A 57671-nucleotide genomic window follows, 5' to 3' on the forward strand; every position below is an offset into this window, starting at 1 on the left:
CTGCAGAACGTGGATCCTGTTTAATCGCCTGTTGGGCAGTTTGCGTTGCTTCTGCGACCTTATTGCTTGCACTTAGCAAAACACTTTGCAAGGCCAGAGCATCCGCCGTTTTTAGATCAAATAGGGTTTGGGCTGCAGAGTTGACCCGCCCCACCGACAACTGAACTGCAGCAGTCGCGACGCGAATGCTATCCAGGCTTTGGTCAGCCGCGCCCAGTATTGCCAATGCCAGATCAGGACGTTGATCCTTAAGCTGAGCCGAAGCCTGCTCCAATACTGGTTGCGCTTTACGATCCTCGAGCTGATTTAAAGCAAACAGCGGTGGATAGAAGATGGCCCAATCCACCCGATCAGTCGCCTGCACCCGAGTCACTTGATAGGGCGAATAGTCTGATTTGGCGACAATCATCTGTCCGGATGTCACCGCCTGCGCCGGAAGCGTGTTGTCTCCTGCCGCGGTAACCCGGCCTTCTACGACACTGATGCTACTTTGATTGGCATCAACTGAGACCAAAAATTCGGTACCGTCTACGGATGCATTAACAAACGCCGTCTCTACTTCGAATCGCTTGGTGATACGGCTAATGAAATGGCCGACACCCTGTTTTAATTCGACCCAAAAACCGTCGTCATTGTTTTTATTGGGAAACGCCAACACTGAATTTTGGTCTAAACGCACAAAAGTATTGTTACTTAGATAGAGAGCCGCGCGACTGTTCTGGCCTATAATCAATTTGTATCCGGGACAAATCAGGGCACCAACGCCAACCCTATCAACTGAATTATCCGGACCTGCAACGGTGACAGAACCATTAAACGAGACGACTCGTGCAACCCATTCATCGCAGGCGAATACATAGGAGTGGAATGAAAGGATCACGATAATTAACGTAATTCTAATTACACACACAGCAGCCTCCTGGTAACACGCTTTGCCATGACAGACAGTTGCCTCATGCATTGGTGACTTGGTTTTATTACGCTGCTCTTTCCGAACAGACATACTGCTATCCGATTTTTTTCGCTTTCCAACAACCCAGTTCATTCGGGTTGGAGCCATTGTGCTGACTTTTTATTTCTAAATCTAGGCACGTGTGAATATTGCATAAAAATGAGGGGAACTTTTTGGCGCAGTTTATTTTGACTTAAATTGAATGATGCCGTTTTCAAGCCCATGGCTTATTTCACTATCTGGTTTAATTTCACTCAACACACCCGCAATAAACTGCGTGGGCCCGTCCTCTGGAAATCGCTTTAGCAAGCACTGAAATTTTTCGTTTGCCTGCGCAAGATCACCCTTTTCCAGGTTTTCCCTGGCCTTCTCGAACAAGCCTTTCAGTTCTGCCTCTGGGCTTTCCCATAAAGTAAATAAGCGCAACGGATTATTTTTCCCGACAAACTGATATCGACCCAGATCGCGCAGTTGTGCGTCTTCTTTATCGACGCATTCCTCACTCAGCAAGACACGCGTTCCTAGCATCTTATTAGCGCCTTCCAATCGGGATGTGGTATTCACGATATCCCCCATCGCCCGAAATTCGTGATGATCCAATGCCCCAAAATGACCCAACACGATTTCACCCGCGTGAATTCCTATCCTGGTGGGCAGTTGCAGGTCCGGATGCACCTGATTGAAGTTATCAATATTGCTATTAATTTTTTTCACTACTGCGTGTAGCGTTTGCCATGAGGTGCCGGGGCTCAAGTGCGGCCAAAGCGCAATAACACCATCCCCCGCCACATCCGAAATAATACCACCGGCCTGGCGGATCGGAGGAATCAGGTTGTAATAATATTCCTGCATCAAATCAGCCAATGCCGCCGGACTCAATTGTTCAGACAAACGGGAAAAACCCTGAGCGTCTGTAACCAGACAGACACTGTGATGATAATCCCGTCTATCAGGTAGGCTTTTACCCGCCACCAGCTTTTGCAATTCCTCTTGCGGGAGGTATTTTCCGAACGCCCAATGTAATAGCCGCTGTTGAAAATCCGATTCGCGGCTGCGTAGCCACATGCCCACCGTGGCACAGAGCAGGGTCATTACCACTACCGTGTGAAACCAGGGCAACCAAAGCTGATAAAACCCGAAACAAAGATAAACAATGACACTCATGCTGATTGCCAGTCCCGCGACGGCAATTGCGGAACCCAACGGAGCAAAACGGCGACTACAGTAATAAACCACCAAACCATAGAGAAAAGCCAGCAGACCATTATAGGCAGGTAGCCACTCTTTCAGAAATTGGCCTTGCGCAAGATTGGCATAAGCCGTAGCGGCCAGCTCCACACCGCTGATATCAAGACCCTGGGGACTGGTGAAGGCGGTATAGAAACCGTCCTTTTGATCCGGTTGCTGATTGGCAGAGTAACCCACAAATACCGTTGCTCCGGCAATTAATTCCGCCACGGAGGATGGATCCTGGATGACTTGAGAGAACTCCACAGTAGTGATGGTTCGCGGTGGCCCGTATAAATTCAACAAGGGCATAACCGGAAGTGACGCGAGGTATTCCGCAGCCAACGCCGGATTAGCTTGTTCGGACAGCCAGGTTGCAGCATGCAGAGTAGACCGTTCGCTATGGCCTGGAAGCCGCAGATAGAAACGGTTAACCCGGGCCGGAACCTTGGGCAAAATCAGCGGAGCAGTGCCTATCGCAGCACGAGCAAAGGGGGCATAGGGGTACAGCAACGTTTGTAACTCCCCTTCCATCTGGCCTCCCACATCCAGAAATTCACGCTCCGCCCTGACAAACAGAAAAACATTATTGGCGCCCCGTATCGCTCGTTCAAAATGCTTATCCCCGGCCTGGTCCCGGGCATGCTCAAAAAATACATCGAAGGCAATCCTTCCTGCCTCAAGCTGAGTCAGATTTTCCACTAGCTTGCCATGAATATCACGGGACCATTCGTACAGTTTATCCGATAGGCCCAGCGCCTTAGCGCTGTGTTTTGTTATGGCGACCACAACCACTCCGGGAGGAGGTTCTATCGGTCCTCGTAGCCAAAATAGCGCCTCTAATCCGAAACGTTCTTCGATCCGCAAACCATAAGGAGAGATTGACCAGAGGGATAACAGCGCGATCATCAGTACGGGCAGACCGGTAGATTTAATAGTGCGCCAACGCATAGGCAAAGCGGAATTCCGGAAGGTGACGAGGGGATTCCACTATATTATGTTTATCACAGGCTGTTAACGGTAAATATTGCGGAATTCCGCGAGGGGAAAAAGCCTGATTTTAACCTTTGGCTAAAACCAGGCTTTGATTTTGAAATGGAGCCGTCAGATCAGAAGCGAAATTAACCTTGAGTTAAACCACAGAGTCTTCGATTCATTAATTTCACGAAATCTTCGCGATGATATTTTCCATAATACGCTCGGCATTTGCCGCAATTGTCAGCGACGGGTTTGCCACAGCGGTGGATCCGGGCATCAACGCACCATCCACTACGAACAGGTTTGATTGCCCCAAAAGCTCTCCGGTTTCACCATCGGTAGCCTGCCCCATGGTTGCGCCACCGAGCGGATGCCACATGGTCGGTCTTCCCAAGTCGGAGTTTTGCAGTACCTGGCCACCACTTTGCGCAGCAATTTTCTGCAAGCCTTCCAGGCGTGCCTGTTGCGATACCGTATTTGCGTCCAAAGGCCAATTAACAAACACACTGTCAGAATCTTGCCTATACGTCAGGGTTCCGGTCTGGTCTGACACGCACATTCCGAGTTGCATTTGCGTGGGTGGTTGACCCGGCCGGGCATTCGAAGGCGAGTGCATAAATCCAACCGGCTTGATGGAGTTGTTAAGGTCCCATGCGGCGATACTGGCGGGTCCGCCCTGGATAGTCCCAATGGGCGAGGTAACACCCACTCTGGCCATTAGCTCGTCGCCATTTGCGGCCCAATGACTTCCAACCTCGGCGTTGATGCCGGAAAGATCACCCAGCGCTTTGGCTTTTAACAGTAGTTTTGTGGTGTTCAGGGAACCGGCGGCCATAAAAACATGCTGGCAGGTAATGATATGGTTCATAACCACTTCGCCTTCATTGCTCAGAATCTCACAATGTACCTGGTATGCTCCCCGGGAGCCAATCCGGGTGATGGCGGTGACGTTATGTAAGGTGTTCACTTCCACTTTACCCGTGTTTTCCGCCAACGATATATAGTTCTTATCCAATGTGTTTTTGGCATTACTATTACAACTGAACACATACTCCCCGATCGACGCCGCCGCGGGGATTTCACCGTTTATTTCCTTCCGAATAATATCCCAGTCGAAGCCGACATGACTGCGCACCACGGTCAAACCCGCGGCACCGGCATTTTCTATAAACGCTTTTTTAGCCGCGTAAGTGGGGCTATTCAAAATATCGTCAGGAATAGCGCCGCCACTGACCAGGTCCAGAACCTTGGGATAATATTTGCTGTTCATTTCAGAATAACTGATATTGGGAAACACATCGGCAAACAGATCTTCCCTGGGCTGCAAAAGAACGCCGCCGTAAACCAAAGAACCGCCCCCCAAACCTGCTCCGCAAACGGAATCCACAGTGTCACCGGCAACCCGTTCCATCATGCCGGTATAACGATTCACGGGCACCCGGCCGGACGGCGCGTCCACCTCGCCCAACCAGGTAGTTCTGCCGTCACCCTGAGACAGATCCGCTATGGTTGGAAAGCTTTGCGGACCGGTGTAATCCCAACGTTGGCCGCGCTCGATTAAAGCCGTGGAAATGCCAGCCTGACCCAATCGCAGCGCGGCTACCGACCCACCGAACCCGGATCCGATAACAACGGCTTTTTTACTCGAGCGGATAGTATAAGCGCCACCGCCACCACACCCCAAAGTAGTCGTTATACCTGCCGCAGCGGCAACGTATGCTGTGCTCTTTATAAATTTACGGCGGCTAAAATTCTTTTTCATGAATGCATCCTCTTATTGGTGCTCTTATGCCGGAATAATTTTTATTTCTGCAATGACGGGCAACCCCGACCGGTTACTGACAACAGCGAATGTCAAAATATATTCTGACAACGCATCATGTCAATTTGTGATTTATTTTGAGTTCTCAAACTGTGAACTGGGTAAGTATTTTTGCTATAAGAAGGGAAATGTAAGGATACTGACTGACGAGCGTCGAGAAACAAACACAAATAGACAACTACTTAAAGCCGTTACCCGACATCGAATTTATAGGGGAATCAGAGCGCGTTTGAGATTACGTATTTTCGGCTGCAACCGGAAGCGGAAACCGCAAACTAAAAACAGTGCCCTGCTCCAGTTCACTTTTTACGTTGACCTGACCGCCAAGAACGCTCACCAGTTTTTTTACAATGGAAAGTCCCAGCCCGGTTCCTTTACTGCGGCCAGACAGCGTATTGGGTATTTGCTCGAACTCATCGAATATTCGATCAAGGTGCTCTTTATCAATGCCGATGCCTTCATCCTTTACAACAACATCGAGCCAGCCTGAGGTGTATTCCGCGCTGATATTAACGGTCTTTTCTTCGGGGGTGTATTTAATCGCATTGGAAATCACATTCAGCAAAACCTGACTTATTTTACGCTCATCCCCCATCAAAGAAGATGGTACAGAATCGTCAACATGCAGATGCAATGCAATTTTGTTCTCCATTGCCTGCTCAGTATTGATCAGAAGGATTTCACTCAATAAGGTATTGGGGTTAAAAGGCAGCGCCACAACATCCATTTTTCCCGCTTCCATTTTGGACAAGTCCAACACGTCACTGATGAGATTAAAAAGATGTTTGGAAGAAAGCTGAATCAGACTAAGGCCATCCTGAACATACTCGGGCACAGGCAAACCCTGCACTCTTTGCCGTAACATATTACTGAAGCCCATAATCGCATTCAGCGGTGTGCGCATTTCGTGATTCAAATTGGCCATAAATCGCTTACGTTGCTCTGATAATGCAATTATTTTTTCTTGTTGCTGAACCAGCTCCTCATTCATTGTTAACGCTTCCGCGTACTTCAACCGCAATTCGAACAAATCAACAACGTGACCGGCGAGCGTTCTTAACGCATCAATCTGGTCGCCACTTAATTTTCTTGGTTGGGTATCAATAGCGCATAACGTGCCAATACGAAACCCGCTTGGCGTTCGCAAAGGCGCGCCAGCATAAAAGCGTATACCAGGATCCCCTGTCACCAACGGATTTCTGTCAAAGCGTTCATCCCGTGATGCATCCTCCACGATAAATGGCGCGTCCTGGTGAATCGCATAGGCACAGAAAGCCAGATCACGGGAGGTTTCAGCGGTATCCAGTCCGACCTTCGCTTTAAACCATTGCCGGTTATCGTCCACCAGACTTACCAGCGCAATCGGAACATCGCAGATATACGCCACTAACCGGACGATGGCGTCGAAACCCTGTTCCGGGTCAGTGTCGAGCACTTTATATTGTTCGAGTGCCTGAAGTCGTTCTGCTTCGTTATCTGGATAAGGCGCTGGTTTCAAATTATTTCATGAGCTTGTAAGGCCCACCCTTCTCCAATGCTTTCTTGTAGGCCGGACGTGCATGCACCTTAGCCATATAGGCTTGCATGGCTGGATATTTGTTGGCGAACGTGTTGCGGGCGGCAGCGGCTTCAATAGGAAAGATCATCTGGATGTCCGCACCCGTTAACCGCTCACCAACAAACCATTCTTTACCTTGTAGACTTTTTTCAATCAATGTCAGATGCTTATCGACATTCGGCTGTACAAATCCGCTCATGACTTTATTGCTTATGCCTTTGGCGATGGGACGAATAAAAAACGGCATAGGGCCCTTCTTTATTTGGTTGAAAACCAACGTCATAACCAACATCGGCATTACAGAGCCTTCGGCGTAATGGGTCCAGAAATTATAATCTATCCATTGCTGGGTACCGGGTTCAAATTTCCAGTCATCGTTACCATAACGATGTACCAGATATTCAACAATAGCACCGGATTCAGCAATAGTCAGATCATCATCGGTAATGACAGGAGACTTACCCAGCGGGTGCACCGCAACCAATTCCGGTGGCGCCAGGTTGGTTTTCGGATCCCGCTTGTAATGCTTAATCTGATATTCCAATCCCAGCTCTTCAAGCAACCATAAAATACGTTGTGAACGAGAATTTTCAAGATGATGTAAAGTGATCATGGGTTTCCTTTCGCGCTTGGTAGGGGATTCAGGTCGTTGTTAGTAGATAAACACGCTTTATTGACTTAGTTCCACGAAAAAAACCCGGCAACTCAGGCCGGGCTCGCGGGTGTTCAAAGCGGAAGTGGATTAATGCACGTGGCCGTGTTCAAGTTCTTCTTTCGATGCTTCACGAATCGTTTCAATGCTCACCGCAAAATGCAAACGCACACCGGCCAATTCATGGTTTCCATCAATCGTGACTTCTTCGCCATTGATCTCGACTACGCGGATCGGAACCGGGCCTTGCTCAGTCTGGGCCTGAAACTGCATGCCCACCTGCAACTCATCAACCCCTTCAAAAGCGCTACTGGGTACACGCTGAATCAGTTGTTCGTGACGCACACCATAGCCTTGCTCCGGCTCAACCACGACATCCAGTTTATCGCCTAAATTTTTTCCTTCGAGTTCGGACTCCAGCCCATTAATAATATTGCCAAAGCCTTGTAGGAAAACTAATGGCTCACGACCTTCAGAGGTGTCAATGATTTCTCCTTCATCGTTTCTTAGGGTGTAGTGCATTCCGACTACTCGGCCTTTCTGGATATCCATAGTGCTTCCTCTATTGTTGTCAAAAATCTGTGGCTAGTGTACCAGCCTTTAACCGTCAAACACAAAACCGCCCCACTGCACCCAACTTAGCGGATATGCTCAAGTGAATGTGTGTAATGAAAATGAATTTGCGATTGGTCGTAACGCGATCGCACCTGTACGGGGCATGCCAACCTGGCCAGGCAGGTTGATTTACAACTTGATGCAGCCTGGACACGATACTGTCCACACCGTTTCAGGTAATCCTCTCCTGGTTCCAGCGCATTAGCCGGGCAGGATTGTATACAGGGCTTTCCAACACAGCTGTCACACGGGGAATCGGAAAGCACCCTGCTGGTTACCGGCAATTCGTTATCCAACACCACCAATGCCCTGTAAGCAAACCATAATCCCCAGGTCGGATTAATTCCGATTTTAAGCGGGGAGTCGTGATGCCATCCGGCCAGTTTGCCCAGATGCTGCAGATCCGGCACCTGCTTACCGGGATATAAAAAACGCGCGTTCGCTTGCGGCCACTGCGCTGAAACATATTGATTTACCAGTTGCACCGCAACCCGGTCCACAGGGTCAATTAATGGACGTTTTCGTTTATTGAGGTAACGCCAAAAGAACGGACCGCCATTTCCCACCAGCAGCAAAGAACCCCCACTACCCAATTCCGGCACCTTAGACCGGATGCTTTCTTTGATCGACAATGGCAACTGATCAAGTGCGAAAACCGCCTGCATATTAAGGCCGGATTCAGTGAGTAGTGCACTTGACAATTGATCGTACGGGTTTCGGTCTGTCATCAAATATTCACATCCTTATTTTGGCGCAATACCAGTTTGTTCTGCACCCCTAAGTGGCAATAACTATTTGAAAACCGTTCCAAAATCGAACATAAAAATTCGTTGATTGGCGTCGTTTATTGCACCGGATTTTGATCCCAAAAGAATCGTTGACATTCCTCTTAATCCATATATTCTGAATCCTAGCTAGGAAAGCCGGCTAGTCTTTATGTTCAATTGTTACGAAGTCCCATCAGTAGAACCTCGTCCTGTTAATCATAAGTACACTACCTCTTCTCAGCTAAAGCGCCATGACAGGCAAAGTTCAAATGTTCGAATAGGATTAGATTATGTCAACTACTACTGGTACCGTTAAATGGTTCAACGAAAGCAAAGGTTTTGGTTTCATCGAACAGGATAACGGCCCTGACGTTTTCGCTCACTTCAGTGCCATTCAAGGCTCTGGATTCCGAACGTTAATCGAAGGACAGCGAGTTCAGTTCACAGTGACCCAAGGTCAGAAAGGCCCACAAGCTGAGAACATCGTTGCCATCTAACGCTTAGGCATTAGACAGCAACACCAAAAAGCAGGTTCGCCCACGAGCCTGCTTTTTAAAAAACTTTGTACCCTTTCCGACGAAGCACGCGCTGATCTTTTCAGGATTTGATAAGCGTTTCGTAGGCCTGCCTGATTTCGATAAACCGGATTTCATCTCCTCCTTTATCCGGATGATAGCGTGCAGCTAGTACCCGATAGCGTTTTTTTATCTGTTGCTCAGTGACATCCTGGTCCAGCCCCAGTAGTTTTAATGCAGTCTGACGCTGTTCGGAGCCCCCGAACAGCGTCCAGAACGAATCCAAAAGCTTCTCCACACCGCCTTCAGTCTGCCCGAAATTTTCCCAATCCAGATAATATTCACGCAAAGCAGAGGCTTCATCCAGCCGAGTTTGCCCCAAACCTTGTCCCGGCGAAAGCAATTCAATATGAAGCACTGAGATCGACAGGAACAACTGCTCTTCTTGCCAAAGGCGGGATTGAAGTTGATACAAACCGTTCATCAACAAAAAGTTTTTTTGAAACAGTTGCAGTTGAGGTGTTGGCGCCAACTCTGAAAAAGCCGGGTGCTCTGCCAATCGAACTAAAAGCTGATGGGCGCTAACTCCTTCCGCACCGTCGCTTCGCTGCTGGTGAAGCAGACCAAGAAGCGACGGTAGCAGAGGGTTTCTCACCGTAAAAAAACAAAAACCGAAATGATTCGGCTTACCCTTGCGGACGCATATGAGGAAATAAAATCACATCGCGGATAGAAGGAGAATCGGTGAACAACATAACCAGGCGATCAATACCAATCCCTTCACCGGCCGTTGGCGGCATACCGTATTCCAGTGCCGCAATATAATCCGCATCGTAGTGCATTGCCTCATCATCCCCAGCGTCTTTTTCAGCGACCTGGTTCTGAAAACGCTCGGCCTGATCTTCTGGGTCGTTCAATTCAGAAAAGCCGTTTGCGATTTCACGCCCGCCAACGAAAAACTCAAAGCGGTCGGTGACAAACGGATTGTCGTCATTGCGTCGCGCCAACGGAGAAACCTCGGTAGGATATTCAGTAATGAAGGTTGGATTCTTCAACAGATGCTCCACCGTTTTTTCGAAAATTTCGATTTGCAGCTTACCCAAACCGTAGGACGCTTTCACTGGAATGCTGAGGCGATCACAAACCACCCGTGCACGTTCGATGGTGTCGATATCTTCCAACGATATATCGGCATTGAAATGCAGAATGGATTCGATCACGGTCATACGCACAAACGGCGCGCCAAAGTCATAGGTTTCGCCCTGATAATCCACCGCGGTTTTCCCAAATACATTCTGTGCGATAGTACGCAGCATTTCTTCCGTTAAATCCATCAGGTCCTTGTAATCTGCATAGGCCTGATAGAACTCCACCATGGTGAATTCGGGATTATGCCGGGTGGAAAGGCCTTCATTGCGAAAGTTACGGTTAATCTCGAATACGCGCTCAAAACCACCAACCACCAATCGTTTCAAATACAATTCCGGCGCAATACGCAGAAACAGCTCCATATCCAGCGAGTTATGATAGGTAGAAAACGGGCGTGCAGTGGCGCCGCCGGGAATCACTTGCATCATCGGTGTTTCCACTTCCAGGTAATGTCGCTCACGTAAAAAATCACGTATTCCATCGACCACCGCACTGCGAACGCGAAACGTATCCCGCACACTGTCATTTACGATCAGATCCACATAACGCTGACGGTAACGCATTTCCTGATCGGATAAGCCTTTGTGTTTATCCGGCAACGGGCGCAGCGACTTTACCAAATGTTCACACTGCTCAATATGCACATACAAGTCGCCTTTACCGGATTTATGCAATACGCCACTGGCTCCGACAATGTCCCCCAGATCCCAGCTCTTGATATCATCCAGCACCGACTGTTCCAGGCCCTTACGGTCTACATACAACTGGATGCGATCGGTCACATCCTGAATCACGATAAATGCTCCACGATTCAGCATTACCCTACCCGCGACTTTGACACGGATGCCTGCCTCTTCCAATTCCGGTTTGGTTTTTTCACCATATTGCTGCTGCAGCTCGGAACAATATTGTTCGCGGCGAAAACTGTTGGGAAACGCATTGCCCTTTTCCCGCTTGCTAGCCAGCTTTGCACGACGCTCTGCGATCAGTTTATTTTCGTCTTGCTCAGCAGCTTGCTGTTGTTGCTTATCACTCATGACTTCGCCTTTCGGGTAACGGGTTTACAAGCCAGATTTGAGGCTGGCTTCGATAAAAGGATCCAGATCACCGTCTAATACGGCGTTCGGATTGGAGCTTTCCACTCCGGTACGCAAATCTTTGATGCGCGATTGGTCCAGCACATAGGAACGAATTTGACTGCCCCAGCCAATATCAGACTTAGCATCTTCCATGGCTTGCTTTTCTACGTTTTGCTTCTGGATTTCCAGCTCATACAGCTTGGCCCGTAACTGTTTCATGGCCTGATCTTTGTTTTTGTGTTGCGAGCGATCGTTTTGGCATTGCGTCACGGTATTGGTCGGTACATGGGTTATCCGTACCGCAGACTCTGTCCGGTTAACGTGCTGACCGCCCGCACCACTGGCGCGATACACGTCGATACGTAAATCTGCCGGGTTGATTTCGATATCGATATTGTCATCGACTTCAGGCGATACGAAAACCGAAGCAAACGAAGTGTGACGGCGATTACCGGAATCGAACGGCGATTTTCGAACCAGCCGGTGAACGCCGGTTTCGGTTTTCAACCAGCCATAGGCGTATTCACCCTGAAACTGAATCGTCGCGCTCTTTATACCTGCCACATCGCCATCCGATACTTCAATCAGATCGGTTTTGAAACCAGAGCGCTCACCCCAACGCAGGTACATCCGCAGCAACATATCTGCCCAGTCCTGCGCCTCGGTGCCGCCCGAACCAGCCTGAATATCCAGGTAACAATTATTAGCGTCCATCTGGCCGGAGAACATGCGCAGAAACTCGAGCTTAGCCACATCGGCTTGAACTGCATCTAGCTCCGCCTCAACTTCCTCTACTGCAGCTTCGTCATTCTCTTCCACAGCCATCTCCAGCAATTCCCCCAGATCAGAGACGCTGCTTTTGATTTTGGTCAGGGTGTTAACGGTCATTTCCAGCGAGGCCCGCTCCCGGCCCAACTCCTGCGCGCGGTCCGGATTATTCCAGATTGCCGGATCTTCCAGCTCGCGGTTTACTTCGTCCAGGCGTTCAAATTTGGTATCAAAGTCAAAGATACCCCCTCAACGCGTCTCCGCGTGTCTGAAGATCTTTGATTTTATTAAGAATCGGATTAATTTCCATGAATACTGTGTACCCGCTTTTGGTGTGTCGGTTATTGATTATTCCGCGAAACGAGACCGGCGCCCACAGCCACTACGCCAAAGAGTACCGAACCCGGAAAGCCGCGTATTTTACCGATCTAGGCTCCCGGTATCCAGTACGTTCTTATTCACTGACCGCAGGCGGGGTTAGAGCGCTTTTACTAAATCGTCCGCGATATTCCCTTGGCGACAAGCCGACCTTACGTTTGAACATTTTGGAAAATGAGCTGACATCTTCATAACCGACTTTCTGGGTTATTTCGGCGATGGTCTGGGCGCTGGCTTCGAGGAACTTTTTCGCTACCTCGATGCGCACCGACTGCAGGTAGGTCAACGGGGACTCCCCGGTTGCTGCTTTGAAACGCCGGATCAGGGTACGCGGGCTCATCGCATATTGATTGGCCAACCACGCCAGAGAGAAGTCGTCTGAATAGTGCTGATCCACCCATTCCTGCACCGCTCGTACCGTTTCATCGGTGTGGTACTTGTTCTGGTGGGCAGTGAAATAAGTCAGCTGGGAATGGCGCCCGGTATCCAGCACCATCGCTTTCGCCGATTCCACCGAGGTTTCATGATCGATGTAGAGCTCAATTAGATACAAGCCGATATCAAACCAGGCCGAGCCACCGCCGGAACAGAAAACCCGACCGTCGGTGGTAATTAACTGCTCCGGCACCAGTTGCACTTTGGGGTAGCGTTGCCGGAACCGATCTGCATGAGCCCAGTGAGTGGTGGCCTTACGGCCATCCAGAATACCGGCTTCGGCCAAAAAGAAGGCGCCGGTGCAATTACTTATGATCTGGGTACCGCGCTCGTAGTAATCTCGCACCAGCTCAATCAGGTCCGGATTATTGGCCAGTGCCTTTTCAATTTCCCCCCCGATCGAAGGTACCAGCAGCAAATCGACTTCTCCGATCTGCTGAAAACCAAGGTGGGCATTTACTGTTATATTGTTCAGACAGCGGATCGGCGCACCATCGCGGGTTGCCAATTGCACATCGAATTTCGGCGCCAAGCGTTTGCCCTGAAAGAAATTCCAGGCCGTACCGGCAGTTGATAAAAGATCAATGACACCGGTGATCGCGGTGGCAAAGGCGTAATCAAACCCAAGAATTCGTACTTTGATCATAGCTGTCTAGAATAGCCCTGTATTAGTCATAAATGACAATTACACAGTTACACGTTCAATGCAAACATGATTGGCTTTCGATAACTCGTTTTAGTCCGTCATGCAGGAGGGATTCCATGTCATTGTTATCACGCCAGGATCTGGATTTTTGGCTCTATAACATGCTCAAAACCGAGCAACTTTTAAATCACCCGCGCTTTCAGGATCACTCCCTGGACACGTTCCGCCAAACCATTGATACCGCAGAACAAATAGCCGAGAAATATTTTCTGCCCCATAACCATCTGGCGGATGAGAAGGAGCCCTGGTTCGACGGCGAAAAGGTTCACACCCTACCGGAAGTAAAAGACGCATTCCGCCACTTTGTGGATTCCGGATTGCTTAATGCGCGCCTGAGCTTTGATGATGGCGGTATGCAACTACCCAGCAGCGTTGTAGCAGCCTGCACCGGGTTTATTACCTGTGCCAACCCGTCCTCCTCTGCCTACCCGTTTCTCACCATGGCGGCTGCCAATCTGATTCAGCACTTTGCCAGCGAAGAACTCAAAGATTTATATCTACCGTTGATGCGGAGCGGCGTTGCCGCAGGCACGATGGCATTGACCGAAGCCGACACCGGTTCATCATTGGCTGATATCAAAACCAAAGCGCTGCGCACCGGTCAGGATCACTACCTGATAAAGGGCAGCAAAATGTTTATATCAGGTGGCGACCAGGATATTACTGACAATATTGTGCATCTGGTTTTGGCGAAGATTAAAGATGCGCCCGCCGGCGTAAAAGGTATTTCGTTATTCCTTGTTCCCAAATGGCTAGTGGACGGCAACGGTCAGCCCACCTCGCGCAATGACGTTAAGCTCGCAGGCTTACTGCACAAAATGGGTTATCGCGGCACCACGTCCACCGTTTTGAATTTCGGTGAAAATGACGATTGCATTGGCTACTTGATTGGGGAACCGCATCAGGGACTGAAATACATGTTTATGATGATGAACGAAGCTCGCATCGGCGTGGGGCTCGGTGCCGCAGTACTTGGCTACCGGGGTTACGCTGAATCCCTGAACTACGCCAAAGAGCGTCCCCAGGGTCGCCATCCGAGCAACAAAGACCCGGAATCCAAACCCCTTGCCATCATTGAGCACGCTGACGTCAAACGTATGCTGCTGGCTCAAAAAGCGTATGCGGAAGGCGCCATTGCATTATGCCTTTATGGCAATCGGCTGGTGGATGAAATCACGGTGACAGAAGACGCTGCCGAGCGCAAAGCACTGCACGAATTACTCGACCTGATTACACCCATTATTAAATCCTGGCCATCGGAATTCGGCCCCAAAGCCAACTCATTGGCGATTCAGATATTAGGTGGCGCCGGCTATATCCGCGAATACCCTGTGGAACAAATTTACCGTGACAATCGTCTCAATCCGATTCATGAAGGCACGCACGGTATTCAGGCGATGGACTTGTTAGGGCGTAAAGTCTGGCAATCGAAAAGCCAGGGCTTGGCGCGTTTAGTACAGGAGATTCAAAATACCCTAAACACAGCCAAGGAATTCCCTGAACTTAGCGAATACGCTGAACAGCTGCAGCAAGCACAACAATTAATGCAAGACACCACCCAAAAACTGGGTAGCCTGATTCACAGTGAAGGGCCGGATGTCGGATTATCCAATGCCGCTTTGTACCTGAGCCTGAGCGGTCATGTCGTTGTCGCATGGCAGTGGTTATGGCAAGCTACCGAAGCGGTCAAAGGCTTACGCAAGGAGCCGGACTCTGCCTTTTTCAAAGGTAAACTACAGGCCTGTCGATATTTCTATCGCTGGGAATTACCCAAAATACAGCATTGGAGCCAGCTTCTGCAAAACGCAGATGATACCTGTCGATCCATGCAAGTGGATTTTTTCTAGGGCTAACGAATCCGTAGTTGGTTAACAGTAACCGGCAAATAAAATTGAGCATTGAGGGCATCATGTCACATATCGAAACCACCAAAGAAGGCCACATACTATTAATCCATATCAACCGCGCTGACAAATACAACGCGCTTTCACCTGACATGTTTCACGACATGGGCAAAGCATTAGCACAATTGAACAGTGACCCCGAATTACGCGTCGCCGTATTATATGCAGCGGGCAAACACTTCACCGCAGGGGTAGAACTCGATAAATGGGCGCCCCACTTCGCGAGCGGGAATGCTTTTCCGGTGGCTGATGGTGAAATCGATCCCATGGGCTTGACCGGAGAGCGCCATCACAAACCCGTTGTGATTGCAGTTCAGGGCTACTGCTTTACCTGGGGTGTTGAAATATTACTGAATACAGAAATACGGGTTGCCGCTACGGACACCCAGTTTCAGATGCTGGAAGTTCAGCGCGGCCTCTATCCTTGCGGCGGAGCGACTATGCGCCTGCCACGAGAAGTCGGCTGGGCGAATTCGCAAAAAGTATTACTGACCGGAAACCGCTGGAGCGCAGAGGAGGCGTATCGCTGGGGCATGGTTCAGGAGCTGGTTGAACCGGGTGAACAATTTAACAAAGCGATGGAAATCGCCACACAAATTGCGAGGGCTGCGCCGCTCGGTGTACAAGGCAGCCTGAAAGCCAGCCGCTTCAGCGAAGCTCATTATCATGATCAGGATGCGACGGTGAAACAATTTATGACGGACCTAAGCCCGGTTATGAACAGTGAAGACTCCAAGGAAGGTATAAACTCCTTCCTTGAGCGCAGGGACGCTGTCTTTACCGGCAAGTAGAGTCAACTTATCGTGCAAAACAACAAAGCCCCGCGAACGGGGCTTTGTTGTCTCTGGAACCCATTGTGGAACGAGGCCCACTATTCCGTATAGTTAGACGCCAGACCGCTGTTTGCCAAACCTTGAGCATCGTTCAGCGCCAGCTGGCTTTTTAGATGATAGGCATCACCCAGAGTATTAGTTTGGTGATACATACTTTCCATAGTCACAGTCATAACCAACGGCACGAGCTGACCATTATCAAACTGCTCCAAGCCAAACTTTGCGTAATCCCAATTACTGGCCAATTGCTTCAGCATTTCCGGCTCTGCGTCGGCTTGCGCCAGGATATGGTCCATGCCCTGCTCATAGGCCGACACGCTATGCTGCAATTCATCCAATACCCAAGCGTCGTTCATTCCGTAATAGTGAGCCACATAAAACAAGCCGATGCGCTCTGAAAGCATGCTCTGGTGCATGGCCAAACCCATGTTGTCACCCACGCCTCGGGGTAACCGCGCCTGCCACTGACGCATCAGGCGATCATTTTCGTACATCAGGTCATTACTAAGATCCAGCATCTTTGCCACCGATTCTTCGCCCGGGATCGACTCGGCAGTGGCACGGAAGCTCTGCCATAGGCCTTGGAGCTTGACCATTCTCTGGTTCATCTGCGAATTCGGCGTATTCATTTCAAGCTCAGTCATCGCCTGGTTGTATTCCTCAATGGTCGCCGCCAAGCGGGCTGAAGCCCCTACAAAGTCGATGTTAGCCGCCATTTGCAAGTGATTCTTGGCGATACGCAGCGTCAGTGTGCGTTGCCACGCGGATGTCTGTACTGCGTCCAAATCGCTTAAAGTGCGCGCGGACGCGATGGAACCGGTGAGGGCTGAACTCACTGCAAGGAGAACCACGAGGATGGCGTTAACTCTGAATTTCTGAGGCATGACTGCTTTTCCTTTTCCTTATGTCCGCGGCAGCGGCACTTATCGCATTACATTCCAATACCATTCAGTTACAAACTGTAACCTTCAATTCAGTGTATGTGGCGCAGGTGATTTCACCAGGTGAGAAATTTGATAGTGTGAAAAGGATCCCAACTATTCCGGGGTTCCGGTAATTTTCCACACAATGTCGCTTCGGCAGGCCCAGGCACTGTCAAACCTGATTAGGTTGGCCCAAAAGAAAGGAAATCCCGTTTACGGTTGATGCGCCAGATATTCCACCATCAATTGCGCGCTTTGAATGCCACGAAACTCGTTAACATCCAGCCTGTAAACCAAGTACACCTGTTTCAAACTCCGGTCCGGCCATCGCTCAAGATCTACGTTGAAAGCAATGCCATCGATTACCCTTTTGCTGGCGGGCAAGCCGAGGGTCAGTTTCAGGTGCTTCTCGCCGACTATGCGTTGGTCCAGCAGTTCAAACACACCGTCAAACAAGGGCTCGGGAAAGCTTTGCCCCCAAGGGCCGGCCTCGCGCAACATTTTCGCTACCGATAGATCCAGCTCCGCTTCCTGCAATACCCCATCGCTAATCAATTCGCCAGTCAGGTTTTCCGGCTTTAGAATACGCCTTGCTTCCTGGTCGAAAGCCCGCTCAAACCGGGTCAAATCTTCTGCCCGGAGGGTTAAACCCGCGGCCATTGCGTGGCCCCCGAATTTAACGATCAAGCCCGGGTGACGACTGGCCACTGCATCAAGGGCATCACGAATATGAAATCCGTTAATGGACCGAGCCGACCCTTTCAGCTCGCCCTGGTCTGAGGGGGCGAAGGCGATGGTGGGACGATGAAACTGTTCTTTGATACGGGAAGCCAAAATTCCGATCACCCCCTGGTGCCATTCCTCACGAAATAAACACAACCCCCAGGGCATCGTACTGGCTTCAGACAGATGCAACTGCCTCAGGGCATGCAACGCTTGCTGCTGCATATCCCCTTCAATGGCCCGGCGTTCATGGTTGAGTTGATCCAGTGTGATTGCCAGCACTTTGGCCTTGGCCGGATCGTCTTCCATAAGGCAATCAATGCCTTTGCTCATGTCAGTAAGCCGCCCCGCCGCGTTCAATCTGGGGCCCACGGCAAAACCCAGATCCGCCGCACACAAGTTCGACATTTTCCGCTTTGCTACTTCTGCCAATGCGAGGATGCCTGGACGACACCGGCCGGCGCGCATACGCATCAAGCCCTGCTGCACCAATATACGGTTATTGCGGTCAAGCGGCACCACATCAGCCACCGTGCCTAAAGCAACGATGTCCAGAAAGTCCGCCATATTGGGTTCATGGATGTGCTGTTGCTCAAACCAGCCCAGAGCTTTTAAGCGGCTGCGAAGTGCTGCCAGCAGATAGAATGCCACCCCCACTCCGGCCAGGTTTTTACTGGCGAAATCACAACCCGGCTGATTGGGATTCACGATGGCATCGGCCTCCGGCAACGTTTTTCCAGGCAAGTGGTGGTCAGTCACCAGCACATTCATACCGGCAGCTTTCGCTGCACGAACGCCTTCGAGGCTTGAAATGCCATTGTCCACCGTCACTATCAATTGCGGCTGTTTTTTCTGCGCCACCGCGACAATTTCCGGCGTGAGGCCATAGCCGAACTCAAATCGGTTCGGCACCAAAAAGTCCACCGATTCCGCACCCAGCTGCCTTAATGCCAGCACCATCAAAGCACTGCTGGTTGCACCGTCAGCATCAAAATCACCAACGACCAATATACGCTGCTGCTGTTGCAACGCGTTCACTAACAGGTCCAAAGCGGTTTCCAGCCCTTTTAGGCTGGTCGCCGGCAACAGGTGTTTTAAACCAAGGTCGATCTCCGCGTCGCTTTTCAATCCGCGGTTGGCATAAATCTTCTGCAGAAGCGGCGGCATATCTGAGCTGAATTCAGGCTTACAGGAAGGCGCAATACGATGGGAAATTTTTTTATCGGGTGACGGCATCGTGCGCCTATTGAGTTAAAGGAGGTGATTCAGAGACAGGGCCGGATCACGAGTGTATCCGGCACTAGCATGTGAAGCTGCGATACAAAACACTCACATATTTTTTAGGATACTGTTTTTTACCGAGGCCAGTTCTGCATCGATGGTTTCCATCACCGCATTTTTACACTGGGCAATCGCAGTGTCCGGATCTTTTAAACCATTCCCAGTGAGAGTGCATACGATTTTGCTGCCTTCGGGTATCTTGCCATTCTTGACATCGCGAATTGCGCCGCCAAGGGACGCAGCCGATGCAGGCTCACAAAATACCCCTTCGTGCTGCGCCAACAATCGTTGGGCTTGCAGAATTTCCTGGTCTTCCAGCTCGTCAAACCAACCACCGGATTCTTTCTGTACTATCCAGGCTTTGTCCCAGCTTTGCGGATGACCGATACGGATGGCGGTGGCAACCGTTTCAGGATCATCCACCATTGCGCCGCGCAAAAATGGCGCCGAACCGCTGGCTTGATAGCCCACCATTTTGGGCGCTGTGTTACAGATACCCGCTTTTTTGTACTCGGAATACCCCATCCAATGGGCAGTGATATTACCGGCGTTACCCACTGGCAGACAGTGGTAATCGGGAGCCGCACCCAGCTCTTCAACAATTTCAAACGCTGCCGTTTTCTGCCCTTGCAGGCGGAACGGATTTATTGAGTTTACGATCGTGACCGGCGCCTCTTTAGCGACGTCTTTTACGAGCTGCATACCCACATCAAAATTACCGCGAATCTGCAACGTTATGGCCCCGTACATCATCGCCTGCGCCAATTTGCCCATGGCGATTTTACCCTCGGGAATCAACACGAACGCCGTGATTCCGGCACGAGCCGCATAAGCTGCTGCGGCTGCAGAGGTGTTTCCGGTAGACGCACAAATAATGGCTTTACTGCCTTCTTCAATTGCTTTGGTCACCGCCATGGTCATACCGCGATCTTTGAAGGACCCGGTGGGGTTCAAGCCTTCGTATTTGACATAAATATCCACGTCCTTGCCTATAATCCGTGGCACGTTGTTCAGCCGGATCAAAGGGGTCTGGCCTTCACCCAAACTGATCAATCGAGTGTCATCATGGACTGGCAGATAGTCACGGTATTTATCGATCAACCCGGTGTAGCGTTTACTTGGCATAGTCTGTTTCCAACTGATTCAATGTTCTGAAAAATCGGTGTTCCGATAATTTAAATTCTATTAATGTACAAGGGTTTCCAGGCGGATTCGCACGATATCATCCACCAACACATCCAATTCCCGGATCGTGTCCAGCGCCGCATTCATTTCGCTTTCAATCACTTTGCGTACCAGCATAATCAATGGAACCGGGCTGGTATCGTCCACCTGATCTTTCTGAATAATAGCTTCAATATTAATATTGGCTTTGCTCAATACCGAGGCAATTTTTGCCATAACACCCGGCTGGTCTTTCGCATGCATACGCAGATAATAGCCCGTTTCCACCTCTTCAATCGGCAGGATCGGTAAATCGCTCAGACTGTCTGCGCGGAATGCCAGGTGAGGTACCCGGTTTTTCGGGTCGGTGGTCAACGCGCGCGCCACATCAACAACGTCCGCCACAACCGCTGAAGCGGTTGGCTCAGCGCCAGCACCTGGCCCGTAGTATAACGTAGGCCCCACCGCATCGCTGTGTACCATAACCGCGTTCATCACACCATCAACATTAGCCAACAACTGGCTTGCCGGTACCAATGTAGGATGAACGCGCAACTCCACCCCGGTATCCGTTTGTCGGGTAATTCCCAGATGTTTGATGCGGTATCCCAGCTCGTGAGCGAACGACACATCTTCACGGGTGATTTTTGTGATGCCTTCGGTGTACACCTTTTCAAATTGCAGCGGTATCCCAAATGCGATAGAGGCTAAAATAGTCAGCTTATGGGCGGCGTCAATACCCTCCACATCGAAAGTGGGATCGGCTTCAGCGTAGCCCAGCTCCTGAGCCTCTTTTAATACATCATCGAATTCACGACCTTTTTCGGCCATTTCGCTCATGATGAAATTGCCGGTGCCGTTGATAATACCTGCGACCCAGTCAATACGGTTGGCAGACAGCCCTTCGCGGATGGCTTTGATGATGGGGATGCCTCCAGCCACGGCTGCTTCGAACGAAACGTTAACGCCTTTATTTTGCGCCGCTGTGAAAATTTCGTTTCCATGCTCTGCGATCAACGCTTTATTGGCGGTGACAATGTGCTTGCCGTTATGGATGGCTTTCAGCACCAGCTCTTTGGCCAGGGTTGTGCCCCCGATCAACTCCACCACAATATCAATTTCAGGGTCTTCAACAACCTGCAGAACATCCCGCGACACTTTCACTGCTGATGTGTCTGCATTCGGGTTGTCACGACGGGCGCCGACATGGGTTACCGTAATTGCCCGTCCGGCACGACGGGCAATATCTTCAGCGTTTCTGCTTAATACGTTAAATGTACCGCTACCGACCGTACCTAACCCAACTATGCCAACGTTCACCGGTTTCAACTGATTCACCTCATTTTTCTTTATTATGTCTGCAGCAGGCGTTTAATGCCTTTCACTGCCTGACGAATTCGCTGTTCATTTTCGATCAATGCAAAGCGCACATGATCGTCTCCGTATTCTCCGAACCCCAGTCCCGGGGATACCGCTACTTTCGCTTGCTCCAACAGCAGTTTACTGAACTCCAGTGACCCCATAACACGATATCGCTCCGGTATCTGTGCCCAAACGAACATGGTGGCCTTGGGCGGTGTGACCTGCCAGCCAATGGAATTCAGCCCTTCACAAAGCACATCCCGGCGCTTTTGATACATCGCGCAAATATCCGAGACACAGCGCTGATCTTCTTCCAGCGCACTGATTGCAGCCACCTGGATAGGGGTAAAGGTGCCGTAGTCCATATAGGACTTAATTCGCGCCAAGGCACCAATCAGCGTCGGGTTTCCGACGCAAAAGCCGACTCGCCAGCCGGGCATATTATAACTTTTCGACAAACTAAAAAACTCGACTGCAATATCCTTGGCACCCGCCACCTGCATCACCGAAGGCGCTTGATAACCGTCGAACACAATATCTGCGTAGGCAATATCATGGACCAGCCAGATCTGATGCTCCTTACAGATGGCCACCACCTTTTCAAAAAAATCCAATTCGACGCATTCAGCGGTGGGATTACCTGGAAAATTCAGTACCAGCATTTTGGGTTTAGGCCAGCTCTCGCGGATGGCTTTTTCCAATTCTTCAAAAAAGTCCACCTCCGGGCGCATGGAGACATGGCGTATATCTGCCCCGGCTATGACGAAACCATAAGGATGGATTGGATACGATGGATTAGGCACCAGCACCGTGTCCCCGGTATTCATGGTGGCCAACGCCAGATGCGCCAGACCTTCTTTGGACCCGATGGTCACTATAGCTTCCTCGACCGCATCGATCTCGACTTGATAACGACGCCAATACCAGTCACAAATCGCCTTTCGCAGGCGAGGAATACCTTTGGACTGAGAGTATCGATGGGTGTCACCCCTTTGAACGGTCTCCACTAATTTGTTCACAATGTGCTGAGGTGTGGGTTGATCCGGATTTCCCATACCAAAATCGATGATATCTTCACCTCTCGCCCGCGCCTGTTTCTTTAAATCGCCGACGATATTGAACACATAGGGGGGCAAACGTCCGATGCGGGGGAATTCACTCACTTGATCTGTCACTCACTATCTTTAATAAACTCAACGCCGGCACCCGTTAGCAGGCGCTATACGGATCTGGAAAAAAGAGAGTGAACGATACTGATGTGGCAGGGAATCGTCAATGGAAGAGCGGTAATGAGACGGGGTGGCCCACCGCCACCCCGCAAGAAAGAAACGCTATGCAAGCGGTGCTGTTCAGTACTATTTCACACCCAGCTTGTCCGCCAAATCACCCGCTTTCATATAGCCGCCCAACTGGCGTCCATCATTGGAAAAAACGGCCGGCGTGCCCCGCACTCCGATTTCCTGGCCTAAATTTATTTGGTCCTGTAATACATTCTGGTCACACATCACACCAGCGGGTGCCGGCACTTCTTTATTGGATTTTGCGTCTGTCATCGCGTGCGGACGATCTTTTGAACACCAAATATTCACCATGGTCTGTCCGGCAGGCGATTGCAGGCCTGCTCTGGGCCATGCCAGGTATTTCACGGTGACACCAAGTTGGTTCAATTGCGGGATTTCGGTATGAAATTTCCGGCAATACCCACAACTGGTATCGGTAAATACCAGCACCTCGCCTTTTTCTTCGCCTTTCGCCGGATACACCACCATATCATTATCCTTAAGGGCATGGAGGGCACCAACGCGCTTGCCAATACGCCATTCTTCACTGAGGTTGACCATTTGCGAGCCGTCGATTTTCAACATATCCCCGGTAATGATGTATTTGCCGTCTTCCGAGACGTACAACAATTCACCACTGGCCGTTTCCAGCTGAAATATACCCTCGATGTCGGATTTAGACACCCCACTGACATCCACTTGCGGGAACTTTTTCACAAAGTGTGCTTTAACGCTGTCTTGTTTTGACTCAGCCGCTTGCAGGGCAAACGGGACTACCATCATTAGGAAAGCCATTACCGACTTCAGATTGATCATGAATAACTCGCTTTTTCTACTGGGTATTTTCTGCTGGATGCATGTTAAAGCCATTAGACCCGAGATAGCTTACAAGTTCCACCCCCAGTCCGTTAACCGCGCGGATGGTGCTTTTTGTGGATTTCCTGCAGCCGGTGCTTCGCTACATGGGTATAAATTTGGGTGGTTGACAGGTCGCTGTGCCCCAGAAGAAGCTGCACCACCCTCAAATCCGCACCATGATTCAGCAAATGAGTTGCAAACGCATGACGCAGAGTATGTGGTGACACCGTGCTCTGGATGCCGGCCACCACCGTATAATACTTTATACGGTGCCAGAACGTTTGCCGTGTCATCTGAACTCCGCGACTGCTGGGAAACAACACATCACTTTCCGGGTTTTGCAGAAAGGCACCCCGGGCGAGGCGATGATATCGCGACAACCAATTAATCGCCTCCTCCCCCATAGGCACTAAACGCTCCTTATTACCTTTGCCCATCAGCCGGATGACACCTTGACGCATGTTCACATCATAGGTACTCAACCCCACCAACTCACTGACTCTTACCCCACAAGCGTACAACACCTCCAGCATGGCTTTGTCCCGGAGGCCGATGTCGGAATCGGTATCCGGCGCAGCCAGCAGCGCATCCACGTCGGTTTCGCTGAGCGTTTTGGGTAACGGTTTACCCAGCTTGGGCATCTCTATATTCACACTGGGATCGAGATCAATCAGCGCTTCACGCAAGCAATATTGATAAAAGCCCCTTACGGCCGAGAGGAAGCGCGCGGTGGAACGCGCATTGAACTTCTGCTCAAACCGGTGCGCCAGATACTCATTCAACAATTGATCGGTCGCTTGCAGAATCCCCCGCTCCCGCTCTTTTACCAACCATCCGGCGTATGCCAGCAAATCACGCCTGTAGGATTGCAGCGAATTATCGCTGAGTCCTCTCTCCATCCAGGTGGCATCGAGATAACGGGTAATCACATTTTCAGAACTGGTTTCCGGCATTGGGTTTAAAAGCGTCTTTTTCGGCTTGGCTGGTTATAATGGCGCTCATACTAACAAGAAAGCCCGTCATGACTGATAGAAAAGATTACTTTCCGGGACTGAATATCTACCGGGCAATAGCTGTACTGCTCATGATGCTGGCCCATAGCGCCCGGGTTCAGACCAGCACCCCTTTAATAATGGCACACCCGGAACACGCGGGATGGCTGGATTGGCCTTTCCTGTCCGCCTTATATATCGAGCCGATTATCTCAGCCCTGTTTCTGTTCATCGCGGGTTTCAGCCTGGTACTATCGCGGACCCGCTCCAGGGAAAGCAAATCGGGCTGGTTAATCCGGCTCGGTAAGCGCATGTTTACACTCTATGCCATTTCAGTGATTTTCTTCATCGCAGACCAGGGGTTTCAGATCCCGGATCTGTTCCTTTCTTCGGGGGTACTTGCCATTATCGCCGTCGGCATTTTAAGTGCGGGAGTCATCTTGGTCACGCCGCACCCCTGGATAGGCTTGCTGTCGTTGAGTGTTGCGGTGGAAAGTGCCGCACTGTATTTGGAACAACAGAATCTGAGCATCGTGGGGTTGAATGCCGGAGCAGGAGGCATGGTGCCACTGGTGCTGTTTGCCTATTCTGGTGCCCTGAGTGGAATGCTATGGCAAAGCCTGAGTTGGAAGGGTTTGTGGCTGCTGCTGGGGCTGAGTCTGCCTGTCGCCATCTGGGCACTGGCCTCCGATCTGCCCTGGGTCACCCACCCGGTTAGTCAAATCCACTATTATCCCGGCAACCGGTTGAGCAGCGTATGGTATTCCTTGCAAGACGCTTTTGGGTTATATCACGGACCAGACCGAACTGGCAGCGTACGCTACTGGAACCACGCTGCCGTGTTTGTATGCCGCGCCCTACCGCTATTAGTGGCAGGACTCATGGTCGCACTCCATTTCAAAGCCTCATCACGTCACCCGCTATTAAAAATGCTCAACAGGCCCCTGGACTGGATGGGACGTAATGCCCTGAATCTTTACATTCTGCATTTGGTTTTATTGGCAATGGTGGAGGTAAGCACACTGAAACCGGCTCAAGGGTGGCAAACCCTTTTATTGCTGGCGGTCATATTAAGCATGTCGGCCTGGGCACTTCGACATATATCATTTGTGCCGCTTCGTAGAATTAAAAAAAGGGCCCCACAGGAGGAGGCCCTGTGAGCTAATCCGCCTCGCAATGAACGGATTTAAAAGGAATGGTGATGACACGCAGTGCGCCACGAAAAAGAATGAGAGATATAACCGACAAAACAAGTAAACAAGCGACTAATTTCATTTTTACTACCCCGTTCTTATTATTGTCAGACCATATTACCTGGTCACCTTATAACCACAAGATAGGATCACACCAACACAGCAGTTCCCTACATTGGCCAACACTGCGGGAACAATCCGCAACGTTTCGATAGGTTCCGGTTACAAATCAGGGGGGATGCAATGATGCTTTACTCGGAAACCCCGCTTTTCCAGGTGGATGCACCCAGGAAAATCAGCTGAAGCTGGCGGGTAAGGCGGGTTTCGAAATCCTTTCGTGCCTGGGGGCTGGCGTCTGACAGGTCGAGTAATTGGATTGTGCTAAAGGCCATATTTGAAATGGTCAGATCGGCGACCACATCCACCATTGAGGGGTTGAGATTGGATAACAGATTCAGTCTTTGCAGGTCAGACACCAACTCCTTGGCAAAATATTGCAACTCGCTGCGCACGGCCTGACGAATCACAGTGCTCCCTCCGGTCATGGACTGTGCCATAAATAGAAAAAACACTCTGTGGTTCACCACATAATCGCAGAATTGTGTAACCGAATCCCGAATGATGTGACCGGGGTCACCCCGGTTCTGACGCGCTTCCCTCATGAGCTGGCGTAACACCAGGCTCAGCTCGTCTACCAGATTCAGCGCCAAATCATCGAGATCCTTGAAATGCCGGTAAAAGGCGGTGGGGACGACCCCTGCTCGCTTGGCGACTTCTCTGATGCTCAAACTGGAAAAGTGCTGGCCTTCTTCCACCCATTCCAACGCTGCACTCATAAGCGATTGACGGGTAAGTAATTTCCGTTCCTGGCGGTTCTTCATTCACAGAGCCTGTTGTTTTTATACGATGCCATTCAATCAGTGTGCGATTGTACGCCGACTTATGTATGCATTTCCAGAAAAGCGACGCTCCAAGTCCCACCGCCGACCTCAAAAAAACCACCTAAAACACGAATCAGTTTACACATGAACACAAATATTATTTTTATATATTATTGTTTTTAATATATTTTATTATTTTAGCAGTAAATTTTTACCCAGCACCGTTGACACTCGTTTTCATAATAGTGCACACTTGTACACACAATAACGAGAGGAGCTACAGATATGCACTCAAAAAATACCACCATCACCCAACGGGCCAAAACCTGGCTCAGCAGCAGCCTGTTCAACCGCGATCGCGCTGGTGAGTATTTTGAGTATCTGGTCGAGGGGCTCGATCCGTTATGGTCTTTCACAGACTGCAAGGCGCAGATTCTGGATGTGATCAATGAAACTGCCGACACCAAAACCTGGGTCATGAAACCCACATCGCGCTGGAACGGCTTTGTCGCGGGTCAGCACATTCATATCACTATGAGCGTAAACGGTGTTAACCATACCCGTACTTTTACAATTTCCTCTTCGCCCTATCAGTGGCAGCAAGATCAAACCATTACTATTACGGTGAAAAAGGTCCCGGACGGCAGAATAACCGGATGGATGCATGAGCATCTGGACAAGGGGGCTGTCATCACCCTTTCCCGAGCCCAAGGTGATTTCGTCCTCAACGACAGCATCGATGCACCGGTTGGCTACATCGCCGCAGGTTCAGGAATCACGCCCGTCATGTCGCAATTGCGAACCTTGACTGCGAACAATATGCCGGTGCCCGCCTCTTTACTCTATTTCTCTAATACCCGGCAGGATTTCATCTTCGGTTCACAGATTCAGGCCATGAGCCAAACCAATGGCCGTTTCACCAGCCATCTGATCGCCAGTTATGACGACAGCGAGAGTTCACACAAGCTGCCGCAAAGCCCGATTTGCGCAGAGCATATAGCTGCTTTGCTCAGTGACAAGCCGAAAGAAATTTATATTTGCGGACCGCACCGTTTTCGCGAGATTGCAAAAGAACTACTGGCTGAGGCAGGTTTTGACCTGAATGCGACTCATGAAGAAGCGTTTGGTTTACCACCCGTTAAACGGGTCGAAGGCGAGCCGGTTACCATTACCTTTGGTAAAAGCGCGCTGGAAACCACCAGCAACGCGCCAGGCACGCTGCTTGAGATGGCCGAAGGCGCGGGCCTTTCCCCAACTGCAGGTTGTCGCATGGGTATCTGCCATACCTGCAAGTGTAAAAAGAATTCAGGTCAGGTACGCAACATCATTACCGGCGAACTGTCTTCCACCGGACAGGAAGATATACAGATTTGTATATCCACCCCGATCAGTAATGTCGAAGTCGAATTATAAGGATCAGGAGTAAGCATTATGACGACCGCAACCCAACCCAATATAGAAAACCTGCAACCGGAAAGCGTTGCTTACGCGCGTAAAAGTAAACGCCTGAGCAAAGAGCAATTCCAGCAACTGCAACAAGAATTCGACGCGTTACGGGACGACATACGGGCCGACCTGGGCCAGAAAGACGTCGATTACATGAAGAATATTATTCGTGTACAACGCTTTTTGGAAATTGCCGGACGCACGCTGATCCATTTTAGCTTCACCCCCGTTCCCTTTATGCTGGGTGTAAGCGCTTTGTCGGTTTCCAAAATACTGGATAACATGGAAATCGGGCACAACGTTATGCACGGTCAATATGACTGGACCAATGACCCCAAACTGGATTCCGCATCGTTCGAATGGGACACTGCCTGTGAATCCGCTTCCTGGAAACGCACCCACAACTTTGAACACCACACCTTCACCAACGTGATCGGTAAGGATCGGGACTACGGCTATTCGTTGTTACGCCTGTCAGAAGATACCCCCTGGCATCCGGGCCGCAGCATACAAATCGTGTATTTTGCTGCTCTGAGCATCTTCTTTCAGTGGGGGGTCGCTTTACACGAACTGGAAAGCGAGCGTCTGCGCGACGGTACTTTCGATGTCGAAGAGAAAAAGCCATACTTGAAGGGCCTGCTAAAAAAAGGCAGCAAGCAAGCGTTCAAGGACTATGTCTTCTTCCCTGCATTGGCCGGTCCGTTTTTCTGGAAAGTCATGCTGGGCAATGCGTTAGCCAACCTGGGTCGCAACCTGTGGGCATCAGCCATTATTTTCTGTGGCCACTTTACGGAGCAGGCTCAAACCTTCAGCGAAGAAGAATGCGCTAACGAAACCCGGGGTGAGTGGTACTACCGTCAATTATTAGGTTCCAGTAACCTGACCGGTGGCAAGTTAATGCACATTATGACGGGTCACCTGAGCTTTCAGGTAGAACATCATATTTTTCCGGATATCCCTGCTCAGCGTTACGAAGAAATGGCTCCGCGGGTTGAGGCGATTTGCAAAAAGTTCGACCTACCCTACAACAGCGGCCCGTTTCTGCGTCAGTACGGCACTGTAATCAATCGAGTATGGAAGTATTCGTTTCCGGATAAGGCGAAGTCGGTCAAAGCGTAAGGCTTCATTGGCGGGTATTACTCACTGTAACGAATACGTTAAACTGAGGTAATACCCGCTTAAACACCACAGGAATGAAAACGATGGGCATACTGAATAAAGCTGAATTGCTAAAAGACATGATTCAGACCGCGGTCGACAATGGCGCTAAAACCGTTGCCGAGATTCACAAATCCATTGCGGACATGCCGTTCGAGGCGCTTGAGAGATCCGGGCTACTCGACGAAGATGGACAAAAGTTGCGCGACAAAAGCCAACAAACCATCGGCATGGTGTATGACAAGATCCGTCAGATCAATCAAACCGTCGGCGAACTGGCGTCAGACATGTTCGAAACCCTGGAGGACGGCCAGATCGTTTCCAAAGTAATGGACGAGAAAGACAACCCGAAACCCTGATCAGAATATCCCCCACTACCGGACCGCATGCGGAATTAAACTATTACCGATGCGGTCTTTTGAATTCATTATTGGCCACACCACCACTGTCCCAACTTTGCTGAATCCTCATATCTCTACTATATTGGCGCTAACGCGAATAGATCTCTCGCTGGTGCACATAAAAAATTAAAAGAGAAGAGAGGAATCTCCTAATGAAGAAAGCACTCATCACCACGGCCATTGCAAGCGGCCTGTTTTTCACCTCACAACTGACGATGGCTGAAGAACAAAACTATGTCGGCCTTCAATACAACATGTTCACCTATAGCGAAGATGGCCTCGGTGACCTGGAGCCGGAAGGTGTTGCACTGGTTATCGGCGGCGAACTCAATGACAATTTCCGCCTCGAGGGGCGTCTTGGCAGCAGTACCGCAGATGATAACGTTGCCGGTGTTGCCTTAGCCATCGACAACTACATTGGTTTTTATGTCAAAGGCGGAATGCGGTTCGCTGACATGGTCTTTCCCTACGTTGTTCTCGGCTACTCGCTGGTTGACCTCAAATCCCACGATGCTAACTACTACGATACGGAATCGGACTTATCCTATGGCGTAGGTGCTGACGTCAATTTTGGCAACTTCCAGGTCGGGCTTGAATGGATAATGCTGCAAGAAAAGTCTGCCTACGAACTGGAAAACCTGAGCCTGACTGCTGCCTGGCGCTTCTAACCCCGGCTACCCCCCCCAACAGACAAGGGCCGCTTTCATTGCGGTCCTTTTTTATTACTTGCTTATTCCTGTAACACGGTTGTGTACAATAAGCAAAAGGTCTGCTGGTATAGTCGCTGTATGAACACCTCTCATCTATCCTCACCAAACAAACTGGAACGGCGTTTAGCCCCGTTACTGGATCTACTGCAAAAGCAGTCAGTCGTACAGTCGGTTACCCACCGCCAGCAACAGAACCGCGCCGATGTCATTGAAAATTTATTACAACGGCAACAGCAAGCTGCAATTCAGCGCGAAGTCGACAAACTTAAAAGCCCTGATATCGCTCACCTGCTGGAAATGATCACCAGCGATAAGCGTCACATCATCTGGCGGTTACTTTCCCACGAGGTTGCCGGTGAGGTGTTGATAGAATTGAATGAGGCAATCGCCGAAAGCCTGATTGAAATGACGCTACCGGATACCTTACTGCCTATCCTGGAAACGCTGGATACCGATGAGCTATCCGACATCGCGGAACTGCTGCCACAAGATTTACTAAACCGGGCAAAAGCATCACTGAAAGCCAATGAGCGAAACTGGCTGGAACAGACCATGAGCTTTGCAGAAGGCTCCGTGGGCGACATCATGAGCCGCGACTGCCTGATCGTTACAGAGACAATCAGCATCAATGAAGCCATCGAACTGGTGCGCTCCAACACCGAGTTACCTCCGCAAACCGACAAATTATTTATCGTCAACAATTTACGCCACATTAGCGGGGTGCTGCCACTCATCAATCTGTTGCGCAACCCGGTGCACAGCCAAATAGAACAATGCATGGACAAGGATGTAGTCACCTTCTCGCCCACCGATCAAGCGGAAGAAGCAGGCCAGGCTTTTGAGCGCTACGATCTGATCTCTGCTCCGGTGGTCGATAGCAAAGGCCGTATTATCGGCCGCCTAACCGTCGAGTCGATCATGGACTATTTACGGGAGCGGGCAGAAAACCAGGCTTTGGCAAAAGAAGGACTGAGTGCTGACAGCGACTTATTCGGCCCGATAATAGACGGCGCGAAAGAACGCTGGCCCTGGCTTTGCATCAATCTTATTACTGCATTTATCGCGACGCGCTCTATCAGCCTGTTTGAAAACACCATTCAACAGCTGGTTGCATTGGCCACTCTTATGCCAATCGTTGCCAGCGTCGGGGGCAATACCGGCAACCAAACGGCCGCGCTGGTCATTCGCGGGCTCGCATCCAAACAGGTACATCGAGACAATATCACCTTTATTTATCGCAAAGAGCTGATCATCGGCTTGATGAACGGCTTACTATGGGGAACATTACTCGGCCTGTTTGCCTGGCTCTTATATCAGAACACCATGCTGGGTCTGGTAATGATGATGGCCGTCACCATAAACCTGATATTGGCCGCTTTTATCGGCATCACCGTCCCTTTCACCCTGGATCGATTAAATAAAGATCCCGCTATGGGCTCATCTGTGGTACTAACGTTCGTTACAGATAGTATGGGCTTTTTCCTCTTTTTGGGCCTGGCCTCTCTTGTTTTGATTTAAATTTGCTTCATAGTGAATATATATTCAACCGACACTAACAAATAGAAAAATGAAAAATAGTAATCTACTAGCTCTCATCTTTGGGTCGATGGGCTGGTTACTGTTCGCCCCGGTTTATGCAGATAGCGACTCTACCAGTTCCGCCCAAGACAGCTTCAATCGTGCAGTCAATCATTACCTAGACGGTTTTGTGCATTGCACGCAAGCCAATGAAGCGCTTCGTCGCAACAATACAGACAAAGCGCAGCAGGAATTTGCGCGTTACAAAAGCATAAAGTCGGCGGCAGCGAAGATCGATAAAAGCATACTCACCAGCAGTGAACGTGGCATGGAAAGTAATATTCTTTACTGCCAGCGGGTGGCTACCGATCTGGAAATTGCACTCGGAAAGCCGCTAATGGATAACGCATTCAGCCAATGCGAAAAAGCAAAAACCAGCCTGGACCAAGGCGACCAAAAGCAAGCGCAAATACAATACCAGGCGTTTGAATCATTGAAGGATAAAGCGATCACGTCGGCACCCAGTCTTGAAACTATTTTCAGCGTTAAAAACCAGATTTGGAAATGTGAAAGGCTGGAAACAAAGATCGCTCAACTCAGCAACCAGCAATTGGCTCTGGATAAAGCGATTGAATCGGCGACGAAGAAAAGCAGCCGTTATATTGAATCCTGCCAGACCGCGCTCGTCGAGCTGAGAAAATCCGCACCGGACCGCGACACCCTCAACGCCGTTAACGCAAAACTGAATAACACGATTTCGTACAAGCAGGCCGCTTTAGCCGATGCTGCCGTGTGGGCGTCCCTACAGAAGCCACAGCACCAAAGCCAAAAAAAGACAATCGAAGATAAACTCAAACTAGGCGATCAATGCGCCTCTCAGATAAAAAACACCATCAACGCCAAATTAATCCAGATCGGCTCCATAGAATTAAAACTAAAAAGCTATTCCAATACGCTTAATAGTGGTTTGAAACAATGCAACACCATTATCTCTCAGCGTATAAGAAACGTGACTCCGGCTGCGTTGGAACAAGCCAAAGGCGATTACCGCTCTGCACTAAAAGCACGCAACCGAATCCGGTCAAAAATTAATGACAGTGACCACAAAGCCCGTTACTCGGATTGGCCACAAACCCGACTCATACATCAAAGTATGCAACAACTGAACGCGTGCCTGGACACATCCAAAACCCACCTGAATAAACTCGCGCTGGCATCACCGGCAAAACCAACCCAAGCAAAGGCAGACATCCCCCTAAATACGCCGCCCCCAGGCCCGAAACGGTTCCAGGGCTCAATCCATATGGAAGCGCCTCTGCCTGATTTTGCTTTGGTGTATTTATTAGATGGCTCGAGCCCGCCACAGGATGTTGAAGTGGTTTTGGATCAGGACGGTTTTACTGAAAATCTGTATGTTGTTGCGAACGGCGATACCTTTGCAATCAAAAGCAAAGCTTATGGCCGTCACCGCATCACAGCCGAAGTGCCTAACCTGAATTTCACTGCCGATATAACACAATTACAAGCAAGGCAGCACCGGTCAGGTAAAGTGAGCTGGCCTGACAACACTATAGCCACTTTGCGTAGTAATCGCGGGGATGTGCTCCCGACTTATATGGCCAGCATTCCGTCCGGCAATTATCAGCTCATAACGCTCGACAAGCAGAACTTTAGTTTCGAACTGAAGAACCCGGCGCACGCCAGCAAAGGATACTTTTTACTGCCCGGCTATGACCCGCTGGAAATAAATGTCGCACAAGGCGAGTTCAACAGCCTGACAATTACCCGCAACGCAGAGGCTTCCGGCAGCTTACAGATAAAAAATAAAAACTGATGCAGGTGCCGCATGCAGGTGCCATCAAAATTCTTCAGCCAGCAATGACATCACTGGATCGGAGCCGGACTGTATGGATGCGATCAGACTGTCGACGCGAGGTAAAACCCGTTTAAAGTAGTACGCACCTGTTTTCTGCTTAGTCAGGTGGCTAGCCGTATTCGGCGCACAGGCAGACAGCATCTTCATCCACATATAACCATAGGTTACGTACCCCACTACATGCAGATAATCGCACGCCGCTGCACCTAATTCGTAGGGGGAATGTTGCGCGCGTTGCAGCAGCACCTCTGTCAACTCGCTCAGTTGCGCCACGCGCTGCTGCAGCTGATCAGCAAAATCCGCCTGCTCGCCTTGCCAATCCCGCTGCAGAAACCGACGTATTTCATGCAAATAGGTTTTCAGACTTTCACCCTGGTTTGCGAACACTTTTCGTTGGATCAGATCCATGGCCTGAATACCATTGGTGCCTTCGTATATCTGCGCAATTCTGACGTCCCGAACCAATTGCTCCTGACCCCATTCACGAATATACCCGTGACCACCAAAAACCTGCTGCCCCAGAACCGTACTGTCCAGCCCCAGGTCCGTAAAGAAAGCTTTAGCCACCGGAGTCAATAACGCTACGATGGCATCCGCTTGGTATCGCGCCTCCGCAGAGGGTGCATACTGAGCCTGGTCCAGATGCATACCCAAATAAACCGCGAACGCCCGCCCCGCCTCGGTAGTGGATTTCATATCCAGCAGCATCCGGCGGACGTCCGCGTGCACTATAATCGGATCGGCATCCATTGTACTTTTCACTCCGGCTTCGCGACCCTGCACACGATCCCGCGCGTAGGCTACCGCACTTTGGTAGGACGCCTCTGCACAGCCCAACCCCTGAATTCCGATTGAAAGGCGCTCGCAATTCATCATGGTAAACATGCACTGCAAGCCGCGGTTCACCTCTCCCACCAGATAGCCGCGAGCGCCGTCAAAATTCATTACGCAGGTGGCCGATGCCTTAATACCCATTTTATGCTCGACGGACCCGCAAGTGACTCCGTTGGCCGCCCCCAGAGTGCCATCCTCATTCACCCAATACTTGGGCACCAGAAACAAGGAGATACCGCGGGATCCCGCAGGTGAGCCCGGTAATTTGGCCAACACCAAATGCACAATGTTTTCACTCAAATCATGATCGCCGCCGGTTATGAATATTTTGGTGCCGGTGAGGCCATAAGTACCGTCACCAAAATCTTCGGCTTTGCTACGAATCAAGCCCAGATCGCTCCCGCAATGGGACTCAGTCAAACACATCGTGCCGCCCCAGCGGCCGCTGTACAGATTCGGCAGAAAACGCTGCTTAAGGAATTCGTTCCCATGGGCATCCAGCGCCATGCTGGCTCCGGACGAAAGCGCAACATACAAGTTAAACGAGCTGTTTGCCGCGTACATCATCTCATCCACGAGCACGGACAATGACTTGGGCATACCCAAACCACCGTAATCCGTGTTTCCCGTCAGCGCGCTGAAACCACTCTCACAAAAGGTATCGTAAGCCTGTTTGAACCCGTTCGGCGTGGTCACCACACCGTCTATCCATTGCACGCCCTCTTCGTCTCCTGAGCGATTCAGGGGCGCCACGCACTCACCTGCGATTTTACCTGCTTCGTGCAGCATCGCGCTGGCGGTATCACGATCCAGTACCGAAGCCAAGGCTGGTGACTGCCGCCATTGCTGATCAACAGCGAATACATCGAATAACAGAAATTGCATATCCTGAAGGGGAGCTTGGTAATTGGACACGACGTGCACCTCTTAACGTGTTTTGCAAATCAGGAAAGGGGGCTGATTTGCAAATTATGATGCGAATTATTAGGACGATTACGATATTTAGCAACTTATTCACCCTAAAAACGTGCCTGAATGCAAATGTGTTTGCAAACCCGCTATAATTTTTGCAAACCTTGCAAATTTGCAGAATTCACACATGACGGATTCCACAGGCAACAAGCGAAAACACAAACTGTTTCTCGGCAATAAGATCAGGCGCTTGAGGGAACAGCACCGACTCAGCCAAGCGGAACTGGCAAATCGAATCGGGTTGTCCCCCAGCTATTTGAATCAGATTGAAAATGACCAGAGACCACTTACTGTTCAGGTTCTACTGAAATTAGGCCGACAGTTCGACATTGAGCTGACCCACTTTTCCGAAGAAGAGGACGACCGGCTGGTAGCCGAAATGAGAGACTGCCTGGAAGACCCGCTGTTTGAGAATGAAAAAATCCTGTTACCGGATCTGAAGCAGATCGTCACCCGCTCACCGGCGTTCGCGCGTCATTTTCTGAGCCTGTATCAGGCCTACCACCAGACCAAGCAGGACTATGTCGGTCTGGCGGAGGATGTTACCGTCGACGAAGCCGTACGCTCCATCGAAGGTCCGCAGTTCCCCTATGAAGAGGCGCGGGATTTCTTCTATTACCAGAACAACTACTTTGACGAACTCGACCGTGCTGCGGAACAACTGTATCGGGAACAATCCATGACCCCGGGCGGGGGCGAGACGCAATTTATCCGCTACCTGAATGATCAGCACCACATCCGGGTCAGCCTGGACGCCGAAGAAGACCGGCTGCGGCGCTATGACGTTAAGCGAAAACAATTGGTGCTGTCCCGACAACTCTCAGTGCGGCAGCGAATCTTCCACCTGGCACATCAGATTTGCCTGCTGGACCAAAAACAACGTCTGGATGACATCATTGCAAAGGCCCGCTTTACCAGCGCCGAATCCGATGCAGTTTGCCGCGTCGGTTTAGCAAATTATTTTGCCGGGGCGCTACTGATGCCCTATTCCCTTTTTCTGAAAACCGCGCAACAGGAACGTTACGACATCGAACGCCTGCAGATTGTGTTCAATGTGAGTTTTGAGCAAGTCTGCCATCGCCTGAGCTCCCTGCAACGCCCTGCGGAGAGCGGAATCCCGTTTTACTTTTTGCGAGTAGACGCAGCTGGCAATATTTCCAAACGGCAGAGCGCCAGCAGCTTTCACTTTGCCCGAGTGGGCGGCGCATGCCCCCTGTGGAACGTGCATGACGCGTTCGCCCAGCCCGGCAAAATTTTACGCCAGGTCGCGCAAATGCCTGACGGTAAAACCTATTTTTGCATTGCCCGCACCGTGAGCCGGACGGAAGGGGGATTTTTGATGCCGCAGAAGAATTTCGCTGTTGCATTGGGGTGCGAGATCGCCCATGCGCCCCAACTTGTCTATTCTGTGGGAATAGACCTTAACGACAAGGAAGCCGCGGTTCCGATCGGGGTTAGTTGCCGGGTGTGCGAACGCACCAATTGCTCACAGCGGGCATTTCCACCGATCGGCAAAAAGATTCAGATTGACGAGAATGAACGGGAATTTTTGCCATATCGGTTCGAGACCTGAACCGCAGGCATAAAAAAAGCGCTCACATAGAGCGCTTTTTTATCGCTGAATCGCTTAATTAAGCTTCTCGCGGATACGCGCAGACTTACCAGCACGCTCACGCAGATAGTACAGCTTGGCACGACGCACCGCACCACGACGCTTGACCACCAAACTATCAACCAACGGGCTGTGTGTTTGGAAAGTACGTTCAACACCAACGCCGTTGGAAATTTTACGCACGGTGAAGGCCGAGTTCAAACCACGGTTGCGCTTCGCAATCACAACACCTTCATAGGCCTGCAGTCGAGTACGCTCACCTTCTGTTACCTTTACACTGACAACAACCGTGTCACCAACGCTGAAGGGCGTCATGTCTTTTTTCAGTTGCTCGTTTTCAATCTCTTGAATGATTTTGTTCTTACCGCTCATCGGTAGTTCCTCACTTTTGGCGTCAGAGGTAACGTCTAAACGTTACATTCACGTCGTTAATAAAACCGTTTCCAGGTAGCGCCATCAGGTCGACGGGGCCAACTCCTGTATGAATTCTTCCAGCATTTTCCGTTCATCTTTGCTGAGCTCTCGCCGCTCCAGCAAATCTGGCCGCCGCTGCCAGGTGCGCCCTAACGCCTGCTTCAGTCGCCACCGCTTAATCAGCGCGTGGTTACCACTGAGTAACACTTCAGGCACATCGCGCCCTGCAAAATGTTCAGGCCGGGTGTAATGCGGACAATCCAGCAGCCCCTGAAAAAAGGAATCCTCTGCGGCCGAGTCTTTGTGCCCGAGCACCCCGGGAATCAACCTAACCGTAGCATCGATCATGGCCATCACCGGAAGCTCACCGCCACTGACCACAAAATCCCCGAGGGACCATTCCTCATCGACCGCAATGTCAATCACACGCTCGTCGATGCCTTCATATCGGCCGCACACAAATACAATGGCCTGCCGCTGGCTAAATTCTTGCGCTGCCGCCTGATCAAACGGCTTGCCCTGAGGCGAAACATAAACCACCCTGGGCGCATCGCTGCACTTTAATCCGGCTTTGGCCGCATCAATCGCTTGCAATAGCGGGTTTGCCAGCATCAGCATACCCGGCCCGCCGCCATAGGGCCTGCTGTCAACAGTACGATGCACATCTCCGGCAAACTCACGGGGGTTAACATATTGCATCTGTACAATCTGGTTTTTAATCGCTCGCCCTGTTACACCGTGCTCGGTAATTGCGCCGAACATCTCTGGAAACAGAGTGACTATACCGAATTTCATTTGCCTGACATCTTTTGACCCGGGACTAAAAGTCTTTATCCCAATCTACGGTGAGCGAGCCTGTCTGTAAATCGACCTGCTTTACCACCTGTTCCCAGACATAAGGAACTAAACGCTGCTCGCTATCAATACTGTCTGCGCCAGGCTTAACCACCAGCACATCATTGGAGCCAGTTTCAAATAAATGATCCACGACACCCAAACACTCACCGGCTACCGTGATCACCTTCAACCCTTCCAGATCGGACCAGTAGAAGTCATCGGCTCCCAGCGCCGGCAATTGATCGCGCTTGATTGCTACTTCACATCCGGTGAAGCCGGGCACCTGTTCACGATCGTCACAACCACGCAACTTCGCTACCAGGCCCTTACCATGTCGCTGAACCTTTTCAACGTCAATCGCTTGCCAGCTACCCCCCCGCTGAATCCAGAGAGGGTTGTAAGTGCCTATGTTATCAATGGGATGGGTATGGGAATGCAGCTTGATCCAGCCTTTGATCCCGTAGGGACCCAACAGCTTGCCGACAATTACCCATTCGCTCATTGATTCACTACCAGCCTGAAAAACGATTAAGCTGCGGCAACTGCCTTTTTAGCTTCTTTCAACAAGGTCGCAACACGATCCGAAGTTTGTGCACCCAAACCAATCCAGTGCTCAATACGACCCATTTCCAGACGTACACGCTCTTCCTGTCCGCGAGCTAGAGGGTTGAAAAAACCAACGCGCTCAATGTAACGACCGTCACGGGCGTTACGGCTATCGGTTACAACCAGGTGGTAGAAAGGACGCTTTTTGGATCCACCACGGGTCATTCGAATAGTTACCATAATTACCTTTTCCTTTTCACAATCAATCTGTTCAGCGATTTTTAACGTAAAAGCGGGCCACTGAGACACCACAAAAGTGCCCAGCAACCCACTGAATTCTTTAGCTTTTGTGGTCGCCGAAGGCGCTCCGGACAACCGACTTTTTAAGCTTGAGACCGCACCGGATAAGGTGATGGACTCGAGAGGCGCAGGATTGTACGGGAAATTGCCTCTAAAAGGAAGTTTTTTGCGCCCTCCGCCCTGACTACATCGGAGGCATACCACCGCCGGGGAATCCACCTCCACCCATCATGCCCTTCATTCCGCGCATCATATTCTTCATGCCGCTTTTGGACGACATCTTTTTCATCATCTTCTGCATTTGCTTATGTTGTTTAAGTACGCGGTTTATATCAGGAATCTGAGTACCGGAACCGGCCGCGATGCGTTTCTTACGTGAGCCATTGATAACATCAGGGCTGCGACGTTCTTTGGTGGTCATGGAGTAGATGATCGCTTCCATTTTCTTCAGCTCTTTATCCGCCACTCCACCTTGCTGAGCCATTTGCGCCATACCGCCCATTCCCGGCAGCTTATCGAGCATCCCGGCCATACCGCCCAGCTTCTTCATTTGCTGGAATTGTTCAAGCAAATCTTCCAGATCGAAGCCCTTGCCTTTTTTCAGTTTCTTGGCGAGTTTGTCGGCTTTGTCCTTGTCCAGTTTGCGCTCGGCGTCTTCTACCAGACTGAGCACGTCACCCATTCCCAGGATACGGGACGCGATCCGGTCAGGGTGGAACGGTTCCAGAGCATCGCTCTTTTCGCCCATACCAATAAACTTGATCGGCTTACCGGTAATATGGCGAACGGATAAAGCAGCACCACCACGAGCATCACCATCGGCCTTGGTCAGCACTACGCCGGTCAGTGGCAGTGCATCATGGAAGGCTTTGGCGGTATTGGCCGCATCCTGTCCGGTCATGGCATCCACCACAAATAGCGTTTCCACCGGGCCGATCGCACTGTGCAGGGCTTTGATTTCCTGCATCATGGCTTCGTCTATGGCCAAGCGGCCAGCGGTATCCACTATCACCACATCCGCAAACACCTTTTTTGCCTCTGCGATTGCGGCTTTCGCTATATCTATCGGGTTTTGATCACTGCTGCTCGGGAAAAATCGAGCGCCGACTTCACCAGAAAGCGTCTCCAGCTGCTTGATCGCCGCCGGACGATAGATGTCCGCACTGACCACCATCACATTCTTTTTTTCACGCTCTTTCAGGAATTTCGCCAACTTTCCCACAGTGGTGGTTTTACCCGCCCCCTGCAAACCGGCCATCAATATCACCGCAGGCGGCTGCACATTCAATTTAAGGGCGTCGTTGGCGTCCCCCATCATGTGCACCAATTCCTGGTTCACAATTTTGATAAAGACCTGCCCCGGGCTGAGGCTTTTCATCACTTCCTGACCGACAGCCCTGACTTTTACCTTTTCGATAAAATCTTTCACGACCGGGAGCGCCACATCGGCCTCAAGTAATGCCATACGCACTTCGCGCAGGGTGTCTTTAATATTATCTTCAGTCAAACGCGCTTTGCCGGTGACGCTACGCAGACTGGTACTAAGTCGTTCCGTCAGGGTATCAAACATAATGAAGTCTTTTGTGGAATAAGAAACTGAGACCGGCAAGTATAACGCAGCCAGTTTCATTATTGACAGCCTTGTGAGAAACTTAACCCAGATCCAAACCCGATTAAGGAGCACCACAGCGCCGTGACTTTGGCGATCCCGGCAGGCATTTTTGCCTGCATTTGCTACGCTATTTCCACATTTTTGATCATTAAGAGCCTTAAAACCAATATACCGGTTCACGCCCGGTTGCTGCTTGGGATCGCCTTAATAGGTCTTGGAATGCATGGCTGCTACCTCTATTACACCCTGTTTCCAGGGCAAGGTGTCCAGCTTGGCGTCACCGCCATGACCGCACTTTTCGGTTTTGTTCTGGCTGCCAGCGGCACTCTGGTCGCGCTGTACCGACACATCGATTCCCTGCTGGCCCCGGCCTACCCGGTGGCGGCTTTAGGTTTACTGGTTTCCCTGGTATTTAATAATGAAGTCATCCCGATTACCCATCTGAGCAGCGGTGTGATTGCCCACGTGCTGTTATCCATCGCGGCCTATTGCATGATTGCGCTTGCGCTGTGCCAGGCTGTTCTACTTTGGATTCAGAATTATCAGCTCAAACACCGGCACCTGCATGACGTGTTGCATCTGTTACCACCACTGCAAACGATGGAAAGCATGCTTTTTGACCTGATTTCGTTTGGTATGGTGCTGCTGACCACCGCGATAGCCACCGGATTTATATTCGTGGATGACTTCTTCGCGCAACACTTATTACATAAAACCGTATTTGCACTGAGTGCCTGGATTGTATTGTGGCTACTTTTGTTCGGACGCAGCCTGTGGGGCTGGCGCGGAATGGTGGCGGTAAAATGGACTCTGACCGGCTTTGTACTGCTGACACTGGGCTATTTCGGCTCTAAAGTGGTATTGGAAGTCATATTGCACAAAGTTTAACAAGCTGAATAGGCTATAGGCCCCTTGAACGAAATACCCGTCTACATTTTATTTATTGTACTGGCCGTATTGATACTGATGTCGGCCTTTTTCTCCAGTTCAGAAACCGGCATGATGTCGCTGAACCGATACCGCTTGCGGCATATGGTAAAAAGCAAAAATCGTGGTGCTATGCGGGTGGATGAACTGCTGAACCGCCCGGACCGCCTCATCGGTGTAATCCTGATCGGCAATAACTTCGTCAATATCCTGGCCTCGTCCATTGCCACTATTATCGCAATCCGGCTCTGGGGTGATGGTGGCATCGCCATTGCCACCGGCTTACTCACGCTGGTGATTTTGGTGTTCGCAGAAGTCACACCGAAAACCCTGGCGGCATTGAAACCGGAACGCATTGCATTCCCTGCCAGCCTGATCCTGAAACCGCTCCTGGTTCTGCTTTATCCTTTTGTCTGGCTGGTGAACGCCATCAGTAACGGCCTTTTACGTGTGGTGGGGATCAACACCGGGTCTGTCGGTACCGATCTTCTCAGCCGCGAAGAACTGCGAACCATCGTAACGGAATCCGGCGCCATTCTGCCTACCCGCCATAAAGGCATGATGCTGAGCATTCTGGATCTGGAAGAGGTCACGGTGGACGACATCATGATTCCTAAACACGAAGTTATCGGCATCGATCTGGAAGAAAGTACGGACGATATCGTTAAATCCCTGCAATCCACACAACACACCCGGCTGCCGGTTTATAAGTCAGACTTGAACGCTCCGGTGGGTGTCTTACACCTGCGCAAGATCAGTCGCCTGTTAATGGACGACGACGTCAATAAAGCCAAAATCATGCAACAAGCGGTTGAGCCGTATTTTGTGCCGGAAGGCACTCCGTTGCACATGCAACTGGTGAACTTCCAAAAGGTGAGACGGCGCATGGGGTTTGTGGTGGACGAATACGGCGATGTCCAGGGTATCGTTACTCTGGAAGATATTCTGGAAGAAATCGTGGGCGAATTCACCACAGATTACGCTTCCAGCAGCCAGGACATTCACCCCCAGGAAGACGGCTCATACATTATTGACGGCCGGGCGACCATTCGCGACATTAACAAAGCGCTGAAATGGCACTTACCCACCAAAGGGCCAAAAACTTTGAACGGCCTGATAACAGAGCACCTGGAAACCATTCCCGAGCATAACCTGTGTTTTACCATCGGCAACTATCGATTTGAGACCGTTCAGATCAAAGACAACCTGGTCAAAACCACCCGGGTTTTCAATATGAAATCCAACAAGGCGAAAAAAAGAATCTTACCCATACCGGCTTCTTAAGCGCGCGCTTTATGGCTCAGTCAGATGGTCACATTGACACGCTCACAGCGCCTGCTGCAGACTTGGCTTTTTCGATGGCCTGCTCTACATCGTCTGCCAGTGCCAGCGTTACGCCCAGACGCCGACTGCCGTTTATTTCCGGCTTTCCGAATAACCGCAATTGGGTATCGGGCTCTTTCAGTGCCTGGTTCAGGTTACCGTACTGCATGGAATTCGACTCGCCGCTGACCAGAATCACGGCCGATGCAGCAGCTCCAAACTGCCGGATAGAAGGAATCGGTAATCCCAGGATGGCACGAGCGTGCAGCGCAAATTCGGAAAGGTCTTGCGAGATCAGCGTTACCAATCCGGTGTCGTGTGGTCGCGGAGAGACTTCACTAAAAATTACCTTATCCCCTTTCACAAATAACTCGACTCCAAAAATGCCACGGCCACCCAAGGCTTCCGTTACCTGCGCTGCGGCTTTCCGCGCTGCTTGCAACGCTGTATCCGACATCGGCTGCGGTTGCCAGGATTCTCTATAATCACCCAGTTCCTGCCGATGGCCGATGGGTTCACAAAAAGTTGTGCCCGACTCATGTCGCACCGTTAGCAGTGTTATTTCAAACTCAAAATCGACAAACCCCTCCACGATGATTTTTCCGGCTCCGCTCCGACCGCCCTCCTGCGCATATTGCCAGGCTTTTTCGATATCCTGTTCCGACTTGACCGTGCTTTGCCCTTTTCCAGATGAACTCATAATCGGTTTGATCACACAAGGCAGGCCTACGGCTTCAATGGCCAACAGGTATTCTTCTTTGGTTTCTGCAAACTGGTAAGGCGACGTGGGCAAACCCAGCTCTTCTGCTGCCAACCGGCGAATGCCCTCACGGTTCATGGTCAGCTGCGCGGCCCTTGCGGTAGGCACAACCACATAGCCTTCCTGCTCAAGCTGCACCAGCGTGTCAGTGGCGATGGCTTCGATCTCCGGGACAATATAGTGCGGTTTTTCCTGTTCAATCACGGACCGCAACGCCGCGCCATCCAGCATCGATACAACATGGCTGCGGTGTGCCACCTGCATGGCCGGGGCGTTCGGGTAGCGGTCGAGCGCTATCACTTCACAACCTAAACGTTGCAATTCGATCGCAACCTCTTTGCCTAACTCACCTGAGCCGCATAACAGCACACGGGTGGCTGTTTCAGAAAGCGGGGTTCCGATAGTCGTCATCTGGTATTCCTGTGTAGGTTAAAACGATTAGTAATCACTCTTGAGCATGCGTTCTTCCACTTTACGCAAAATATCCCGTTTGCCTTCATTATCTACATAGCCCCAACGGGTTATTTCCTGCCCCGAGCGAAAACAACCAATACAAACATCGTCATCATCCAGCGCACAAACACCGACACAGGGCGACATCACCACGTCTTTCTTTGCCTTGTTCTTCATCCCCGCGTATCTACCTCTAACTGCTGTTGGTAACGCTTGTAATTTTCCACGTAGTGCAGCGCGCTCATTTTAATCATCATCACATGCTGATCGGTTAGCTCTTTAACGACTTTGCCCGGCGAGCCCATGACCATCGAATTATCCGGAATCACCTTGCCCTCGGGAATCAGAGAGTTAGCCCCGATGATGCAGTTTTTACCAATTTTGGCGCGATTCAGAATGACGGAGTTGATCCCGATGAGGCTGTTATCACCGATCTCGCAACCATGCAGCATCACCTTATGGCCAACGGTAACGTGTTTGCCGATATTCATCGGAATACCGGCGTCGGTGTGCAATACGGAGCCATCCTGGATGTTGCTCCCTTCCCCGATCAAGATCGGATCATTATCACCGCGCACGACGCAGTTGAACCAGATGCTGACGTCATTTTCCAGAATCACCGATCCGATCACGGTTGCATTATCCGCGATATAATAATTTTCACCACGCAATTCAACGCGGCGGTCGCCCAAGCGATAAATCATAAACTCTCTCCTCACATTACTTGGCATCCGTTTCCGACAACGGTTCCGCCATCACGAGTTCAAAACCGGTATCAAAGATCCGGTTAAAGCAATCAGTAATAAAGTAGGCGGTAAGGCCCCAGATAATATAGTTTTCGTAGTGATAACAGGGCACCTTATACCGCACCCCAAGATATTCCCGAATCGTAAAATCCGGTGGCGACGCTTCCAGGAAATAACTGATCGGTACTGAAAACAGACTTTCGATTTCGTACTCGCTGGGCACCAACTCCAGATCGTGGGGGATGATACCTATAAAGGGAGTCACTTTCAGTCCCGCTTTTGAAATCGACAGGGGCATGGGCCCTATGACCTCGACCTTTTCCGGCGGCAGCAGGATTTCTTCAAAACTTTCCCGAAGCGCCGTATCCAAAATGGTGCCGTCTTCCGGATCCCGCTTACCCCCGGGAAACGCGACTTCCCCGGCATGGCTGCTCAGATGCTGTGCTCTTTTCGTCAGTATCAGGCGAGGATCGGTCTGATGGTCAGTAATGGCCATCAACACGCCGGCTTCCGAGGCATCCAGTGACGCCTGATCAGGCTCATGTAAGGGAACGTTTCGACGGATTGCAGACAGCCAGTCAGACACAAATTACTCCATACCCGTGACCGGACTTACCACCAGTTAGGGCGTGCGGCCAAGGGGCCAATTGATTCAAATAGGGTTGACGCTAACAGACAGTACACTAAGCCAGCGAAAAACCGCAACCTTCAAGCAATGCAACAAATTTGATACGCAATGACACAATGGCAGCCAATTGTGGATAACTCGCTGATTTTATGGCCTTATCTTTTAAGGTTATAAGCATGACATATCTAATAACCGCGATGAGGACAGAAAACAACCAACACGTCAAGCCTATACAAGCAAGTTGTTGGCGCTAGTATAGAACGCGAGAAAAGCAATATTTAATTTTAACACTGTTCCATCATTGGGGGCGGGAAACCGATACACCGGTGTTATTGGTTAGCCTATAGAGGAATTACCCATGAATCACGCATTACCGGATTTTGACCAATTAAAAGAAATGGCTGAAAACAACCCAGAGCAGTTGGAGCAACTGCGGATTCAGTTATGTGAGCAGGTGATTCAGGATGCACCTGAAAAGTATCGGCGTAAACTACGCGGTTTACAATTCCGTTTGGATATGGAGCGCCGTAAAGCGAAAAGCCCCATGGCCGCCTGTATTGCTATATCCGGGATGATGCATGATTCGTTTGATCGTTTGCGCCTGGCGCTGAACGATGCAACCGGTAAGGGAAGGCCATTCGATTTGCAAGGTACGTCGAGCGCGTTATCCTCACCAGCAGAACACGCGAAAGTACTGCCATTTCGCCGCGCCTAGCTTTTCCTTGGCTGGGCCTTACCAACTTTAAGCATTATACTGGCAACCTTGTTCTCAGTGGCCAATGCTTAATTTATGAAATACTGCAGTGAATGTGGATCCGAAGTTTCTCTTAAAATACCTGCCGGCGACAGCCGCGAGCGTCACGTCTGTGATAGCTGCGGCCTCATCCATTACCTGAATCCCCGAATTATCGCCGGCACCCTACCGGTTTACGAAGATAAAATCCTGCTATGCAAACGCGCCATTGAACCTCGCAGAGGCTACTGGACCCTGCCTGCAGGCTTTATGGAAAACGGCGAAACTACCGCACAAGCGGCGGCCAGGGAAACCATCGAAGAGGCCGAAGCAAACGTCAATATTCACGGTTTATACACCGTTTTCAATCTGCCCCATATCAGTCAGGTGTACATGTTCTTTCGCAGCGATGTCATCGACGGCCATTTTGGTGTCGGCGAGGAAAGCCTGGAAACACAATTGTTTGATGAGGCTGACATCCCCTGGGATGAGCTCGCCTTCCCTACCATCCATCGCACCTTGAAACTGTATTTTGAAGACCGCAAAACCGGACATTATCCGGTTCGCTTGGAAGATATTCAGCCACGGGTGAAGAAAAGCTAGCAAGCCGTTTTCGGCTGGACACTGGAGTACAAATAAGCAACGATCGGAAATCAGCCTGCTACACTCAAAAGGTGCTGCGCTTCATTTACCGGAGTTGTGCTGAAATTGGGTTATTTTGCCAAGTCTAATTTGGTTTTTATGTTGTTGTTATTACTAACAACACGAATTAGTGCGGCTGCACCTCAGGCAGTTCCGATCAACCGCATTGCGGCAGATCACTCTGCCAACCAGTACTTCAACTATTTGGAGGACGAAAACGCCAGCCTTACTATTGACGATTTGCTGCAGGGTTCTTATCAGGACATGTTCGCGAGCGGTGCAGCGGAAGTACTCAACAAGGGCTTCAGTCAATCTGCATTTTGGTTACACAGCCGTTTCAGTTTTCCCGAACAACCCGACATTTACCACATTACCCGTTACGTATCCCTGGAATATTCACTGCTGGATTCAGTCGATTTCTATGTTATCGAAAATGGGGAAGTCACCGGTAAATGGCTTACCGGCGACAGCCGGCCATTCAACACACGCCCTGTCGATTATTCCCGCTTTTTATTTCCAGTGGAATTTAATCGCGGCGATATAAAAGACATTTATATCAGGGTACAAAGTACCAGCTTGTTGCGCATGCCGGTCACCATCTGGACCCCTTCCGAGTTCCATGACGCGCAACGACCTAAACTCCTGTTAGACGGTTTGTACTTCGGCATTCTGCTATTGATGCTCTGCTACAATCTATTCCTCTACGCTACAGCGCGGGACGCGTCCTACCTTTATTACATAGCCTATATACTTTCCATCGCGGCATTCCAATTGGCCATGAGCGGCTACGGTTTCGAGTATTTATGGCCCAACACGCCGCAAGTAAATGAATTTTTGATTCCTCTTTCAATTTGCGCGATTTCTATTTTTGTATTGGCATTTGGTCAGCGCATTTTGGATTTACGCAAACAGTCGCCTCTACTCTATTTTATTGTCAATATTATCATCGTGCTGGAAATTGCCGGAGCAATCACCAGTTTGTTATTGCCCTACGCCGTTGTTATCCAAACATTGATTGTATTTACTGTCATCGTAGCGGCCGTTAAGCTTTATATAAGCATCCAACAAAGCCTGAGACGCATTCATACTGCGCAGCTTTTTTTGTTTGCCTGGTTCACCTTTCTGTGTGGTGCCATGGCTTTAGCCGCAACCTCAATGGGCTGGTTACCGGTGAATTTCCTGACTACGAATTCTTTTATTATCGGTTCCGCAGTCGAAGTCATTGTGCTTTCTTTTATACTGGCTGAGCGCAGCCACCAGATCAATAAAGCTAAAGCTTTTGCCGAAAAACAGGCCAAAGATGCATTACAGCTTATGAACGACTCCCTTAGAGAAACAAATCGGACCAAAGATGAGTTTCTCGCCACTATAAGTCATGAATTACGCACCCCTATGAACGGGGTGTTAGGCTGCTTACAGCACGCGAGTCAATGCCCGGATCAAAGCAGCTTGGATACGTATCTCAATCACGCCGACCGCTCTGCCCGGCACATGATGTTGCTAATTGACAGTTTATTAACCTACACCGAGTTACAGTCCGGCAACCTTCAGCTGCAGCAGGAACCGTTCAGAATCGGAGAAATGCTAGATAAAGCCCGTTTGTTGTTTGCTGACACCTGCGCTAAAAAAGAGATCCGGCTGCGCATGTCGCTGGACTCTGTAACCCCGCACACGCTATTCGGTGATAGCTATCGTGTCGGGCAGATCTTCAATAATCTGATCGACAATGCCATTAAGTTTACTCACCGCGGTGAAATTTTAATTGAAATAACCTGTGCGGCAATCGACCACGAAAGTCAGTCGTTAAAATTGATTTTCAGCATCAGCGACACCGGTATTGGCATTGAACCTGAGAAGCAATCCCAGATTTTTGAAAGTTTCCGTCAGGCTGACGCTACAAACAATCGTGGTTATGGCGGATTGGGAATTGGCCTTTCGGTGGTAAAAGCCTTGCTCGACAAAATGGATGGCACCATTGAATGTCGGTCAAACCCGGGCCAGGGCAGCCGCTTTGAAGTGACCTTTCCCTGCCTTTTTCAAAACCAGGATTTGACTTCGCGGATCGATGAGCAAGCTCACCAACCTTCCCGCCACGCTGCTCCTTTACAGGTTTTGGTCGTTGAAGACAACCCGGTGAATCAACTGGTGATCAAAAGCCTACTGACACGACACGGATATACCATAGTCACCGCCAGTAACGGAGCGCAGGCTTTGTTGGAATTGGAGCAATACGCGATTGATGTGGTACTGATGGATTGCCAGATGCCGATTATGGATGGGTTTGAAACAACAGAAAAAATCCGCAACATGGACCACCGACATGCCCACCTGCCAATCATAGCAGTTACCGCCAATGGCATGTCGGACGACAGGCACCGCTGTATCCAAGCGGGTATGAATGACTACCTGTGCAAGCCGATTGATGCCCAGGTCCTGCACCGAAAAATTGTGTACTGGACCAACAATGCCGCTCGGCAAAAAACCGGCTAGATCGACGTTAAACGCATTCCAGCTTCCATAGGTCGTAAGCGGGTTCTTCGTATGGATGCGCTAATTTTAACGCGGTCACTGCTGCCTTGACGATGGCATCTTCGCACACCATTTCCACCCGGAACTCTTCCACAAACTCCAGCTTTTTGTCCGTCCCGATAAACGGATTAGCGCCTGGCTGGGGACGGAATTGCCCGCTACCTTTACACTCCCAGCAACACTGGTCGTAATTGCCAATACGGCCTGCGCCCGCATTGAACACAGCCTCTTTTACTGCCTCTTTGTGGCTCGCGGGAACGAAGAACACCAGCTTATACACTGCCAATCACCCCAACCATTGACGGCCATTGCGGAACAGCCGCAACCACACCCCGTCTTCACCCCAACCTGGTGGTCGCCAGGAATTCTGAACGCTTCTATAGACCCGCTCCGGGTGTGGCATCATGATCGTGATGCGCCCGTCTTGATTGGTTAGGCCGGTAATACCCTGCGGCGTGCCGTTGGGGTTGGCGGGATACGTTTCGGTTGCCTGGCCGTTGCTGTCCACATAGCGTAGCGCCACGCTGTTGGATTGTTGTGCCGCTGAAAGCTGTTGCTCCGATGCAAATTCCGCGCGGCCCTCTCCGTGCGCGACGGCAATGGGCAAATGGGAACCCGCCATGCCTTGTAGCAGAATGGACCCGGATTCCATCACTTCCACCATGCTGACACGCGCTTCAAAACGCTCGGACTGGTTGCGCACAAAATGAGGCCAATTATCCGCACCGGGGATCAGCTCATGCAGATTGCTCATCATCTGGCAGCCATTGCAGACGCCCAGCGCAAATACATCCGTTCGGGCAAAAAACTGTTCGAACTGTTCGCGCGCCCGAAGATTGAACAGGATTGATTTTGCCCATCCTTCCCCGGCCCCCAAAACGTCGCCATAGGAAAATCCGCCACAAGCCACCAAGGCATTAAAATTCCGTAAGTTGACCCGGCCGGATAAAATATCGCTCATATGGACGTCCACCGGAGTAAACTCGGCCGCATGGAATGCACCGGCCATTTCAATTTGTCCGTTGACGCCTTGCTCTCGCAGAATGGCAATTTTTGGCTTTGCACCAACATTGATGAACGGTGTGCAGATATTTTCCTGAGGATCAAAAGTCAGTATCGGTGTCATACCCGGATCGTCTTGTTTAGCGATCTGCTCGTATTCCTGCTCGGCGCACAGACTGTTGTCCCGCAACGATTGGATACGATAGCTGGTTTCCGCCCAGGCTTGCTCCAGTGTTATCCGGGATTCATTTAATAGCAGCTGTCCGCCATGCTCGATTTCCAGATGGTGACTCTGATTCGGTGCACCTAGATCGTACACGGTGACGCCGCTGGATTTGTATTGCTCTATGATGCCGGCCGCAGCATCGCTACGAACCTGAATAACGGCGCCCAGCTCCTCATTAAACAGCGCGGGAATCGCATCGCCCAACGCAGTAATGTCCACACCAACCCCACAGTGAGAGGCGAACATCATCTCACACAGTGATGTAAGCAAACCTCCGTCAGAACGGTCGTGATAAGCCAGCAGATTGTCGGTTTGCAGCAACGACTGAGTCACTTCGAAGAACCCCTTTAATTGCGCCGAACTTTCAAGATCGGCACACCGGTCGCCCAATTGCTGGTACACCTGCGCCAGCGCAGAAGCACCCAGACGATTTTCTCCGTTGCCCAAATCAATCAACAACAATCGGGTATCGCCCACGTCGGTCTGCAGTTGCGGTGTCTGGGTTTTGCGAACATCCTTCACCGGCGCAAAGGCGGTTATGATTAATGACATGGGGGCGGTGACGCTTTTACTCATATCCTCATCCTGCCACACCGTGCGCATCGACATAGAATCCTTACCCACCGGAATGGTTATACCCAACTGGGGGCACAATTCCATGCCTACCGCCCGCACGGTTTCGAACAACGCCTGATCTTCACCGGGATAGCCCGCTGCGCACATCCAATTGGCCGACAAACGAACGTCTGCCAGTTTGCCTATGCGGGCAGCGGCAATATTCGTGATAGCCTCACCAATTGCCATGCGACCGGACGCCGGTGCGTTGATTAATGCGGCCGGAGTACGTTCACCCATGGCCATGGCTTCGCCGGTGAAACTGTCGAGTGTACTGGTGGTGACTGCCAGATCCGCTACCGGAACTTGCCAGGGACCGACCATCTGATCCCGCGTGACTAGGCCGGTCACAGTCCGGTCACCAATCGTAATCAAAAACTTTTTGCTGGCGACCGCAGGCAACCTTAGCACTCGATATACCGCCTCTTTCAGATTAAGGGCACCGGTGTCGATCGCTGATTGTTGAACCGTTTGAGTCTGATATTCCCGTAGCATTTTGGGCGGTTTGCCAAACAACACCGGCATGGGTAAATCCACCGGTTTATTTTCAAAATGCGCATCATCCAATTGCAGGTGCATCGCATTTGTGGCTTCGCCGATGACGGCGTAAGGGCAACGCTCACGCTCACAGATCGCTTCGAAGCGCTCCAGGTTTTCATTGGCCACGGCCATCACATAGCGTTCCTGGGATTCATTGCACCAAATTGCGAGCGGTGACATGCCAGGCTCATCATTGGGTATGGCCCGCAGGTCAAAGCGGCCGCCCCGCCCTCCATCTTTTACCAATTCCGGCATGGCGTTGCTTAAACCACCAGCTCCCACATCGTGAATAAAGTCAATGGGGTTGTCATCGCCGAGTTGCCAGCACTGATCGATGACCTCCTGGCAACGGCGTTCGATTTCCGGGTTGTCCCTTTGCACGGAGGCGAAATCGAGATCCTCGGCGCTGGCACCGGTGGCCATCGACGACGCCGCTCCGCCACCCAGACCAATCAGCATTGCCGGCCCCCCCAATACCACCAGTTTGGCGCCGACCGAGATTTCCCCTTTATCCACGTGATCTTCTTTAATATTACCGAATCCACCGGCGATCATTATCGGTTTATGATAACCACGGACTTCATCGCCGTTAACGGTTTTTACCTGCTGTTCATAGGTTCGAAAATACCCATTAATGTTGGGCCTGCCAAACTCATTATTGAACCCGGCGCCACCCAGCGGGCCTTCGATCATAATATCCAGCGCCGACACAATGCGGCCCGGTTTACCGTAGGGTTGTTCCCAGGGCTGGGTGAAACCGGGAATATTGAGGTTGGAAACCGTAAACCCGGTCAAACCGGCTTTGGGTCGTGAGCCGCGCCCGGTTGCACCTTCATCCCGGATCTCTCCGCCGGCTCCGGTGGCCGCCCCGGGAAAGGGCGCAATCGCAGTCGGGTGATTGTGGGTTTCTACCTTCATCAAAATATGCACCGGCTCCTGATGGAACTGATACTCTTTGCTCACCGGATCAGGATAGAATCGGCCTGCGTCAAAGCCTTCCATAACTGCAGCATTGTCGGAATAGGCAGACAGCACGCCTTCGCCTCCCGCCTGATAGGTATTCTTAATCATTTTAAAGAGCGAATGGGTTTGCGGTTTTCCGTCTACCACCCAATCGGCATTGAATATTTTGTGGCGGCAATGCTCGGAGTTAGCCTGAGCAAACATCATCAGTTCCACATCGGTGGGATTGCGTTTTAATTCATTGAAAGAGTGCAGCAAGTAGTCGATTTCATCTTCCGCCAATGCCAATCCCAATACCTGATTGGCCTGCTCCAACGCTTGACGCCCCTGTGCAAGCACATCCACCTCCGCCAGCGGGGCCGGTTCGTTATGCCGGAACAGTGCTTCAGCCTGTTCCAGTTCCGGCAATACCGCTTCCACCATTCGATCATGCAATAATGCCGATACCTGCTGCAGCTGCAGCTCATCCAATGGTTGCTCTGCTTGCAGATAATAGGCAACCCCGCGCTCCAGCCGCGAAACCTTGGCGAGGCCGCAATTATGTGCAATGTCCGTGGCTTTAGACGACCAGGGTGAAATGGTACCGGGGCGTGGGACCACCAGCAGAAGCTGACCCGCCGCCTGCTCCGACGTGACTGCAGGGCCGTAGCGCAGGATGCTTTGCAACACCCGGTTTTCAGCCTCATCCAGGGGTTCCGCCAATTCCGCAAAATGCATGAACTCGGCGTATACGCCTTCTATGGCAGGGATTTTTTCCTGCAGCTCAGAAAGCAGGTTGTTTCGGCGAAAGGCAGATAGAGCAGGGGCACCACGAAGTTGCAACATCAGGGTCTCAGCTTTGCTTGAAGGTGGAAGTTTCAGGAGCGGGGATTATAAAGGATACAAGCGAGGCGAGAAAGAAAACCGGCGCTTATCTGGCGATTATGCCAACATTTCAAACGACGGGTTAACAGGACCGGGCCAAGCCGGCCCCGCTAACTGATTCAGTGGCTATACAACATACCGGTTGATGATGGCTTCCAGCTCCTGAGCCGTGCTCTCTATATCTTTCTGTAAATGGGCCAGCTGGTTGAATTTCGTAGAATCCGCGTCTGAGTTCGCTTCCATGGATTTTAGGCTGCGATTTATGGCATCGGCCGCTGCGGTTTGCTGTTCTACCGCCGCTGCAATTTGCTCGTTCATTTCACTGATGGAACCGATACCGGAGGTGATCGCCTGCAGAGATTCCCCCGCTTGCTGGGCTTGATGCACGCTGCGCTCAGCGCGACGGCGTCCCTCGGCCATCACCTCTACCGCATTTTTGGAACCATCCTGCAAACGCCCGATCATGCCGTTAATTTCCTGGGTCGCTTCCTGTGTGCGCTGAGCCAGTGTCCGCACTTCATCTGCTACCACCGCAAACCCTCGCCCCTGCTCGCCAGCGCGGGCAGCTTCAATAGCCGCATTTAACGCTAACAGGTTGGTTTGGTCTGCAATGCCGCGAATTACCTCCAGAATAGCGCCGATGGATTCGCTGTCAGCTTCTAATTTCTGAATGGCAACCGCCGCCCGCTCAACCTCTTCTGCAAGGGATAAAATGGAGCCTGTAACGCTGTTGACTACGCCTTGGCCGCTATCCGCTTCCTGGCTGGCATCTTTCGCGGCCTGAGCGGCAGTGGAGGCATTTTGAGAAACATCGTGCACTGCTGCGCTCATGGAAGAGACTATATCCATCAGCTCGCGGGTTTCATTCTGTATGTTTTTTCCATCATCTGACGACAGCTTGCCCAACTCGCGGCTCATCACCTTAATTCTGTCCAGATTACCGGACACCCGCTCAAACACGCCCTGAAACTGGTCAAGAACGCGATTGATCGCTAGAGACAGTGGCCGGCTCTCTGCACTTTCCAAGCGGCTGTCGAGACGTTTTTCGCCCGCAGAAAGCGCCGTCAGGAAAGCCACTTCCCGCTCAGAACCCTGCGCAGCCCCCTGCGCTATACCCCAGCCCAGCCCAGCAGCCAGCAGTGACACCACAACACCCCACATCAGGGTGCCGCCGGCGCCTTCGGTTGCTGACAGCACCCAAACCAAAAAGGCCAGCTGCATCGCGGCGCACAAGCTCAATCCGCTTAGGACTTTCATTTTACCTGTCATTTCGTACTGCCTCGCGTACTTTCATTAGCCTGAACGGACAGGCTTTCTTTAAATGGGTCATTAATTAAGGTTAGGCAACGTAGCGGTAAGCTGCAAAGTTCTGGGGCAAAAGACAGAAACGATCCAAAGATCCCTTCAAATTCCTTATTCGTATATAAATTGCACTTTTTATTCGCTTTAACGGATAAACAAATCGACTTTTTACCTCAATTTGGCTATAATTCGTTCACTTTTTATACAGTTTAACAACAGTAGTTAGGTAACTTCTGCTGTAAACTTCCCCCAGGATCCTATAGATTCAAGCTCCTATGCGCGCATGGGTACACACCTGGGTATAACTGAAATACGAAAGGGATTGATAACGCTACGTTACTTTATGGCTCCGATTAAATGGCTTATCAGAACAACGATATTTGCGGTAACCGCAGCCGGCTTTTTGTTGACACCAGCCTGCCAGCCCGCACTCCCCTTGCTCGAGCAGGTAAAAGAGCAAGGCGAATTGATTGTGGCCACTCAAACCGGACCCACTACTTATTTCAGTGAATTGGATCGCGATACCGGCTTCGAATACGAGCTGGTTAAAGCGTTTGCCGATTACATGGGCGTCACTCTGGTTTTGAAAACGTACACGGATTTGGGAGAGCTCCTTGCCGCCGTACAAAACGGTGAAGTCCATCTGGCGGCAGCAGGATTGACCGTAACCCGCGAACGCAGCCGCAGCTTACGCTTTTCTTCCCCGTATCAACAAATCACGCAAGAGCTGGTGTACCACTCTGACTCTGCCCGCCCCAAAGAATTAGCCGACATTCAGAACAAAAAGATTGTGGTGATCGCGAACAGCAGCCACTCGGAAAACCTGAAACAAATGAAGAACACCTATCCCGGCCTGAGGTGGGAGGAAAAGCCCAATAGCTCGCCGCTGTCTTTACTCAATATGGTCAATGACCGACAGGCGGAATACGTAGTTATGGATTCCAATGTCTTTAATAGCTACCGTGATGTATTTCCGGAATTGCGTTCGGCCTTTGAATTGAAAGGACCACAACCGATGGCATGGGCGTTCGCAAAAAAAGCCGACAATTCTTTATTTACGATGGCGGAAATGTTCTTTAATAAGGCCAACGACAGTGGCGCACTGGAAGATTTACGGGTGCGATTTTTCGGCCACCGTGAATTTGATTACGTGGGAGCCCGGACCTTCCTGTCGCACCTGGATTCACGCCTGGTGAATTACGAAGAAGAATTTAAGACCAACGCGAAACAACTAGGATTGGATTGGCGTTTACTCGCCGCGATCGGGTATCAGGAGTCGCTCTGGAATCCCAACGCGATCTCCCCCACCGGGGTGCGCGGCATAATGATGTTAACCCGGCGCACCGCGAAAGAAATGGGTGTAACCAATCGACGCAATGCCCGCGAAAGCATTGAGGGCGGCGCACGCTATTTTAAAAAGCTATATCGCCGGTTACCCGAAGAAGTAGTCGAGCCGAACCGGACCTGGTTTGCATTAGCGGCTTACAATGTGGGATACGGTCACTTGATGGACGCCAGACGCCTGGCCAAAAGCGAAGGTGCCAATCCCGACAACTGGTTTGACGTACGGGAACGCTTACCACTGCTGCGAAAACGCGAGTACTATTCAAAAACGCGGCACGGATTCGCCCGCTCCGGTGCGCAATCGGTGGTGTATGTGAAAAATATACGCCGATACTACGATGCTTTGGTATGGGCAACCGAGCGCGACAATTCCCGTTATACTCCTGCTCCGCAAAATGTTGTGGCTATGTGGCAGGGTTTGGTTCACTAATCTAAAGCTGACCCTTGATCTAATCAGTCGGCGGGCGTTTTAACTGCTTTTTCAGTCGCCGCCGCTGTTCAAAAAAATCCGTCATCATCTGACTACACTCCGGCTCAAGACAGCCGCCCTGATACTGTATCCGGTAGTTCACGAAGGGTTGATCAAAAAACTGTTGTGCACTGATCACCGCCCCGGCTTTAGGCTCCGGGGTGCCGAATACGATACGATCCACGCGACCGTGCAACAGTGCACCAGCACACATGGAGCACGGCTCGACGGTGACATAAAGGGTAGCACCCGGAATCCGGTAATTGCGCTCGTATTCACAGGCTTTACGCAATGCCACCATTTCGGCGTGGGCACTGGGATCGCAAGTGGAAATCGGGCAGTTATACCCTTCCCCCAATACCTGTTCGTCACGA

50 protein-coding genes (1 of these 50 running past the window's edge) are annotated in these 57671 nt (G+C 50.8%); 17 read left to right on the plus strand and 33 right to left on the minus strand.

Annotation, left to right across the window (positions count from 1 at the left end):
• From FT643_RS18560 to FT643_RS18590, 7 genes are all read right to left on the minus strand, one after another.
• The coding region (locus FT643_RS18560) for a FecR domain-containing protein (protein ID WP_198043685.1) at positions 1–1003 on the minus strand (1003 nt) is incomplete at its 3' end.
• A 132-nt stretch (positions 1004–1135) separates the two neighbouring features.
• Positions 1136–3130: a CHASE2 domain-containing protein gene (locus tag FT643_RS18565; RefSeq protein WP_156872919.1), complete on the minus strand. Its 1995-nt coding sequence runs from the start codon at positions 3128–3130 to the stop codon at positions 1136–1138.
• A 211-nt stretch (positions 3131–3341) separates the two neighbouring features.
• A complete protein-coding gene (locus FT643_RS18570; protein WP_156872920.1) occupies positions 3342–4919 on the minus strand; it encodes a GMC oxidoreductase in 1578 nt (525 codons plus the stop codon).
• 295 nt (positions 4920–5214) lie between these two features.
• Positions 5215–6477, minus strand: a complete 1263-nt coding sequence (locus tag FT643_RS18575; RefSeq protein WP_156872921.1) for a GAF domain-containing sensor histidine kinase — start codon at positions 6475–6477, stop codon at positions 5215–5217.
• Position 6478: 1 nt separating this feature from the next.
• Positions 6479–7150, minus strand: a complete 672-nt coding sequence (locus tag FT643_RS18580) for a glutathione S-transferase (protein WP_156872922.1) — start codon at positions 7148–7150, stop codon at positions 6479–6481.
• Positions 7151–7279: 129 nt separating this feature from the next.
• The gene (locus tag FT643_RS18585) at positions 7280–7741 is read right to left on the minus strand and encodes an FKBP-type peptidyl-prolyl cis-trans isomerase (RefSeq protein WP_156872923.1); all 462 of its coding nucleotides are present in this window, start codon (positions 7739–7741) and stop codon (positions 7280–7282) included.
• A gap of 86 nt (positions 7742–7827) precedes the next feature.
• On the minus strand, positions 7828–8532 hold the full coding sequence (locus FT643_RS18590; protein ID WP_156872924.1) for a hypothetical protein: 705 nt from the start codon (positions 8530–8532) through the stop codon (positions 7828–7830).
• 329 nt (positions 8533–8861) lie between these two features.
• Between FT643_RS18590 and cspE the strand changes: the two genes are divergently transcribed.
• A complete protein-coding gene (cspE, locus tag FT643_RS18595; RefSeq protein ID WP_156872925.1) occupies positions 8862–9068 on the plus strand; it encodes a transcription antiterminator/RNA stability regulator CspE in 207 nt (68 codons plus the stop codon).
• 100 nt (positions 9069–9168) lie between these two features.
• On the opposite strand, the gene FT643_RS18600 is transcribed toward cspE, so the two are convergent.
• From FT643_RS18600 to FT643_RS18615, 4 genes are all read right to left on the minus strand, one after another.
• Entirely contained in the window at positions 9169–9741 is a 573-nt protein-coding gene (locus FT643_RS18600; RefSeq protein ID WP_156872926.1) for a DNA-J related domain-containing protein, read from the minus strand.
• Positions 9742–9772: 31 nt separating this feature from the next.
• Positions 9773–11272 (minus strand): lysine--tRNA ligase, encoded by a 1500-nt coding sequence (lysS, locus tag FT643_RS18605; RefSeq protein WP_156872927.1) that lies wholly within the window; start codon positions 11270–11272, stop codon positions 9773–9775.
• A gap of 24 nt (positions 11273–11296) precedes the next feature.
• Positions 11297–12392, minus strand: a protein-coding gene (prfB, locus tag FT643_RS18610) for a peptide chain release factor 2 (RefSeq protein ID WP_156872928.1) whose coding sequence is annotated in 2 segments (ribosomal slippage) — positions 11297–12319 and positions 12321–12392 — 1095 coding nt in all. Because the reading frame shifts where the segments join, the coding sequence is not laid out codon by codon here.
• Positions 12393–12536: 144 nt separating this feature from the next.
• A complete protein-coding gene (locus tag FT643_RS18615; RefSeq protein ID WP_156872929.1) occupies positions 12537–13541 on the minus strand; it encodes a GlxA family transcriptional regulator in 1005 nt (334 codons plus the stop codon).
• A gap of 116 nt (positions 13542–13657) precedes the next feature.
• Here FT643_RS18615 and FT643_RS18620 point away from each other — a divergent pair, with 116 nt between their 5' ends.
• Both FT643_RS18620 and FT643_RS18625 read left to right on the plus strand, forming a co-directional pair.
• Positions 13658–15448 (plus strand): acyl-CoA dehydrogenase, encoded by a 1791-nt coding sequence (locus FT643_RS18620; protein WP_156872930.1) that lies wholly within the window; start codon positions 13658–13660, stop codon positions 15446–15448.
• Between the two features lie 62 nt (positions 15449–15510).
• Positions 15511–16296 carry a crotonase/enoyl-CoA hydratase family protein gene (locus FT643_RS18625; RefSeq protein ID WP_156872931.1) on the plus strand — a complete coding sequence of 262 codons (786 nt, stop codon included), beginning with the start codon at positions 15511–15513 and terminating at the stop codon, positions 16294–16296.
• An 80-nt stretch (positions 16297–16376) separates the two neighbouring features.
• Here the strand turns inward: FT643_RS18625 and FT643_RS18630 are convergent, their stop codons facing one another.
• The 7 genes from FT643_RS18630 to xerD form a co-directional block, all read right to left on the minus strand.
• The gene (locus FT643_RS18630) at positions 16377–17222 is read right to left on the minus strand and encodes a type IV pili methyl-accepting chemotaxis transducer N-terminal domain-containing protein (protein WP_156872932.1); all 846 of its coding nucleotides are present in this window, start codon (positions 17220–17222) and stop codon (positions 16377–16379) included.
• 252 nt (positions 17223–17474) lie between these two features.
• Entirely contained in the window at positions 17475–19220 is a 1746-nt protein-coding gene (gene recJ, locus FT643_RS18635; RefSeq protein ID WP_156872933.1) for a single-stranded-DNA-specific exonuclease RecJ, read from the minus strand.
• Positions 19221–19313: 93 nt separating this feature from the next.
• A complete protein-coding gene (thrC, locus tag FT643_RS18640) occupies positions 19314–20390 on the minus strand; it encodes a threonine synthase (protein ID WP_156872934.1) in 1077 nt (358 codons plus the stop codon).
• Positions 20391–20450: 60 nt separating this feature from the next.
• Positions 20451–21758, minus strand: a complete 1308-nt coding sequence (locus tag FT643_RS18645; RefSeq protein ID WP_156872999.1) for a homoserine dehydrogenase — start codon at positions 21756–21758, stop codon at positions 20451–20453.
• Positions 21759–21781: 23 nt separating this feature from the next.
• Positions 21782–22966 carry an alanine transaminase gene (gene alaC, locus FT643_RS18650; protein ID WP_317622069.1) on the minus strand — a complete coding sequence of 395 codons (1185 nt, stop codon included), beginning with the start codon at positions 22964–22966 and terminating at the stop codon, positions 21782–21784.
• 180 nt (positions 22967–23146) lie between these two features.
• Positions 23147–23887, minus strand: a complete 741-nt coding sequence (locus tag FT643_RS18655) for a DsbC family protein (RefSeq protein ID WP_198043686.1) — start codon at positions 23885–23887, stop codon at positions 23147–23149.
• A gap of 92 nt (positions 23888–23979) precedes the next feature.
• Positions 23980–24882, minus strand: a complete 903-nt coding sequence (gene xerD / locus FT643_RS18660; RefSeq protein ID WP_156872936.1) for a site-specific tyrosine recombinase XerD — start codon at positions 24880–24882, stop codon at positions 23980–23982.
• A gap of 68 nt (positions 24883–24950) precedes the next feature.
• Here xerD and FT643_RS18665 point away from each other — a divergent pair, with 68 nt between their 5' ends.
• A complete protein-coding gene (locus tag FT643_RS18665; RefSeq protein WP_198043687.1) occupies positions 24951–26081 on the plus strand; it encodes a heparan-alpha-glucosaminide N-acetyltransferase domain-containing protein in 1131 nt (376 codons plus the stop codon).
• A 284-nt stretch (positions 26082–26365) separates the two neighbouring features.
• Here the strand turns inward: FT643_RS18665 and fabR are convergent, their stop codons facing one another.
• Complete coding sequence (gene fabR / locus FT643_RS18670) at positions 26366–26995, minus strand: HTH-type transcriptional repressor FabR (protein ID WP_156872938.1); 630 nt, start codon at positions 26993–26995, stop codon at positions 26366–26368.
• Between the two features lie 285 nt (positions 26996–27280).
• Between fabR and FT643_RS18675 the strand changes: the two genes are divergently transcribed.
• The 6 genes from FT643_RS18675 (at position 27281) to FT643_RS18700 (ending at position 34062) form a co-directional block, all read left to right on the plus strand.
• Positions 27281–28408, plus strand: coding sequence for a flavin reductase family protein (locus FT643_RS18675; RefSeq protein WP_156872939.1), 1128 nt, complete (start codon positions 27281–27283; stop codon positions 28406–28408).
• Between the two features lie 18 nt (positions 28409–28426).
• A complete protein-coding gene (locus FT643_RS18680) occupies positions 28427–29560 on the plus strand; it encodes a fatty acid desaturase family protein (RefSeq protein ID WP_156872940.1) in 1134 nt (377 codons plus the stop codon).
• Positions 29561–29643: 83 nt separating this feature from the next.
• Complete coding sequence (locus FT643_RS18685) at positions 29644–29958, plus strand: hypothetical protein (protein WP_156872941.1); 315 nt, start codon at positions 29644–29646, stop codon at positions 29956–29958.
• Between the two features lie 194 nt (positions 29959–30152).
• Positions 30153–30668, plus strand: a complete 516-nt coding sequence (locus tag FT643_RS18690; protein ID WP_156872942.1) for a porin family protein — start codon at positions 30153–30155, stop codon at positions 30666–30668.
• A 120-nt stretch (positions 30669–30788) separates the two neighbouring features.
• Entirely contained in the window at positions 30789–32228 is a 1440-nt protein-coding gene (mgtE, locus tag FT643_RS18695; RefSeq protein WP_156872943.1) for a magnesium transporter, read from the plus strand.
• A gap of 49 nt (positions 32229–32277) precedes the next feature.
• Positions 32278–34062: a hypothetical protein gene (locus tag FT643_RS18700; RefSeq protein WP_156872944.1), complete on the plus strand. Its 1785-nt coding sequence runs from the start codon at positions 32278–32280 to the stop codon at positions 34060–34062.
• A gap of 24 nt (positions 34063–34086) precedes the next feature.
• Here the strand turns inward: FT643_RS18700 and FT643_RS18705 are convergent, their stop codons facing one another.
• Positions 34087–35853 carry an acyl-CoA dehydrogenase C-terminal domain-containing protein gene (locus tag FT643_RS18705; protein ID WP_317622070.1) on the minus strand — a complete coding sequence of 589 codons (1767 nt, stop codon included), beginning with the start codon at positions 35851–35853 and terminating at the stop codon, positions 34087–34089.
• A 184-nt stretch (positions 35854–36037) separates the two neighbouring features.
• Here FT643_RS18705 and FT643_RS18710 point away from each other — a divergent pair, with 184 nt between their 5' ends.
• Entirely contained in the window at positions 36038–37483 is a 1446-nt protein-coding gene (locus tag FT643_RS18710; protein WP_156872945.1) for a helix-turn-helix domain-containing protein, read from the plus strand.
• Positions 37484–37537: 54 nt separating this feature from the next.
• On the opposite strand, the gene rplS is transcribed toward FT643_RS18710, so the two are convergent.
• The 5 genes from rplS to ffh all read right to left on the minus strand — a co-directional run bounded on the left by rplS (position 37538) and on the right by ffh (position 41189).
• Positions 37538–37894 carry a 50S ribosomal protein L19 gene (rplS, locus tag FT643_RS18715; protein ID WP_156872946.1) on the minus strand — a complete coding sequence of 119 codons (357 nt, stop codon included), beginning with the start codon at positions 37892–37894 and terminating at the stop codon, positions 37538–37540.
• Positions 37895–37978: 84 nt separating this feature from the next.
• On the minus strand, positions 37979–38731 hold the full coding sequence (gene trmD / locus FT643_RS18720) for a tRNA (guanosine(37)-N1)-methyltransferase TrmD (RefSeq protein WP_156872947.1): 753 nt from the start codon (positions 38729–38731) through the stop codon (positions 37979–37981).
• Between the two features lie 25 nt (positions 38732–38756).
• Positions 38757–39275 carry a ribosome maturation factor RimM gene (gene rimM, locus FT643_RS18725; protein WP_156872948.1) on the minus strand — a complete coding sequence of 173 codons (519 nt, stop codon included), beginning with the start codon at positions 39273–39275 and terminating at the stop codon, positions 38757–38759.
• Between the two features lie 26 nt (positions 39276–39301).
• Positions 39302–39559 (minus strand): 30S ribosomal protein S16, encoded by a 258-nt coding sequence (gene rpsP / locus FT643_RS18730; RefSeq protein ID WP_156872949.1) that lies wholly within the window; start codon positions 39557–39559, stop codon positions 39302–39304.
• 244 nt (positions 39560–39803) lie between these two features.
• On the minus strand, positions 39804–41189 hold the full coding sequence (ffh, locus tag FT643_RS18735; protein ID WP_156873002.1) for a signal recognition particle protein: 1386 nt from the start codon (positions 41187–41189) through the stop codon (positions 39804–39806).
• A gap of 123 nt (positions 41190–41312) precedes the next feature.
• Here ffh and FT643_RS18740 point away from each other — a divergent pair, with 123 nt between their 5' ends.
• Together FT643_RS18740 and FT643_RS18745 are read left to right on the plus strand one after the other, a co-directional pair.
• Positions 41313–42119 carry a cytochrome C assembly family protein gene (locus FT643_RS18740; RefSeq protein ID WP_156872950.1) on the plus strand — a complete coding sequence of 269 codons (807 nt, stop codon included), beginning with the start codon at positions 41313–41315 and terminating at the stop codon, positions 42117–42119.
• Positions 42120–42143: 24 nt separating this feature from the next.
• Positions 42144–43442 carry an HlyC/CorC family transporter gene (locus tag FT643_RS18745; RefSeq protein ID WP_156872951.1) on the plus strand — a complete coding sequence of 433 codons (1299 nt, stop codon included), beginning with the start codon at positions 42144–42146 and terminating at the stop codon, positions 43440–43442.
• Between the two features lie 28 nt (positions 43443–43470).
• On the opposite strand, the gene purT is transcribed toward FT643_RS18745, so the two are convergent.
• The 4 genes from purT to FT643_RS18765 are packed head-to-tail and all read right to left on the minus strand — an operon-like array spanning position 43471 to position 46026.
• Positions 43471–44652, minus strand: coding sequence for a formate-dependent phosphoribosylglycinamide formyltransferase (gene purT, locus FT643_RS18750; RefSeq protein ID WP_156872952.1), 1182 nt, complete (start codon positions 44650–44652; stop codon positions 43471–43473).
• 27 nt (positions 44653–44679) lie between these two features.
• Entirely contained in the window at positions 44680–44871 is a 192-nt protein-coding gene (locus FT643_RS18755) for a DUF1289 domain-containing protein (RefSeq protein WP_156872953.1), read from the minus strand.
• Entirely contained in the window at positions 44868–45398 is a 531-nt protein-coding gene (locus FT643_RS18760) for a gamma carbonic anhydrase family protein (RefSeq protein ID WP_156872954.1), read from the minus strand. Before FT643_RS18760 ends, FT643_RS18755 begins: the two co-directional genes overlap by 4 nt.
• A 16-nt stretch (positions 45399–45414) precedes the next feature.
• Complete coding sequence (locus FT643_RS18765) at positions 45415–46026, minus strand: CoA pyrophosphatase (RefSeq protein ID WP_156872955.1); 612 nt, start codon at positions 46024–46026, stop codon at positions 45415–45417.
• 400 nt (positions 46027–46426) lie between these two features.
• On the opposite strand from FT643_RS18765, the gene FT643_RS18770 reads away from it, so the two are divergent.
• From FT643_RS18770 to FT643_RS18780, 3 genes are all read left to right on the plus strand, one after another.
• A complete protein-coding gene (locus tag FT643_RS18770; protein ID WP_156872956.1) occupies positions 46427–46783 on the plus strand; it encodes a DUF3135 domain-containing protein in 357 nt (118 codons plus the stop codon).
• Between the two features lie 75 nt (positions 46784–46858).
• Complete coding sequence (locus FT643_RS18775; RefSeq protein WP_156872957.1) at positions 46859–47404, plus strand: NUDIX hydrolase; 546 nt, start codon at positions 46859–46861, stop codon at positions 47402–47404.
• Positions 47405–47500: 96 nt separating this feature from the next.
• Positions 47501–49933: a hybrid sensor histidine kinase/response regulator gene (locus tag FT643_RS18780; protein ID WP_198043688.1), complete on the plus strand. Its 2433-nt coding sequence runs from the start codon at positions 47501–47503 to the stop codon at positions 49931–49933.
• Positions 49934–49940: 7 nt separating this feature from the next.
• Here the strand turns inward: FT643_RS18780 and FT643_RS18785 are convergent, their stop codons facing one another.
• From FT643_RS18785 to FT643_RS18795, 3 genes are all read right to left on the minus strand, one after another.
• Positions 49941–50252 (minus strand): YqfO family protein, encoded by a 312-nt coding sequence (locus FT643_RS18785; protein ID WP_317622075.1) that lies wholly within the window; start codon positions 50250–50252, stop codon positions 49941–49943.
• A gap of 6 nt (positions 50253–50258) precedes the next feature.
• Positions 50259–54143 carry a phosphoribosylformylglycinamidine synthase gene (gene purL / locus FT643_RS18790; protein ID WP_156872960.1) on the minus strand — a complete coding sequence of 1295 codons (3885 nt, stop codon included), beginning with the start codon at positions 54141–54143 and terminating at the stop codon, positions 50259–50261.
• A gap of 165 nt (positions 54144–54308) precedes the next feature.
• Positions 54309–55451 carry a methyl-accepting chemotaxis protein gene (locus FT643_RS18795; protein WP_156872961.1) on the minus strand — a complete coding sequence of 381 codons (1143 nt, stop codon included), beginning with the start codon at positions 55449–55451 and terminating at the stop codon, positions 54309–54311.
• Positions 55452–55827: 376 nt separating this feature from the next.
• Here FT643_RS18795 and mltF point away from each other — a divergent pair, with 376 nt between their 5' ends.
• The gene (mltF, locus tag FT643_RS18800; RefSeq protein ID WP_198043690.1) at positions 55828–57258 is read left to right on the plus strand and encodes a membrane-bound lytic murein transglycosylase MltF; all 1431 of its coding nucleotides are present in this window, start codon (positions 55828–55830) and stop codon (positions 57256–57258) included.
• Between the two features lie 19 nt (positions 57259–57277).
• Here mltF and tadA read toward each other — a convergent pair whose 3' ends face one another.
• A protein-coding gene (gene tadA / locus FT643_RS18805) for a tRNA adenosine(34) deaminase TadA (protein WP_156872963.1) crosses the window boundary here: on the minus strand, positions 57278–57671 show its 3' portion. Its footprint extends 104 nt past the window's final position; 394 of the gene's 498 nt are visible here — the last part of the coding sequence; its start codon lies off the right edge, out of view — the gene reads right to left on this strand; its stop codon occupies positions 57278–57280.

The organism is Ketobacter sp. MCCC 1A13808 (assembly GCF_009746715.1).
GTDB lineage: Bacteria > Pseudomonadota > Gammaproteobacteria > Pseudomonadales > Ketobacteraceae > Ketobacter.

What these genes read in the sequence shown, in the direction of transcription:
- FT643_RS18775 (WP_156872957.1), top strand. Translation starts at nt 46,859, where the DNA reads ATGAAATACTGCAGTGAATGTGGATCCGAAGTTTCTCTTAAAATACCT.
- lysS (WP_156872927.1), bottom strand. Translation starts at nt 11,272, where the DNA reads ATGAGTGATAAGCAACAACAGCAAGCTGCTGAGCAAGACGAAAATAAA.
- mgtE (WP_156872943.1), top strand. Translation starts at nt 30,789, where the DNA reads ATGAACACCTCTCATCTATCCTCACCAAACAAACTGGAACGGCGTTTA.
- thrC (WP_156872934.1), bottom strand. Translation starts at nt 20,390, where the DNA reads ATGCCAAGTAAACGCTACACCGGGTTGATCGATAAATACCGTGACTAT.
- FT643_RS18565 (WP_156872919.1), bottom strand. Translation starts at nt 3,130, where the DNA reads ATGCGTTGGCGCACTATTAAATCTACCGGTCTGCCCGTACTGATGATC.
- FT643_RS18680 (WP_156872940.1), top strand. Translation starts at nt 28,427, where the DNA reads ATGACGACCGCAACCCAACCCAATATAGAAAACCTGCAACCGGAAAGC.
- trmD (WP_156872947.1), bottom strand. Translation starts at nt 38,731, where the DNA reads ATGAAATTCGGTATAGTCACTCTGTTTCCAGAGATGTTCGGCGCAATT.
- FT643_RS18570 (WP_156872920.1), bottom strand. Translation starts at nt 4,919, where the DNA reads ATGAAAAAGAATTTTAGCCGCCGTAAATTTATAAAGAGCACAGCATAC.
- FT643_RS18655 (WP_198043686.1), bottom strand. Translation starts at nt 23,887, where the DNA reads ATGATCAATCTGAAGTCGGTAATGGCTTTCCTAATGATGGTAGTCCCG.
- FT643_RS18690 (WP_156872942.1), top strand. Translation starts at nt 30,153, where the DNA reads ATGAAGAAAGCACTCATCACCACGGCCATTGCAAGCGGCCTGTTTTTC.
- FT643_RS18620 (WP_156872930.1), top strand. Translation starts at nt 13,658, where the DNA reads ATGTCATTGTTATCACGCCAGGATCTGGATTTTTGGCTCTATAACATG.
- FT643_RS18675 (WP_156872939.1), top strand. Translation starts at nt 27,281, where the DNA reads ATGCACTCAAAAAATACCACCATCACCCAACGGGCCAAAACCTGGCTC.
- cspE (WP_156872925.1), top strand. Translation starts at nt 8,862, where the DNA reads ATGTCAACTACTACTGGTACCGTTAAATGGTTCAACGAAAGCAAAGGT.
- FT643_RS18770 (WP_156872956.1), top strand. Translation starts at nt 46,427, where the DNA reads ATGAATCACGCATTACCGGATTTTGACCAATTAAAAGAAATGGCTGAA.
- FT643_RS18760 (WP_156872954.1), bottom strand. Translation starts at nt 45,398, where the DNA reads ATGATTTATCGCTTGGGCGACCGCCGCGTTGAATTGCGTGGTGAAAAT.
- xerD (WP_156872936.1), bottom strand. Translation starts at nt 24,882, where the DNA reads ATGCCGGAAACCAGTTCTGAAAATGTGATTACCCGTTATCTCGATGCC.
- FT643_RS18710 (WP_156872945.1), top strand. Translation starts at nt 36,038, where the DNA reads ATGACGGATTCCACAGGCAACAAGCGAAAACACAAACTGTTTCTCGGC.
- purT (WP_156872952.1), bottom strand. Translation starts at nt 44,652, where the DNA reads ATGACGACTATCGGAACCCCGCTTTCTGAAACAGCCACCCGTGTGCTG.
- FT643_RS18700 (WP_156872944.1), top strand. Translation starts at nt 32,278, where the DNA reads ATGAAAAATAGTAATCTACTAGCTCTCATCTTTGGGTCGATGGGCTGG.
- rimM (WP_156872948.1), bottom strand. Translation starts at nt 39,275, where the DNA reads ATGAGCGAATGGGTAATTGTCGGCAAGCTGTTGGGTCCCTACGGGATC.
- FT643_RS18585 (WP_156872923.1), bottom strand. Translation starts at nt 7,741, where the DNA reads ATGGATATCCAGAAAGGCCGAGTAGTCGGAATGCACTACACCCTAAGA.
- rplS (WP_156872946.1), bottom strand. Translation starts at nt 37,894, where the DNA reads ATGAGCGGTAAGAACAAAATCATTCAAGAGATTGAAAACGAGCAACTG.
- FT643_RS18665 (WP_198043687.1), top strand. Translation starts at nt 24,951, where the DNA reads ATGACTGATAGAAAAGATTACTTTCCGGGACTGAATATCTACCGGGCA.
- FT643_RS18795 (WP_156872961.1), bottom strand. Translation starts at nt 55,451, where the DNA reads ATGACAGGTAAAATGAAAGTCCTAAGCGGATTGAGCTTGTGCGCCGCG.
- mltF (WP_198043690.1), top strand. Translation starts at nt 55,828, where the DNA reads ATGGCTCCGATTAAATGGCTTATCAGAACAACGATATTTGCGGTAACC.
- rpsP (WP_156872949.1), bottom strand. Translation starts at nt 39,559, where the DNA reads ATGGTAACTATTCGAATGACCCGTGGTGGATCCAAAAAGCGTCCTTTC.
- ffh (WP_156873002.1), bottom strand. Translation starts at nt 41,189, where the DNA reads ATGTTTGATACCCTGACGGAACGACTTAGTACCAGTCTGCGTAGCGTC.
- FT643_RS18630 (WP_156872932.1), bottom strand. Translation starts at nt 17,222, where the DNA reads ATGCCTCAGAAATTCAGAGTTAACGCCATCCTCGTGGTTCTCCTTGCA.
- FT643_RS18615 (WP_156872929.1), bottom strand. Translation starts at nt 13,541, where the DNA reads ATGATCAAAGTACGAATTCTTGGGTTTGATTACGCCTTTGCCACCGCG.
- FT643_RS18590 (WP_156872924.1), bottom strand. Translation starts at nt 8,532, where the DNA reads ATGACAGACCGAAACCCGTACGATCAATTGTCAAGTGCACTACTCACT.
- recJ (WP_156872933.1), bottom strand. Translation starts at nt 19,220, where the DNA reads ATGCCGTCACCCGATAAAAAAATTTCCCATCGTATTGCGCCTTCCTGT.
- FT643_RS18755 (WP_156872953.1), bottom strand. Translation starts at nt 44,871, where the DNA reads ATGAAGAACAAGGCAAAGAAAGACGTGGTGATGTCGCCCTGTGTCGGT.
- fabR (WP_156872938.1), bottom strand. Translation starts at nt 26,995, where the DNA reads ATGAAGAACCGCCAGGAACGGAAATTACTTACCCGTCAATCGCTTATG.
- FT643_RS18625 (WP_156872931.1), top strand. Translation starts at nt 15,511, where the DNA reads ATGTCACATATCGAAACCACCAAAGAAGGCCACATACTATTAATCCAT.
- FT643_RS18580 (WP_156872922.1), bottom strand. Translation starts at nt 7,150, where the DNA reads ATGATCACTTTACATCATCTTGAAAATTCTCGTTCACAACGTATTTTA.
- purL (WP_156872960.1), bottom strand. Translation starts at nt 54,143, where the DNA reads ATGTTGCAACTTCGTGGTGCCCCTGCTCTATCTGCCTTTCGCCGAAAC.
- FT643_RS18685 (WP_156872941.1), top strand. Translation starts at nt 29,644, where the DNA reads ATGGGCATACTGAATAAAGCTGAATTGCTAAAAGACATGATTCAGACC.